Genomic DNA, 55,051 nt, shown 5'->3' on the forward strand with positions numbered 1-55,051 from the left:
TCGAAGGGCTGCCGTTCCACATCACGCGGCCGGACTAACGGTGCGACCGCGACTGACGAACCGACTACCAGCACCGACGGCGATACCTAAATGCTAAGACAATTCACGAGAGATGAGAGCGTATGACTGAGGACGTCGTCGCCGATTTCACGGGGCGGTTCTTTTTCAATCGCGGCGGTTCGGGGGATGGGACGCCGTTTAACGGACGGATTATCACGACCGAAAAGCGAGTCGTGCTCGTGACCGAGGACGATAAGAAGACGATTCCGCTCTCGCGGGTCATCGACGTCAACGTCGGCTCCGTCCCGAGTCACGTCAGGCAGTTCTTCGACGACACGGTGACGATCGGCTACAAGACCGACGAGGGGACCCGCAGCGCGGTCATCGAGAGCCGCGGCGAGTCGGTCGAGGAGTTCGTCTCGCTGCTGTTTCGCTGTCTGCTGGACGGCCGCAAAGCCGCCGTTCGCCATCCGGCCCGCGTCGGCGGCCGCGTCAAGGACACCTCGGTCGTCCCGGGACGGATCGGCATCGACGACCGCCGGATCACGGTCCGCTCGAAGGCCGGTACCTTCAGCTTCGACGTCGAGACCGTCATGGAGATCGACCGAACCAACAAGATCGGCGAGAGCGACGACCGCGTGACGCTGGTCGTCAAACACATCGATCGCGAGTCCGGACTGACCCAGACGTCGCTGATCGCCCCCTCGAAGAGCCAGTACGTGAACCTGCTCGCCCGGTTCCTGCGCCTCGAGTTCGACGAACTTCGCGAGGAGGTCGCGGACCTCGAGCTCTCGAACCCCGAAAAGCGGGTGCTGGTCGGGATCCACGCGACCGGCGGCGACATCGACTTCACCAACATGTTAGACGGCGATCCGACCTACGTGACGAACGTCCTCAACTCGGTCCAGCGGAAGGGACTGATCGTCGAGAACGGCGGCGATATGTCGCTGACGACGAAAGGACGGATCATCGTCAGCGAGCGGATCGAGGACGTCAACGCGGGCGGGACGCTCGATCAACTCGATCGGTAGAAGCGCGGTTCGGATCGACCGCAGCGAGGGGAATCACGACAAAGCGAACGGCGAAGCCGCGAGCGATCCGACGGAGGAAAAGTCCGGCGAGCTTACCGGTCGAACAGTTCGTCCGGATCGATGCGCGTGTTCTGGGAGTTCTCGACGAGTAAGTCGGCGAGCGCCTGCTCGAGTTCGTCCCGTCGCGGCAGGGCGAGCATCTGGCAGGTAAACACCTGGTCGCTGTCGGTCTGGATGCTCGAGTCGAGCATGAACGCGTGATCGTCGGTTTCGGCGATTTTCGAGGTGATCGGGCTCATGATCGACGAACCGGTGTCGGCGACGAACTCCGGGGGCTGGTGCTTGATCTCGGCGTCTAAGACGTTCGCCCAGCCGTCGATGAAGCCGCTGGTCATGATGTTGCCCAGTTCCTTCAGCGCCTCCTGTTCCATGCTGCCCCACTGTTCGTCGGTCTCCATCGGGACCAGCGAGTCGACGACCGCCCGTCCGGAGGGCTGGTCGAACAGGATCACGAGGTAGCCGCCGAGTTTGCCCTCGAACTCCATGACGTTGCCGACGTAGCGCTTGTTGCCGACCTCGCGCGGAATGTCCTCGATCGGCACGAGCGTCAGCCGGCTGACGTTGACGTTCGTGTCGATGCCGGTCATCGAGGTGATGTTCGTCGCGGCCTTCTCGGCACCCTCCTTGGTCATGTCGGTGAAGACCTCGAGTTTCTCGAAGGAGATCCCGTCCTCGGCCCGGGGCGTGAGCGCACGCTCGAGCGAGGTGGAATCGGGAACCAGCAGAATGCGGAAGTCGACGGGTTCGTTGACCGAGCCCTGCGAGGCTTCGACGCGGCTGCGGAACACGAGCAGGTGGGTGTCCTCCTCCGTCGCAGATTTGGGCAAGACGTCGACGCCGGTGCCCTCGATGTAGTCCGGCGGCGAGTTCTTGATCTTGGCGTTCAAGTAGTTCGCCCAGCCGTCGACGAAGCCGCTGGACATGATGTTGCCGACTTCTTTGATGCTGCTCTTTTTCTTCTCGGGGTCGTCGGCGGGAACGAGTTCGTCGGTGATCGCGCGTCGGCCCCGTTCGTCGAACGCGAGGACGACCTCGCCCGAAATTTCGCCGCTTAGATCGATGTTGACGCCGGCGAATTCCGTGCCGATGAATTCGTACTGCAGGTCCGACGCGGACATCAGCGAGACGTTGGTCACCTGTACGTTCGTGCTGATTCCCGTCAACTGTGCCAGCGATTCGGCAGCCGACTGTGCGCCGTCGTGGGCGAGCTCCTGAAAGGTCTCGAGTTCTCGAATGTCGATTTCCATGGCGACTTACCCAGCGACGATGCTGTTGAGTTCCTCGAGCACGCTCTCCTTCTGGAAGGGTTTCGTGATGTAGCCCTCGGCGCCGGCCTTGATCGAGTCTTTCATCTGCTCGGCCTGCTCGACGCTGGTGCACATGACGACCTTCGCGTCCGGATCCATGTCCGTGATCTCGTCGGTCGCCTCGATTCCGTCCTTGATCGGCATGACGATGTCCATAAAGACGATGTCCGGCGATTCTTCCTGGTAGAGTTCGACGGCTTCGACGCCGTTTTCGGCTTCCCCGACGATGTTGTGGTCTTCTTCGAGGATTTCACGGAGGAGATCCCGCATGAACCCAGAATCGTCTGTAATCAGCACGTCCATGAACGGTCCAATACACCAAGATGACTTAACGATACTGCCCGAATGAACTACTTCGTTACTGGGTATAGGGCCGAGAAAATAGTGGAGTAGGGAATCGTGTGTCACTGAAACGACGAATCATCTCGAGCGGACGGCAGTAAACCGGTTCACCTTGCACATGCGCGCGTACGAAGGACTATATATTTATTGGCCGTCGCATCGGCTGATCGACTGCGACCGAGTACGGAACGGCAGCCGGTAATCGCAGTGATCGGCGGCGATCGGGTGCGCCTCGAGAAGACCGGAAGCGAACGGCGACGGCGATGACGAAAACAGTTCGGCGATTACAGCGTTTCGACGTCCAGAATCATCACGACTTCCCCCTCGCCGAGGACGGAGGCGCCGCTGATACCGGGTGCGCCGCTCAGGAGCCCTTCGAACGGTTTGATGACGACCTCCTCCTGACCGACGACGTCGGAACAGCGCAGATAGACTTGCCTGACGGTGTCTTTGATCCGGATGACCATGTCGTCCTCGGACGCTTCGGCCGCCGGCACGTCGAGGTGGTCGCGAAGCGAGAGCAGCGGGTAGACGCGATCGTCGTGCGTGATCGCGGGCCGGCCCTCGACGGACTCGACGGTCACGTCCTCGAACTCGGAGATCTCGTCGATGTTCTTGATCGGGACGCCGTACTGCTCGTCGCCGACGGTGACGAACAGCACGCGGACGATGGCGACGCTGACCGGCAGCGTGAGCGTGATGGCCGTCCCCTCGTCGGGTTCGCTCTCGACGTTGATCGAGCCGTCGACGCCGCGGACGACCTGATTGACCACGTCCATCCCGACGCCGCGGCCGCTGACCTCGGTGACCTCTTCGGTGGTCGAGAAGCCGGGGTGGAAGATGAGATCGTAGACTTCGGAGTCGTCGAGCACCTTCGCTTCCTCCTCGGTCTTGATCCCCTTCTCGACCGCCTTCTCGCGGATCCGATCGACGTCGAGTCCGGCGCCGTCGTCCTCGACGGTGATCGAGACGCGGTCGCGCTCGCGCTCCCCGACGAGTTTGATCGACCCTTCGCGGGGTTTGCCCTTCTTCTCGCGCTCCTCCGGGGATTCGATCCCGTGGTCGACCGCGTTCCGGATGAGGTGCATCAGCGGGTCGCTCAGTTCGTTGAGGATGGAGCGATCCATCTCGATGTCGACGCCCTCCATCTCGAAGTCGATCTCCTTGCCCTGATCGCGGGAGATGTCGCGGACGACCCGCGGGAAGTTCCCGACGATCTTCTTCAAGGGGACGAGGCGGATCTCCAGCACCGTATCCTGCAGGCTCGAGGTGATCTTGCCGTGTTCCTCGAGTTCGTCCTCGGCCTCGACGAGGTCGTGTTCCTCGATGATCTTCCGGAGCTTGATCCGGCTGGTGACCATCTCCTCGACCTGGTTGTAGAGTTGGTCGATCTGCTCGACGTCGACGCGGATGGATTCGACTTCCTGGGTGCCGTGGGAGGCGCCGGAGCCGCGACCGCTGTCGTCGTCCTCGCTCGCGTCGTCGTCCGCGTCGGAATCGGCGTCCGCCTCCGCCGCGGCGAGGTCGCCGCTAAGTCCCTCGACGGCGACGGCGTCGACGTACCGGTTCTCGTCGTAGAAGCCGGCGACGTCCTCGCTCCCGACTGCATCGCCCGTGCGCAGGTACGCGTCGAACACGCCGCCGAACTCCTCGGACTCGAGCACGTCGTCGTCGGGGACGATTCGGGCGACGTCGTACTCGTCTTCGGTCGCGTCGAGGACGAACATCGCGTCGACGTGAGGCGAATCGTCGTTGTCGATGCTGATCGAGGCCCGGAAGAGTTCCTCGTCGTCCGCGAGATCGACGGCTTCGGTTAGCTCCTCGAGTGGCACGTCGTGTGCGTCGTCGGGATTCGAACCCGCGTCGCCGTCGTCGCTCGCGCTTTCGTCGGCGGCAGCGTCGGCGGCGTCCTCGCTTTCGGTCTCTCCCGCCTCGAGCGACGCGCGAATCTCCTCGATCGTCGCCTCCGGGTTCGTGTGGGTCTCCCCGTCGTCCGAAATCTCGTTGACCATCGCCTCGAGGTGGTCGACGCCCTCGAAGATGAGGTCCATCCGCTCGGGCGTGACCTCGAGTTCGCCGTCCCGGATACAGTCGAGCAGGTCCTCGATCGCGTGGGCCATGTTGCTCGCTTTCGTGTAGCCCATCACGCCGAAGTTGCCCTTGAGGTTGTGCGCGACCCGGAACACCGTCTCGATGGCGTCGGAGCTTTCGGGGTCGTCCTCCAAGTCCAGCAGGGCGTTGTTCAACTTCCGGATGTCCTCCTGGCTCTCCTGGACGAAGGTGCTGGTCGCGTCGCTCACGCGGACCACCCCCGGAAGGCGTTGACGACGCCCTCGGCGAGCCGATCCTTCGGCAGTACCATGTCGACGTCGACCCGATCAGCGGCGACCTTCGGCATCCCGTAGACGCGGGAGGTCGCCTCGTCCTGAACGATCGCCTTGCCGCCGGCCGCCTTGATCGCGGCCAGTCCCTCGGCGCCGTCCGCGCCCATGCCGGTCATGATGACGCCCGCGAGGTTTCCGGGGACCGTCTCGGCCGCGGTCTCCATGGTGACGTCGATGGCCGGTTTGACGTTGTGGCGCTCGGGGCCGTCGTCGTGTTCGACGGTCAGCCGGCCGTTGCGCCAGCCGGTGACGGCCATGTGCTTGCCGCCCTTCGCCAGTACGGCCTCGCCGGGACCGATCGTATCGCTCCCGGTCGCTTCTCGAATGTCGTACGCTGTTCGGTCGTTGAGGCGTTTCGCAAAACGCTCCGTGTAGTGATCTGCCATGTGTTGGACTACCAGAATTCGTAACCCTGCTCGCTCGGGAAGTTCGGAGAGGACCCGCTCGACGACGCGCGGGCCGCCGGTCGATGCGCCGATGACCAGCGTCGGGTCGTTCGGAAACTCCGCAGCGACGTCGATCGTCGACCCGGCGGCGCCGGCGCCGGCGCCGGCACCGCTGCCGGAGTCAGCCCCCGTATCGCGGTTCGACGCCGTCGATTTCGAGACGTCCGCGCTCGCAACCGCTTCGACCTGTTCGACGATCTCGTCCTGTTTCGACCAGATATCGACCGAGTTATCGCCCGACGGCTTCGCGATGAAGTCGACCGCACCGGCCTCGAGCGCGTCGAACGTCGCGTCGGCGTTTTTGGTCGTCTGCGAACTGATGACCAGCATCGGCGTCGGGTTCTCGGCCATCACCCGCTCGATCACCTCGTGGCCCGTCAGCCCGGGCATCTGAATGTCGATCGTCGCCACGTCGGGCTCGAGGCGGCCGATCATCGCGACCGCCTCGGTGCCGTTCTTGGCGCGGCCGACGACCTCGATGCCGCCGTCCTCGAGGATCTTCCCGAGGGTTTCGCGCATGACCGCAGAATCGTCGGCGATAACGGCTCGGACCATCAGCGGGCGAAACTGTGGCTCGGTCGGCGGAGTGTGATCGGCCCGGTCGCGGACGACGCCGGCGTCGCCTCGCTGTGGAGCGCGAGGTCGTCGGTGTCGTGGGTATCGGTGTCGCCGGTGTCGACGACGCCGGTCGCGGGTAGTGGTCGATCCTGCCGTGAGTTGCTGGTGGAGAGAGCGGTTATCATAGCTGGTCGTCGGGAGCGGTTGCCGATCCTGGCAGCTGGATCGACGCCGTCGACGGCGCGATCGCACTCGAGCGCGGCCGGACGACCGGCGGCGAAGTCGGGGACACCGACTTCGACACCGAGCTCGGGTCCGGATTCGGACCCGACCTCGAGTCCGACGGCAGCCGAACTGCCGGGACGGCCGCCGTCGGGACCGTCCGCTCGAGCGTCCACACACGCGCGTGTGGTATTGTCGACGGTCGATACGTTCACTGCCATGGAACTGGGTTGTGATGTTCGCCGCATAAAGAATTCGGCCGATCGAGTTATTTCCCGGTCGGATTCGCGGCTCGGAATCGACGAACGCCGTTTGGAATCCGTTCGCGGACAGTTTCCGAACAGTGACAGGTTCGACAGGTTGGCCGTGTGAATTATGTAGGCAGCGTTGAAACGACCCAAGCGAATGGCGGGATCCGCTCGGCTGTGTGTGACAAATCAGAAAGGAGGCGTCGGAAAGACGACCGTTGCGATCAACCTCGCCGGTGCGTTGAACGAACGCGGACGGGACGTGCTCTTCGTCGATCTCGATCCGCAGGGCAACGCGACCGAGGGCCTCGGACAGCTCGACGCCTACGACGCCGAGCCGCCGACGCTGCTCGACGCGCTCGTGGACCCGTCCGGCGTCCCGCTCGAGGAGATCGTCTACGAGCACGCCGAGATGGACGTGCTCGCGAGCAACGTCGACATGAACGCGGCCCAGTCGACGCTGGCCGAGCAGCCGGACGCCGAAGATCGGCTCGACGCGTTGCTGACCGCCCTCGAGCGCGAGGGCGGCTACGACGTCGTCGTCGTCGACTGCCCGCCACAGCTCGGACTGATTACCGACAACGCCCTCTGTGCGACAGAAAACCTCGTGATTCCGGCGCTGGCCGAATCGACGAGCAAGCGCTCGCTCGAGTTGCTGTTCGACTACGTCGGCTCCCTCGAGATGGATTACGACGTCGAGATCGAGCCGCGTGCGCTGGTCGCGAACCGCGTCGAGTACACCAATCAGGCCGACGAGATGCTCGAGTGGTTCGACGAGGCGCTGCCGGACGTTCCGCTGTTCGAAGTGCGCAAACGCGTGGCGCTCCAGCGGGCCTTCGAGTCTGGAACGTCGATCTTCGAGGTCGAGGAAGACGTCGACATGGAGGCGGTGTTCCGGTCGATGGCCGAGACGCTCGACGAGCGGGCCGCTCGCCAGGAGGTGTCAGCATGACCGACGACAGAGCACGGCGGATCCGAGATATCCGCAATCGATCGAAAGGGGGGTCGGATGATGACGATAGCGACGCGGAGGCGGAGGCCGACGTCGAGAGTGAAAACGGGACCGACGTCGACGCCGAGACTGCAACGGAAACTGACGCAGGGGCTGACGACTCCGGTTCGAACGACGCGGAATCGAACGCCGAACCGGAAGCCGACGACGTTCTCGAGGCCGACGAGTCGTCCGCGGGGACGGACGACGGGGATGAGCGGGAGGCGACGGACGAACGGGAACGGGAACAGGAGCAAGAGCAAGAACAGGGACAGGATCGAGGCGATACGGAGCAGTCGGAGCAGTTGACGGCGGAAACGGCGGCCGACGCTGACGCTGCCGGCGAGACGCTCTCCTACGACGAAACCGAAACGACGGGGACCGAGGAGCCGCTCGAGCAGGCCGCCACGGAGCGGACCGAACCGGTAGCCGACGCCGGCGGCGCCGCGATCGCGAACGGGAACGCAGCGACGACAGGGATCGGTACCGGAACAGGGACCGGCACCGAGACGACCGACGGCGTGAGTGAAGCGTCGCTGCAGGGTGCGATCGCCGGCATGTCCGATACGGTCACCGTCGACGAGCGCGTCGGCGAAGCGACCGTCGACTCGACGGCCGTCATGGACGCCGACACGTACGGCGAGGCGGCCGGCCGCGAGGAGGTGTTCGATCGGGGCGACTCGCTGATCGCGTCGACCCACAACGAGGAAGACACCGTCCAGATGCTCGAGTTCTACCTCAACGATAACCGGTACGCGATCGAGATCGGACGGGTCAGCGCGATCGTCGAGATGAAAGACATCACCCGGTTCCCCCGCGGGCCGGAGGCGATCGACGGCGTCACCGACCTCCGCGGCGAGATCACGGGCGTTCTCGACCCGACCGTCATGCTCGACGTCGAACGCAGCGAGCCCACCGACGACCACTACATCGTCGTCCTCGAGCGCGAGGGCGACAAGCAGAAACTCGGGATCCGCGTGACCGACGTCTCGCAGGCGGTCACCTACCGCGAATCCCAGATCGACGAGACGGGGACCGTGATGGACGGGACGGACACCCAACACGAGTTCGTCGAGGGGATCATCAAGAAGCACGTCGACGACGAAACGGCGCTGGTCGCGTGGCTCGATATCGACGGTCTGATCGAGACCACGGAGACGGAGTACACGCCGAGCGATTACGTTCGGAACTGATCGGTCGTTTATTTCATAATTCCGATACCATTTCTCTCGAGCTGTTGGCTCGTCCAGTAGCAGCGGAACTCGATTCGACCGCGCACCGCGTCGCCGTAGTGTAGTTCCCTCGAGAAGCGACGCGGCGGTCGCCGGCCGCGTTGGGAGAATCCGCCAATAGAGGGAATCCAGCGGTAATTGTGGGCAGTCAGACGACGGTCGTTCCGCCAGCAATTTTAAATAGTGAAGGTTCGACCGTGTGAGTAGTAAACAATGGACCGAATGGGTAGTGGCGACCGATCCAAACCACGGCAACGAACTGACAGTTCTTCGAGAAGTGATCGCGATCGCGAGGGAAGTTCGGCGGACGACGACGGGGATCGGCAGCCGAACCGCCGTCACCGCACTGACGGCGGCAATCGGCCGGCGACGACCGCAGCCGACCGACCGACGACAGGTGAGGGGACCGAGGACACCGCGGCGGGCCGCGGGACCGACGCAGCCGCCGCGAGCGACGTCGGGACGCTGCGACGCGCCGGCTACCAGCAGCTGTTCGACGGCACCGGCGTTCCAACCTTCATCCTGGACGCCGACGGCACCATCGTCGAGTGGAACGCGGCCCTAGCCGAACTGACGGGCGTCGACCGGGCGGAAGCGATCGGCCACGAACACGCCTCGGAACACTTCTACCCGGACGGCCGTCGCGCCGACACGCTCGCGGACAAAGTGTTACAGGCGCCCGAGCGCGCACACCGCGAGTTCGGCGTCGAACACCGCGACCCCGAACGCAATCGGTACGGCGACACCAGTACGATGGTCGACCGCCACGGCGACGAGAAACACATCGACTTCTCGGCGACGCCGCTGTACGACGGCGACGAACTGATCGGCGTCATCGAGGTCGTCATCGACCGCACCGACATCGTCAACGAGCGGGATGCGACGGTCGATCTGGTCCAGGAGATTCGCACGACGGCAAACGAGATCAGCGACGGCGACCTCACCGCCCGCGCCGAGCGCAGCGACGACTTCGATGCGCTCGACGACGACCTGGTCGACGTGGTCGACGCGGTCAACGGGATGGCCGACAACTTAGAGACGCTCACCGGTCGCGTCACCGAGCAGGCAACCGAGATGCGCTCGGCCGTCGACGAGGCCAACGACGCGGCCGACGAGATCGCCGGCAACGTCACCGAACAGCACGGCCTGCTCGAGGATTCGGTCGACGAGATGCAGTCCTTTGCGGCGGGGATGGAGGAGGTCGCAGCCCAGGCCGACGAGGTCGACTCCGCGGCGCGGACGGCGCGGGAAGCCGTCGAACAGGGGCTCGACGCGGGCGAGGACGCGCGCGAGGCGACCGAAGACGTCGTCGCGATCGGTGACGAACTGTCCGAAAGCGTCGACGCCTTAGCCGAGAAGATGAACGAGATCGGGGACGTCGTCGAGGTCATTTCCGACGTCGCCGATCAGACGAACCTGCTCGCGCTCAACGCGAACATCGAGGCGGCGCGGGCCGGCGAGAGCGGCAACGGATTCGCCGTCGTCGCCGACCAGGTCAAGAAACTCGCCGACGAGACTCAGGAACACACCGAGGAGATCACCAAGAGCCTCGACGAGTTGCAGGCCCAGTCACAGGATACGACCGACGCCGTCGAACAGTCCCACGAGCGGATCGAACACGCCGACGAGCAGATCGAGGCCGTGCTGACCTCGCTCGAGGATATCGCGGACTCGGTCGACGAGGCGGCAAACGGCATCTCCGAGGTCGCGCGGGTGATCGACGACCAGACGGCCAGCATCGAGGAGCTCACGTCGACGATGGAGACCGTCCGCGATCGGTCGGACGAGAGCGAGGCGGCCGCCGAACGGATCGTGGCCGCGACCGACCACCAGAACCAGACGATCGAGACGCTCATGGAGCGAGTCGACGAGTTACAGACCGAAGACGTCTAACGCTGCCGCGTACGGCTGCGATTCGCTCTCGCGTTTATTCTCTCTTCGCCCCGCTTCGCCCCGCTTCGCCCCTCGATAGCCGCCCGCAGCTACCGATAGCGAACTGGACAGTCCGCTCGAGGTCGGAGATACACCTCGAGGAGGAGTACGACTTCTCATGGACGATGAATGCGCCTCGAGAACAGCAAAATAACCGAACTCAGATCCGAACGCTGGTCGGATCGATCCAGAACACGAACTCGTCGTCGCGTCGGATGACGCCGGCGATGCCCTCGCCGTCGACCGAGGTGTCGACCGTGTCGGTCCAGACTTCCTCGACCTGGTAAACCTCGTCGGCGAGCCAGCCGATGCGCTCGTTGGAGCCGCGCTTGCGCTTGAAGACGATGATCCGGTTACCGATCACCGAGTCGTCGTGCGTCTCGCCGAAGATCCGCCTGAGGTTGACGATCTTCGTCGTCTCGCCGCGCAGATCCATGACGCCTTCGACGTGATCCGGCGTGTTCGGCACCGCCGTTAGCTGGTTGGTGTCGACGATCTCTGCCACGTAGCCGATGTCGACGCAGTAGCGGTTCTCGCCCAGGCTGAACTCGAGCACGTGCGTGCTCGTTCTGTCCTCCTCGTCCGCGGTCGGTTGATTCGATTTCGTCGTTGACATGTACACTCACTTCCGGTTGGGTGTGGCCTCGAGTCCATCCCGCCGTCGACCTCGAGTTAGCCGAGATCGACGTCGAGCCCGTCGGCGACGTCCTGGGATCGTCCCGTCGCCCCGTCGGTCGCGAGCGCGACCGCCTCGGCGTCGGCCCGAATCCGGTCGACCGTTCGATCGATGGTCGTCGCTTCGTCCCAGAGTTTCTCGGCGGGGCTCTTGACTTCACTGGCCACCCGTCGGCGACTTCCCCGGCGGTCGCGGCCGCGCTCGAGGCGGAGCGATCGGCGGCCGGGTAGAGACACAGCGATACAAGTGACTGTCAGGCAGATAAGTGTTGTTGCAGATCGAACGGGACACACGCCGTACCACGCCGAACCGTCCCGACCGTCGAGGGTCGATCCGCGACCGTCGCGCCGCATCGCTACCGATACGTCCCGCCGGTGCGCGACTTTTATCCGCGTCCGGTGCCGATTTCGGGGCATGAGTGACCCACGTTCGGAGTTTCTGGCCGGCGACCGGCCGGACGACGTCGCGCTCTATCTAGCCGACTCGTTCGTCGACGACGACCGCCTCGAGGAGTTCGGCGAACGCGTCGACGGCGGCACGCTGATCGTCGTCGACGGCGAGCGCGGCCGCAGCGCGTTTCAGGCGGCGACCGGGATGGGTGCGATGCAGTTCGCCAAATCAGCGATGGACCACGAGGGCATCGTCGACGCCGACCTCACCGGCGGCACCTGCCCGGAGACGCCCGGCGACAGCGAGGGCGACCACGAACCGGAGTTCGTCTTCGCCTTCGCCGAAGAGCAAAACGACGACGTCGGCGGTATCTACGCCGAGGGCGACGTCATCCACGCGTACGTCCAGTGTGAGTGTGGTACCGCCTACTCCGACAAGTGGAACCCCGAGCCCGAACGCGATCCGGCCGAACTCGAGGAGCTGTAAGGTCGCAGCCGATACCCGGCCATACCGCTCGATTTCTCGATCTCGAGTGCCGCCGCCGGCTGGCGAGAACGCCACCGACGGCAAGGTGGGTTCTTTTCTACCTCGACGGTCTAGCTGTCGGTAGACACCACTATGAGCTCCGTCGACACGGCCCAGCGGACCGAGCGCGGCTTCGGCCTCTCGAGTCGCGACGGTCGCGTGATCGGCGGTGCGAGCCTGCTGATGGCGATCAACGTCGCGGTGATGTACGCATTCGTGGGGACGCCGCTGGCGGCGATCAACGACTTCCTGTTCGGGACCGCGCCGATCCTCGGCGTGATCGTCTACGGCGCAGCGATCATGGGCGGCCAATTACTCGCCGAGCGCGGCGTCAAGGGCGGCGACACCGGAGTCGCCTTCATCGGCGTCGTCGTCCTGCAACTCGCGTTCGGGATCTTCGGCGCGGGCGTATTGCGGTTCGCTCCGCCAGAGAGCTACCTGACGATTCTCGGCGTCACGGCGATCGTCACGGCCGTCCTGACCGCGCTGATCGCCGGCTACGTCTACGCGCGCTCGACGACGTTCGAGCACTGGGGGAAGTTCGCCAACTTCGCGTTCCTCGGCGGGATCGCGGTCATCGCCGTCGGCTCGTTCGTCCTCTCGGAGCTGCTGCTCGTCGGCTTCGTCCTCGTCTTCCTCGGATTCCTCCTGCGACTGGGCTACGAGATCTGGCAGGTTCGGGACAACCGCAACGCGTCCGTGGCCCTCCAGACGATCGGCGTCTACGTCGCCGTCGCGGGCGTCTTCGTCCACGTGTTGCAACTGGTGATGCGGTACGTCCTCTCGAGGGAGTAAGCGGGTAACAGCCCGGCGAAATCTGCAGGATAAAACGGCTAGGCGGATGGAAAACGCGTCACGACCGGCGAACGGCTGGGACGGACGTTAGTGGATCCCCATCGCTTCGATCTGTTCCTGATACCGGTTGCGGATGGTGACTTCCGTCACCTGGGCGACCTCTGCGACCTCGCGCTGGGTCTTCTTCTCGTTACAGAGCAGCGACGCGGCGTAGATCGCGGCCGCGGCGTACCCCGTCGGCGACTTGCCGGAGAGCAGGCCTTTTTCGGCCGTTACCTGGATGATCTCTCGCGTCTTCGCCGTGACCTCCTCGCTCAGATCGAGTTCCGAGCAGAACCGCGGCACGTACTCCTGGGGATCGACCGGCTTCAGTTCCAGACTCAGTTCCTGGGCGACGTACCGATACGTGCGGCCGATCTCCTTGCGCTCGACGCGGGACACCTCGGCGACCTCCTCTAAGCTCCGCGGGATGCCCTCCTGACGGCAGGCGGCGTAGAGACAGCCGGTGGCGACGCCCTCGATCGAGCGGCCGCGGATCAGATCCTCGGAGAGCGCCCGTCGGTAGACGACGCTCGCGACCTCGCGGACCGATCGCGGGATGCCGAGCGCGCTCGACATGCGATCGATCTCGCTTAACGCGGACTGGAGGTTCCGCTCGCCGGCGTCTTTCGTGCGAATGCGTTCCTGCCACTTGCGGAGCCGGCGCATCTGGCTGCGCTTGTCAGCCGACAGCGAGCGGCCGTACGCGTCCGTATTCTTCCAGTCGATCTGGGTAGTCAGCCCCTTGTCGTGCATCGCCTGGGTCGTCGGCGCACCGACGCGGGACTTGCTCTGTCGCTCGGAGTGGTTGAACGCGCGCCACTCCGGCCCGCGGTCGATGTTGCTCTCCTCGACGACCAGTCCGCAGTCCTCGCAGACGAGTTCTCGCTGGTCCCCGCTCCTGACGAGATTGTCCGAGTTACACTCCGTGCACACCCGTTCGTCCCCCTCCTGCTGTTCCTCGCGATCCGTCGTCGTTTCGGAGTCGTGCGTGCGCTGCCGGGTGAGCCTATCCATTACCCGATACAACCGGCCCAGTGGCTTAAGGGACGTGCTATGACAACAGACTGTTAGTACCCAGCGATCGAACCGCTATTCGAGCGAATTCGTGCCTAATGGCGCCCAAAACGGGAAACGCGCGGTGGAGAAGATAGCGAACGGCGATTACGCGGCGGGTTCGTCGCCGGCGTCCGTCCCGCTGCTGTCGGCCCCGTCCTCGTCCGCGACGACCTCGCGGAACGCGTCGAGGATGACCTGCTTCGTTACCGCCCCGCGAGAGGTCCAGTGGTTCGCGAAGTCCAGCATGTCGTCGTAGATATCGGGTTTGCAGCCCGCGGCCTTGGGGTGGCCGCCGCCGTTGACCTTCCCCGCGACCTCGTGGCAGCGGTCGAACTCGTCGGTGCCGCGGATGGAGGCCGAGCCGGCGGGTTTGACGATCACCGAGGCGTCGGCGCCCGCCTCGCGCATCGCTTCGGCGACCTCGTTTTGCGAGCAGCGGCCGTAGGTGACGCCGACGGTGTAGCCGCCGATCTCGCGGTACTCCGCGCGCGCGATGGCGCGGTCGATCAGCGCCTCCTTCTCGACGCGGCGCTCGGAGATGTAGTCGCGGACCCAGTCCGGCAAGTCGACGCCGTACTCGCGGACGACCTCGACGTACTCCGCGGGGTCGGTCCAGTAGGCGTAGTCCGCCAGATCGTCGCTGCGGGGATCCTCGCGCAGCCAGAGGTCGTGGTCCCGCGTCACGGCTGCCAGTTCCTCGTACATCGGCGAGAAGTCGTACTCGAGCGAACGGTAGACGACGTCCGCGCTGCACTCCTCGTCGGAGTCGCCGATCACGAGGTCGACGCCGGCGTCCCGAACCGCCTGCGCGACGTCGTCGTCCCACTGGTGGTGGTCGTACCACGCGACCGACGAGGCGGTCTCGAGGGCCGCCTCGAGTTCGTCCTCGACGTACTCGTACCTGTCCGGCGCGAGGTCGCAGACGAACAGGTCGACGCCGTCGTCGCCGTACTCGGCGACCCGCGCGATCGCGTCCTCGACGTCGTGGGGGCTGGCGGGGATCAGCGCGACCTCGTGTGGGGTCGGTTCGGGCTCCTCGAGCGGGCTCTCGACCTCGTCGCCGGCGAGACCGACGGCCGTCTCCTCGGCGTCGTCGACGGCGTCGGCCGCGTCCGACGCTTCCGTGGGTGCATCGTCCGCGTCGCCGTCCTCAGTCTCGTCGTCCGGTTCGGGAACGTTCCGGACGTCGTCGTAGGCCTCCCGAATCAGGGCGACGCAGGCCAGTCCGTCGGCGTCGGGGTCGGCGACGACCGCGACCTCGGCGCCCTCGAGGGCGGCGGCCGCCTGCTCCTCTTCTAGGTCCTCCTCGACCGTGTCGGGCAGGAAAAAGCCGGTTCCGGGGAGGACGGACTTGCGGGCCAGCGGCAGATCGCCGCTGTCGATGAGTTCGTCGTACATGTTCCCTCCTGGGCGGCGGGCGGGGAAGTGCGTTCCCCTCTGCTCCCGTCGCGGCGACTCGAGAATGCGACTCGAGAGTAGTCGACTACGCGTCCGCGGCCGTCTCGGCGACCGCGTCGGTTTCGGACTCCTCGTCGCCCGCCGGCTCGAGTTGCCGAACCGTCAGCACGGGTGCGGGCGAGGTTCGGACGACCCGCTCGGCGACGCTGCCCAGCAGCAGGCGGTTCTCGCCGTGGCGGCCGCGGGTACCGGTCGCGACCAGGTCGGCGTCGATTTCGCGGGCGTACTCGCAGATCTCGGCTGCGGGCCGACCCTCGCGGACCGCCGTCTTCACCTCCCGGTCGGCGCGGTCCTCGACGGTCCCGAGCGCGGCGTCCGCGTGGGTCTCGAGGGCGGTTCGGAGCTCCTCGCGGAGCTGTTCGGGCGAGGCGTCGACCTCGCTGGCGTCGACGACCGACAGCGCGTGGACCTCGGCGTCGAACCGGTCGGCGAGATCGAGCGCGACGTCGACGGCCCGCTTGACGCTCTCGGAGCCGTCGGTGGCGACCACGACCGTATCGAACATGCGCGAGGGTTCTGTCTCCGGTGGCTTAAACTCCACTGCTCTTGCAGTTGCTCGGTCGTTCCGCTGACGCGGTCGCGACTCGAGCGCGCCGCCACGACTCGAGCGGAGTATCACGATTCCGAAGTCGCCGACGCCACGGGGAGACCTTTTTGGCATCGGCGCACACACTGGCGCGTATGGACGACAGCAAGCCGTTTTCCGTCGACACCGTTCTCGCGCCGGTCGACGGAAGCGACGAGTCCGCCACCGCCGTCGAATACGCCGTCGCCGTCGCGGATCGGTACGACGCGTCCGTCCACACGCTGTTCGTGCTCGGACAGGGCGTCGTCCACGGCATGGACGCCGGTACCGTCGACGAGGACGCCGTCGCCGAGGACACGAAGAACTTCCTCGAGGACGTCGGCACGATCGCCGACGAGGCCGACGTCCCCCTGTCGACGTCGATCGACGACGGGTTCTCCCAGACCCGCAAGACCCGCCACCCCGGCAACGTCGTGCTCGATACGGCCGACGAGATCGACGCCGACTTCATCGTTCTGCCGCGGGAACCGGTGAGCGACGCGACGGCTGCGGAGGTTGAAGTCCTCGAGAAGGCGGCCGAGTACGTGCTGTCGTACGCGAGCCAGCCCGTTCTGTCGGTGTAGAACGTCCCGCGACGAGTCAGTCCAGCAGAATCGCCATCTCCTGTTCGAAACTCTCCGTCCCCGTCGCCTCGAAGCCGACGCGCTTGTAGAGCGCGATCGCCGGCTGGTTCCACCGCTCGACGGTCAGCCACACCTTCTCGATGCCGACGTCGCTGGCGTGGCCCAGTAAGTGCTCGAGCAACTGCGTCCCGATACCGGCCCGCTGGTAGGCCTGCAGGACGAAGATCGCCAGTTCCCACTCGACGTCGCTGCGGGCCTCGATCGCGCCCGGATCGTCCGTGTCGGGGACGAGTACGGCGTGGCCGATCACGTCGCCGTCGTGGCGCGCGACGACGTTGACGCTCTCGTCGGCGATCGTCTCGAGCCAGTTGCGGATCCGCTCCTCGCCGGTCGGCGGGATCCCCTGGGCTCGATCGGAGGGGTCGAAGTCGTCGTACATCGCGACGACGTCGTCGACGACGGCTTCGAAGTCCGCGGGGGCTCGGACCTCGATCGATCGGCCGTCGCCGTCCTCGAACGTCGTCGGCGGCGACGGGAACGGTCCGGCCGGCTCGTCCGGATACGGTCGCGTCCCTGACATCGTTATCGCACGAGCTTGACGGTCGTCGGGGCGTTCAACAGCACGAATTCGGTGATCGGGCCGAGCTGGATCTTCCCCATCGGCGACAGGGTGCCGCCGCCGATCACCAGCTGGTCGAACTCGCCCTGTTCGGCGTAGTCGACCAGCGCGCTGCCCGGATCGCCCTCGAGGCGGACGATCTCGGCGTCGAGGCCGGCCTCCTCGAGGTGGTCCTCGGCTTCCGTCGCCATCTCGTCCTGCGAGCGCTTCGATTCGGGTTTATCGAGGACGGCGACGGTGAGTTTGTCGCCGGCCTCCTGCGTCCGATCGATGGTCTGTTGGAGCGCTTTCACCGATTCGTCGCTGCCCCCGAGACCCAGTAAGACGTTCATATACGTGCGTGTGTCCGCACGGACGAAAACCGTTATGCCGGGCGACGGGGTGACACGGGGAACCGCGGGTCTACACGACGCGCTGGGACCGACTGGCACACGAGTTCCGTGACGACGCTGTTAAGACCGTGTAGGGAGTACGGTGACCGAATGAGTGACGCGGCGCTCGATGTCGTAGAGTTCCTGCTCACGACGAGCGTGTATTCGGACGACAGGACGCTGGACGAGAACGATCTGCCGCCGTCGTTCCGCCGAGTTTTCTGGACCGGGGGCGCGAACGGCGGCAGCGACGACGGCGATAGCGACGACGGAACCAGCCGCCGCCGCACCGGCATCAGTCGCCCGCTCTCGGCCACGAACAGCACGGCACGCGAGGCGACCGGGGTCGACCAACCCTGGGCTGCCGTCTCGGAACTGATGTTCACCGAGCGCGACGAGTTCTCCGGGACGATCACCCTCACCCAGGAGGAGATGGCCGAGCGGTGGTTCGCCGAGCGCGCCACCGAGCAGCGGCTGCTCGAGAACCCGACGCTGGCGAAACACTTCGAAGCGCACGACGAGTACGGGGACGACTTCGACGTCACCCACGAGGAAGCCCGCGAGCAAAACCGGCCGATCCGCGCGGATCGAGTCTGGATCGACGGCCTGCTCGAGGAGTACTTCGACGAGGAGGAGGACGAGGAGATGCTCGACCTCGTCGAGGTACGAGCACCCGAGGAGATCGATATCACCCTCGACGATCTCGTCCTCACGGCAGATCAGGAGGGTGAAATCGACAAGATCGCGAAGGCGATCGAACACCGCGACTACCTCTCGGAGATCGGCCTTCGCGAGATCGGGAAGTTGCTGTTCGTCGGGCCTCCCGGCACTGGAAAGACGTCGACTGCACAGGCGCTGGCCCGCGACATGGATCTGCCCTTCGTCGAGGTCAAACTCTCGATGATCACCTCCCAGTATCTGGGCGAGACGGCGAAAAACGTCGACAAGACCTTCGAGGTCGCCAAGCGACTGTCGCCGTGTATCCTCTTTATCGACGAGTTCGACTTCGTCGCCAAGACCCGCCGCAGCGACGAACACGCCGCCCTCAAGCGCGCCGTCAACACCCTGCTCAAGAGCATCGACAACATCTCCCTGATCGAGGACGACGTCCTGCTGATCGGCGCGACGAACCACCCCGATCAGCTCGACGACGCCGCCTGGCGCCGCTTCGACGAGATCATCAACTTTCCCAAGCCCGACTACAACATGCGGGCCGACATCCTCCAGGTCATCACCCGCCAGATGAAAATCGAGGAATTCGACCCGCAACTCATCGCCGAGGCCACGGAGGGGCTGACCGGTAGCGACCTCCGAATGGTCCTCCGGGAGGCCGTTCTCGAGGCGCTGACAGAAGATCGGACGACGCTCACGCAGGAAGACCTGCTCAACGCCGTCGAGGAGTTCGAGGAGCGCGACAACCTGAAGAACATGGACATGATCGAGGGCGACCACGACGCCCTGGTCGCGGGCGGCGATATCGAGGGGGCTGCGAGCGACGGCGGACAGTCGCACGACCACGACCACGATCACGACCACGATCACAGCCACGACCACTGAGCGGCGGCTACAGCACTCCATCACCGCCGGCCGCAACCCGCGTCGACGGGACGAGTCGGAACCCTATTCTGCCGCGTCGGATTCGTCGTCCTCGAGCGCCGACTTCGCGGCGTACGCGACGCCGCCGGCGACGCCCGCGGCGCCCGCGCCGACGCCGAAGCCGGGGATCGAATCGTCGCTCTCGTCGACGCCGCCGTCGTCTTCGGACCCCTCCCCCGTCTCGTCCTCGGCATCGGCCTCGCCGATCTGGGCGAGCGGAATCGTGGCGGGCTCGTCCGCCGAGTGAGCGAGCGCCTCGGACTGGTCGATCCCGTCGGGCGTGACCATGTCGATGACGTTCGGCGCGTTCGGCGCCTCGGCGCCGCCGAAGGTCCACTCGCCGCCCTCGGTTGATACCGAACGGACGCGGCCCTCGCCGTGGCCGTCCATGCTGCAGACGATCGCCATCCCCTCGCCCTCGGGGACGTACTCGAGGCCGTCGCGGGGGACGATCAGCGCGACGGTCCGGGGATCGTTCTCGCGGTCGTACTCGACGTCGACGCCGCTGACGTACTCGCCGTCGGCGGTTTCGACGCGGGGCTCGAACTCGTTGCCGAAGCCGTCCGCGACGACGCGGTGGTGGTAGGGCGCGTCGAACTGCGCGTTGACGCCCTCGCGGGCTTCGGTCGCCCCTCCCTCGGCGTCGGGGTCGCGGAGGTACACCTGCATCATCGGGTGCGAGAAGCCGTGGGAGCCGCCCCACGGGTCGGAGAGTTCGTTCTGGAACTCGTACTCGATGCGGTAGCCGTCCTCCCCGCCCTCGATCGTCACCGACGCGAGGTCGAGTTCGCCCGCGGGGATCTCGTCGGTCGTCGGGTAGGTGTAGGTCCCCGGCCCGTGGTCGGTTCCGTCTTCGGACTCCCAGACGACGATCGGATCGGTCGGCATCGTGAAGTCGGTCGGCTCGTCCGCCTCGAGGACGACGGCCGTCCCGACGGTCACCTCGGCGTAGTCGCCGTCGTCGGCGTACTCGATGTTCGCTTCGCCGCCGGCCAGCAGGTTCTCCTCGTGGACGTAGTCGCCGACGGTGATCGTCTGCGGGCCGGTTGCGAAGTTCAACAGGACGACCGCCCGGCGGTCAGTCTCGGGATCGTACCGCGCGAACGCGAGTCCGCCGTCTTCCTCGGCGCGGTAGTCGATCCGCTCGAGGCGGCCGCGCGCGCCGAAGGCGGGGTGGTCCTGGTAGAGGCCGACGAGCCGCCGGTAGAAGTCCAGTAGGTCCTCGTCGAACTCACCCCAGTTCATCGCCTCGCGCCACTCGCGCAGGCCGGTCTCCTGGCCGTAGTAGATCAGGGGCACGCCGGGGAGGGTGAACGTCGCCGCGGCCGCGGCGCGCTGGGCTTCCCCGCCGTGGTTCGCGAGGTACCGGTCCGTGTCGTGGTTCTCGACGTACTGCATGAACAGCGCGCGGTCCGGCGCGCCCTCGGCCCGCCGGCGCTCGACCGCCTCGAGGATTCCCTCGGCGTTGCCGTCGGCCGCGTCCGACAGCGCCGCGTGGAGGTGGTTGTCGTAGTGGAGGTCGAACAGGCCGCCGGCAAACTCCACGTCGTAGGGCATCGTCTCGTCCAGCATGAGGAACTCGGGGTCGTGGCGCTCGAGTCGGTCGTAGACCTCCTGCCAGAATCCCTTGGGGACGCCCCAGGCGACGTCGGCGCGGATGCCGTCGACCCGCTCGGCCCAGAAGTCGATGACCTCGAGCAGGTACTCCCGGACCTCGGGTTCGTTGTAGTTCAGGTTCGGGATATCCGCCCAACCGAAGTAGAACTCCGCCTCGAGGGCCTCGCGGTCCGTCCAGCGGTACCAGTCGGCGTACTTCTCGTGTTCGGGATGGTCCGGATCGGTCGCCGCCTGAAAGAACGGATGGCTGTCGGCGGTGTGGTTGATCACGAGGTCGAAGATGACCTTGATGTCGCGCTCGTGGCACGCCTCGACGAGCGCCTCGAACTCCTCGAGCGACCCCAGGTCGGGGTCGGTCGCGAAGTAGTCGCTGATGTGGTAGCCGTGGGGACCGCCCTCTTCGGGCGGGGTGCCGAAGCCGCGGTCGGTCTCGAGGAACGGCGTCATCCAGACGGCGTCGACCCCCAGCTCGGCCAGGTGGTCGATCCGGTCGGCGATCGTGTCGAAGGTCGGCTCGTCCTGATCCGGGAACCGCCGGGTGAAGATCTCGTAGATGACGGCGTTTTCGGCCCAGTCGGGCACGTCGTAGGGGTGTTCGACGCGGATCGAGTCGCCGTCGGGGACGAGATCGATCGCGTCCGGGACCGAGTGGCGCGTGCCGACCGCGACGGCGTGGACGCGCACGCGGTCGTCGATCTCCGACGCCGAGATCGGGCCCTCGAGGTCGCCGAGCCGGTCGCGGTGGCGATCGTCGAGGTAGAACTCGACGTCTAGATCGCCGCCCACGACGTCCTCGCGGTCGGCCGCCCTCGCCGTCGCGCTCAGGACCACCCGATCGCCGACGACCTCGGCGTCGAGGTCGACCGTCGGGCGTGCACCGTCCTCGGTCTCCTCGGGGTAGACCCGGACCGTGAGATCGTGAACGCCGTCGGGCGCCTCGAGTTCGAGTCGGTACTCGCCCGGCTCGTCGGGATCGAAGCCGACGACGCCGTCGCCCTCGAGCGACGGGTCGGCGCCCGCGGGTGCCTCCGCGACGGACCAGGAGTAGTCGGCGTCGCCGTCGGGGTTCCACGGCGCGATGCTGTCCCGCGTCTCCGTTTCGTGGCCGAGCGGATCGGCGATCTCCTCGCCGGCGTGCAGGAATCGCGGTCGTCCCGGATGGTGCGAGCCGTCGCCGCTCTCCAACTCGATCGTCGCTCGATCCGTCTGGTGCTCCGCGCTCGCCGGCACGGCGGTCGACGCGACCGCCGCTGCGAGCCCGGCGATGAACGTCCGTCGTTCCATGCTACCGAGTGTGTTACCACTCGCCGACTTAGTATTTATGATGAAAATTTACTTCACACGTGTCCGATCGGCGGCCGCGACGGCGGAACGAGAGCGCGGCGGGCTGTCGTGACGGCCGAGATCAGTGTACCCTTTATGCGACGGGCGCTAATCACACGTCATGAGAGACACTGCGCCACACGGAGCGGCAGTGCCCGGAACCGACGGCGACGCCGCGGACGCGTTCGCCGAGCGGGTGCGGACCGAACACGGCGACGCGATCCGCGATCTCGTCGTCTTCGGCGACGCAGTTCAGGGCGAACGCGACGTCCACGCCGAAGCCGAGGTCCTGATCGTCCTCGAGGAGGCCGACGAAGAACGGGAGCAGCAACTCGAGGGACTGGCCGAAACCGTCGGCGCCGAGTACGGCATCGTCTTCTCGCCGTACATCCTTCCGGCCGAGCGAGTCGAGGACCAGGAGGATCATCCGCTGCTCCGGCGGGCGTTCGCTGAAGGGCGATCGTATGTATAACCGGGTGCGCAAGCGCGCGAGAGGGCCGCGGTGACGATGCGCGTCACGTTGCTGGGAACCGGCGACACGACCGGCACGCCGACCGTCGGCTGCGACTGCGAGACCTGCGAGACCGCGCGGGAGCGGGACATAGAGCGGACCCGGTTCTCGGTCCACGTCGAAAACGAGCGGACCGACGAATCGCTGCTGATCGATTTCAGTCCCGACTTTCGCTACCAGTTCCTCCGGGACGACGTTTCGCTGCCCGACGCGGCCCTCATCACGCACATCCACTTCGACCACCTCGACGGGCTGGGCAACGTCTTCCGCGTCTTCGACTCACTGGACGTCTACGCGGCCGACGAAACCGATCCCCAGACCGGGAAGAGCGTCGCCGACACGGTTCGCGACGACTACCACTACCTCGATCCGATCGACGTCCACCCGACGCCGCCGCTCGAGTCGGTCCGGATCTGCGGGTTCGACGTGACGCTCGTGCCGGTCGAGCATCCCCCGCTGCTGTGTTACGGGCTCGCGATCGAGGATCCCGAGACGGGCGCGAAACTCTCGCTGTCGGGCGACACGAGCTACGGGATCCCGGAGCGGTCCCGCGAGGTGCTCGCCGACCCCGACCTCCTGCTGGCCGACGCCATCGTCCCCGCCAAGTTCTGCGAGCACCACCCCGTCGGCGGCCGTCACGAAGGCCCCGACGGCGTTCCCCGAACCTTCGGTACGAAACACATGACCCGCGAGGGCGCGCTCGCGCTGGCCGACGACCTCGAGGCCGAGCGCACGCGGCTGGTCCACCTCGCGCACTACTATCCGGCCGACGAGGCCTTCGAGGAGCCGCTGGCGGTCGACGGCGAGGAGTACGTCCTCTGAACGAGCGCACTGGTGGCACATGAAAGTCCAATAGCTACATCGCCGATCCGCGTCGGTGTTCGTATGGCACAGCTCACGGACGACGACGAAGGCAAACGGATCGTCAACGCGGAAGGCGAACAGATCGGCATCATCGAGAGCGTCGAGGGCGGCACCGCACACGTCAATCCAGATCCGGGGATGACGGATACGATCAAGTCGAAGCTCGGGTGGGGCGATACCGACGAGGACACCTACCCGCTCGACGCGGAAAACATCGAATCGATTTCCGACGACGAGGTCCGGCTCCAGCGGCTCTGAGGATTCGGCGCGCCAGCGCGCGACCTCACCCCCACCGAAACCGCTGTTCTACCCCTACTCGAACTGCCCCAGTCCCGACTGACGCCGCCGCTTTCCGGTCGGATCGGCAACCCAGGGTGTTCGTCGGTCACGTTCCGCCTCGAGGTCGATTTCGTCGGGATCGGCCGCGGGCTCGTACCCGGGACACGAGGGACCGCACCTCGAGTTGGCGTCGACGAGCCGGTCGGCCCACTCGCAGTGCGGCAGCGTCGCCCCGGTGTCGGCCGGATCGGTCGGTTCGCAGGCGCGACAGTCGGGAATGCCGTACGTTCGCCACCCCTTGCCGTAGGCCCGTTCGGCGAGCCGACGTCGGGCGCGCGCCTTTTCGTCGGGCGGCACGACGGCGATATCCGTGCGGCCGGGGCGGGACTCGAGGGGTTCGATTCCGGGCTCGTCGACCGGGAGCGGCGTCGGCTCGCGGATAACCTCGACCTCGACCTCAAGGTCGCTCTCGAGAGCCCCCGATTGGGCCGTCCTCGAGCCGTCGCGGTGGACACGCCAGACGCCGACCTCGTCGGGGATCCGGTTCAGGTGCGCGCGCGTCACGTAACTCTCGGTCGCGAGGATCGCTTCGTCCACCAGGGCGAGGCTGACGTCCGTCCGGAGTTGCGCCTCGAGGTCGCCCGGCCGGCCGAGGTCGGGTTTGTTCTCGATGCCGACGAGCCGGCCGTACCAGTCCGGATAGCGGGCGACCTGCCGGACGTACTCGCGACCCTTCCGGCGTTCGCGTTCGAAAAACCCGATCTCGCAGGCGCGCTCGACCGCCCGTCGCGCGTGATCGGGATGGCAGTCGTCCGGTACGGCGTTCTTCCAGTACCGGGCCCGGCCGGGACCGACGTCGGACTCGATCGCTGCGTCGGGGACCGTCTCGCTCGTGATGGCGGTTCGATCCTCGAACTCCGGTCCCGGTGCGACGCAAACGACGTCGAGGATTCGACCGCCGGGATCCGCGACGCTCGCGCCGAGTTGCCGGGCGACGATCCCCGATCGCCGGGCCTCGAGGTGGGCACACAACTCGAGTTCGAACGCGAACTCCGACGCCGAGGGAGACACAGGAGACGGAACGGGCGCGGTCGGAAAAAGCCCGTCGGGTGCGGGCGGTCCATTACTGCGCCGACGTGAGCGGCGGCTCGGACCGTCGGCCGAACCGCCGATCGACGGCGGTCTCGAGGCGTTCACGAAGCAGTCGCGCCCCGGCGAGGCCGGTTCCGGTCGTCGCGAGGCCGACGAGGAGCGCGACCGCGGCCGCGCGCGAGGAGTCGTCGACCGTTGCTGCCGCTGCGAGCGCGGTGAGCGTCGCGGCGACGATCAGCGCTGTGGCTCCCACTGCGACGACCGCGATTTCGGCGACGCTGTGGCCGTCGATCGAGACGACCGTTCTCGGTGGACTCGGATCGTTCATCGTAGTTCTACCGACGGTCCGACCGGGAATAAATGTAATCTTAATTATGTTTTTGTAGCGCGTGCTACTGAAATTCGTTTCAGTAGCTGAGGCGCGTCGAGAGCCGATGGGGATACCGTTGCGATTCGAACGGGGCAATGGCGAGAAACCGACCCGGTCGAATCGAACCGACTCCAACTGCGCTGAGACGGGAAGCCGTGTAAACTATCTCACCTCGCTTGGGCACTGGCCTCACTCGTTCCAGCGGCACCACCCTACTGATGCATCCGAATCCTGAGAGATGTGAATACGCCTGTGCAGCAAGTACGCCGAGGTTGACGACGATGCCGGCGTAGGCGACCGTGTAGTCGATGGCGGTCAGGACCAACGAAAAGACCGCAACCGTACCCACCAACAGAGGCCGGTGGTCCCAGTCCGTGAGTAGCCCGCCCGCAGCGGCAACGAACCCGATGGCAGCTCCTACCCAGAGGGGCCGAACACACGCATACCCACGTCTCCGACGTTCACCGCAGCCCCGAGGAGCGTCGTCTTGTCGGGGAACTCGGCGACCTCGGTGAGTTCGAAATACACAGCGGTGCCGAGAAGGTGAACTATTCCGTCTCCAACGAGGACGATTGATCCTGCGTACGGCAGGAGCCTATTCATACTACAATTATACAGTGTCTCAGAACGATCGGTTCAATATATGAACGCTCGCGTCGGGTGCAACGACCCGTCACCGTCCGCGTCGAATGCCGTGTTAACGCACCGCGACATCAACCGGGACAACTACTGAGGTGGTGGGCGTGTCCCGATCACCGATTCCCCGCTCGTACCGTCTCGCATCGTTTACGACGCTGCTGTTGACGACGGTTGCCACCGTCGTCGGACTGGCCGCTCCGAACTTCTACCGCGACGACCCGGCGTTGCTGCCCCAGATCTACGGGCAAGACGTGTTGACGCTCGTGGTCGCCGTTCCAGCCCTCGCTGCTTCGCTGTACTACGCGGACCGTGGGTCGCTGCGGGGCTACCTCGTTTGGCTCGGCGTGACCGGCTACCTGCTGTACACCTACGCCTCGTACGCGTTCATGACTGCGTTCAACGAACTGTACCTCGTGTATACGATGTTGCTCTGGCTGACGCTGTTTACGTTCGTCGGCGGGATGGTTCGGCTCGACGCGGCGGCGCTGAAACGGGACCTCGAGGGAACGTCCGTCCGGCCCTACGTCGTCTTCCAGCTGTCGCTGGCCGTCTTGATATCATCGCTCTGGCTCTCGGAGGTTCTACCTGCGACCCTCGCGGGAACGACACCGGCGAGCATCGCCGAACCGGGGCTCCCGACGTCGGTCATCTACTCGCTGGACCTGGGCATTCTCGTCCCCGGGTTCGTCCTGACGGCCTACTGGCTCCGAAACCGTCGGGCGTGGGGGTACGCGTTCACCGCCGTGCTGCTCGTGAAGATCGCCACGCTCGGCGGCGCCGTCCTCGCGATGGTCGTCTACATGATCCACGACGGGCAGGCCGTACCATTGCCCCAGGTCGTCATTTTCGGAACGCTGACGGCCATCAGTCTCGGATTGATCGGCCGATTTCTGGCGGCGATCAATCCCGAGTCGGACCCGGTCCGGGCAGGACCGAACCCCGAGAGCGGAGTCGAAACGTAGCCAGAGCCGAGCGTCCGTCCGTTCGGGAAAGAACTTCTCGACGACCAATGAGGAGCGGAATCCGTGCCGTTGCCGTCCGTGATACGCGCCTCGTATTCAGCACGACTGCGCCGACATCATCAGCAATAGGTACTCAGGCGTCAGCGACCCGCGTCTCGAGCACGTCGAGATTCTCGTCCAGCGTGACCCGGAGTTCGTCGCCCGCGAGCGAAATGCGGACCTCGAGTCGGAGCGGGTCGCGTTCGGTGAGCGTCGTGTACTCGTCGGACACGCACCAGGGCAGGGTCCAGTAGGGGCGTTCGGCGAGCGAAACGCCGCGGTCGCGGTGGAAGCCGACGACCGCGGGGTGGTCGAGCAGGCGCAGGCCGACGGCCGAACAGAGGGTGTAGTCGCACTGGGCGCACTCGTGGTCGACGCGGAGGCCGACGCCGAGACAGCAGTCGCCGCTCTCCTCGACGATTCGAGACCGCATCCGCCCGTTACACTCCGGACAGACGCCGTCGGCGGCCAGACAGTGGAGGTGTTTCACCCGCTGGTCGAACGCCGCCGCGACCTCCTCGCGGGTCCGGTCGTTCAGCCCGCCGGGCGGGAACGCGTACTCGCCGTGGCCGTGCCCGCAGTCCGTGCAGTCGATGGCGAGTCGTTCGTCCGCGTAGCTCGCCTCGAGGTCGCCGCCGCAGGCGTAGCACTCGCCCGCGACCGGAAACGGCTCGATCGACGGATCCTCGGTGAACGAGCCGGCGATCACCGAGCGGACGATCTTCTCGCCGGCGTGTTTGAACGCGTATCCTTCCTCGTCCTGCCGGACGAAGTGGCCCGTCAGCTTCTGGAGGTGGTAGTTGAACTGGGCCGAATCGCGCATCCCGACCTCGCGGCGGAGTTCGGAGAACGAAACCGGTTGTTCGTCGGCCATCCACAGCGCCTCGAGGATCGACAGCCGCGTCTCGTTACTGACGAGCGCGAACGCGTCCGCGGGGTCGAGACAGTCCGTACACTCGAGCGGGCTCTCGCGCTCGCGTTCTCGCTCGTGCTCGCTCGAGATGTCCGATCGACTCATACCAAGCCGTATGGGAGCAACTGCCAAAACGATTCCCTGAACGCGATTTATGTAATATATCAGTCACGTCCGAACGACACGGCTGCCGGTCGCAGTCGGCCGCTCGACCCTCGAGCGCAGCCGCGAATTGGGTCGGCAGCATCGATCCGTCAGTTTCGGTGACGGACGTGGCTCCGAACCGTTTCGGTCGGCGAAACCGCTATCAGAACAGTAGGTTTATCAAGCGCACGGCGGAAGCCATACCTAAGATTACTCATCGTCTTATGGCAGGAAATCAACAACCGGAGGTGAACATCGGGCTCGTCGGTCACGTCGACCACGGCAAGACCACGCTGGTCCAGGCCCTCAGCGGCTCGTGGACCGACCAGCACAGCGAGGAGATGAAGCGTGGCATCTCCATCAGGCTCGGCTACGCGGACGCGACGTTCCGCCACTGCCCCGACCTGGACGAACCCGAGTGTTACACCGTCGAGGAGGAGTGTCCGGACGGCTCCCCGAGCGAGCCGCTGCGGACCGTTTCGTTCGTCGACGCCCCGGGGCACGAGACCCTGATGGCGACGATGCTCTCCGGCGCATCGCTGATGGACGGCGCCGTGTTGGTCATCAGCGCCAACGAGCCCGTCCCGCAGCCACAGACCGAAGAGCACCTGATGGCGCTGGATATCATCGGGATCGACAACATCGTCATCGCCCAGAACAAGGTCGACCTCGTCAGCAGCGATCAGGCCCGACAGAACTACGAGGAGATCCAGGAGTTCGTCGAGGGTACCGTCGCCGAGGACGCGCCGGTCGTCCCGGTTTCGGCCGGCCAGGAGGTCAACCTCGACCTGCTGATCCAGGCGATCGAAGAGGAGATCCCGACGCCGGAGCGCGATCCCGACGCCGATCCGCTGATGCACGTCGCCCGCAGCTTCGACATCAACAAGCCCGGGACGTCCGCCGCCGATCTGGCCGGCGGCGTCCTCGGCGGCAGCCTCGTCCAGGGCGAACTCGAGGTCGACGACGAGATCGAGATCCGCCCCGGCCGCGAGGTCGAGGAGGGCGGCCAGACGGAGTACGTCCCGATCGAGACGACGATCCGCTCGCTGCAGGCCGGCGGCGAGAACGTCGACACGGCCACGCCGGGCGGCCTGCTCGGCGTCGGGACCGGCCTCGATCCGTCGCTGACGAAAGGCGACGCGCTCGCGGGTCGGCTGGCCGGACCGCCGGGCTCGCTCCCGCCGACCTGGGAGAGTTTCACGATGGACGTCGACCTGCTCGAGCGCGTCGTCGGCGCCGAGAGCGGCGAGACAGTCGACGAGATCAGCACGGGCGAACCCCTGATGATGACCGTCGGGACGGCGACGACCGTCGGCGCAGTCACCAGCGCCCGCGGCGGCGAGTGCGAGGTCAATCTCAAGCGTCCCGTCGCGGCCGAACCGGGCGCGAAGATCGCGATCAACCGCCGCATCGGCGCCCGCTGGCGGCTGATCGGACTCGGGACGCTCAAGGAGTAACACGACGGCCATCGACGACGGACCAGGATGAGTACGGGGACACCGGATCGAACTGGAACCGACACCGGCGCACGGGTCGCGCTCGATACGAGCGCGCTCATGATGCCGGTCGAACTCGACGTCCGCCTGTTCGACGAACTCGATCGGTTGCTCGACGATCTCGAGCCGACCGCGCCCCAGGCCGTCGTCGAGGAACTCCGTCGCCTCGCCGAGAAAGGCGGGACGGAGGGGACGGCCGCCAACGTCGGCCACGATCTGGCGACCGAACGCTGTCTCATCGTCGATACGGAGGCATCGTACGCCGACGACGCCTTGGTCGAACTCGCCCGCGAGGGCAACGTCGACTACGTCGTCACGAACGACCGCCCGCTGCGCGACCGGGTGCTCGAGGCGAGCGTACCGGTAATTGCATTACGCGGGAGAAACAAGTTAGCGATCACTCAACCATAGATGTACAAACGGGTCAGACTAAAGGACACGGTGGAAGTACCGCCGGAGGCACTCGGCGACGTCTCGCCGGACCTCGTGAAGCGACTGCTGCAGGACAAACTCGAAGGACGGATGGACGAGGAGGTGGGGAGCATCGTCTCCGTCACCGAAGTTCACGACATCGGCGAAGGGACGGTACTCCCGAACGAACCGGGCGTCTACTACGAAGCCGACTTCGACGCCGTCACCTTCGATCCGCAGATGCAGGAGGTCGTCGACGGGACGGTCGTCGAGGTCGTCGAGTTCGGCGCCTTCGTCGGGATCGGCCCCGTCGACGGACTGCTCCACGTCTCCCAGATCAGCGACGAGTACCTCGCCTTCGACGGCGAGAACCAGCGGCTCTCCTCCAACGAGTCCGATCGTGCGCTCGGCGTCGAGGACGCCATCCGCACCCGCATCGTCACCAAGAGCATCGACGAGCGCAATCCGCGCGACTCGAAGATCGGTCTCACCGCGAAGCAGCCGGGCCTGGGCAAGCACGCCTGGCTCGAGGAGGAACACGAAAAGCGCGAAGCGACCACCACGACCGAGGGTGAATAACCATGGCATCCGATCGCCTCGTCTGCCGAGAGTGCCACCGCGTGAACGAACCGGACAACGACACCTGCGACGCCTGTAACTCCTCGTCGCTGACCGAGGACTGGGCGGGGTACGTCGTCATCGCCCACCCCGAGGACAGCGAGATCGCCAGCGAGATGCAGATCACGGAGCCGGGCGCGTACGCGCTGAAGGTCCGCTGATCGCGGTTTCGACGCGAACTCGAGGACGAGCCACAGCCACGAAACGCCGACTTCTCCACGCACATCCGTGACCGACGATACCGATCCTGACGTCGACAGAAGCGAAGCCACCGAGGACGCCGAAGGCGACTACCAGCACCTGCTGACGCTGCCCGACGGCCTCCGCGCGGAGCTCAAGGAGCCGATCGGGCCGATCGAGACCGACGCCGAGCGGCTGCTGGCCGACGTCGACGGCACCCTCGTCGCCGTCGGCGACGTCGTCACCTACCACCTGCTCGAGGCCGGCCGCGCGCCCGACGTGGCGCTCGTCGACGAGCGCACCGAGCGCGAGGCCGTCGACGAGGACGTTCGCCGAACCATCACCGCCGAGACCCATCTCGAGGCGGTGAACCCGCCCGCCGAAATCTCGGTGGAGGTCATCGAGGCGCTGCTCGAGGCCCTTTCCCGCGACGAGCCGACGACGATCCTCGTCGAGGGCGAGGAGGATCTGGTCGCCCTGCCGGCGATCGTCGCCGCTCCCGAGGGCGCAAGCGTCGTCTACGGCCAGCCCGGCGAAGGGATGGTCCACGTGCGCGTGACCGACGACCACCGCGAGCGGATGCGGGCGCTGCTCGAGCGCTTCGAGGGCGATACGGAGCGGTTGTGGACGTTGCTCGAGGAACGCGACGAGTAACGAACCGGCGGACGGAGTGTGGCACCGTCGCGGTTTCGACACCCGAAACGAGTGGTTGGATTTATATCATTTATTCGCTAACAGTTCGGCATGGATCTGACAGAACCGACGGTTCGATGGGGAATCGGTCTCTCGGGCGGGCTCGTGATCGCCGTGATTGCGATCCTCTTTCTGGAGGGCACGATGCAGTTGGCCGCGCTCGGGATCGCCGTCCTCGATATGGTGGTGACGCCGTTGATCCTGAAACAGGCCGCGGAAAGCGACGCCGATGGCGTCGGCGAGACCGGAGGCACGCGATAGCAAGGCTGGCGAGCCGACGGGTGCCTTCGACCGTCGCCCCGCCGTTCGACAGGATATTTACCGGCCGACGTGAACGTGACCGACATGTACGATTTCGTCATTGTCGGCGTCGGCCCCGCCGGTGCGCGCTTCTCGAGGCGGGCCGCCGAGAAGGGTTACGACGTGCTGGCGTTAGAGCAGGGGACGATCGGCACCCCCCTGGCCTGCTCGGGCCACGTCAGCACCGACATCTGGGAGTTTACCGGCCGCGGCGCCCGCGATGACCTCTTTCAAAACGAGATCTACGGCGCCCGATTCCACGTCGGCGGCCCGCGCAGCGACGCCTATCCCTTCTACAAGCGCGAGGTCGCCTCGAACGTCATCGACCGCGTCGGGCTGGACCGCCACCTCGCGGACCTCGCCCGCGAGGCCGGCGCGGACGTCCGCGAGGAACACACCGTCACCGACGTCCGCGAGTACCACGATCGCGTCGAGGTCGTCGCGAACGGTCCCGACGGCGTCGTCACCCACGAGGCCCGCATGGTCGCCGGCTGCGACGGCCCGCGCTCGAGGGTCCGGGACGAACTCGACCTTCCGGAACCCGACGAACTGCTCCACGGGGTGCTCGCCTTCTCCGAGGAGGCGGACGACCAGGACTTCGTCGACGTCCACCTCACCCCGCCAACGTTCTTCGCGTGGCGCATCCCCCGCGGCGACGCCGGCGTGGAGTACGGCCTCGCGGCCCCACCGGGCGTGCACGTGAACAAGCACTTCGAGGAACTGATCGACGGCTACGAGGTCGACGTCTCCCACCGCTGTTCCGGTGCGATCCCGATCGGGCCGCCGGATCGAGTCACCTCGAGACGCGGCTTCCTGCTCGGCGACGCGGCCGCCCAGACCAAGCCCTTTACCGGCGGCGGCATCCTCTACGGCATGACCGCCGCCGACCACGCCGCGCGGGAGATCGATCCCCAGCGGCCGACGACGCTGGCGGCCTACGAGCGCGCCTGGCGCGCCGACCTCGAGCGCGAGCAGGAACTGGCCCACTGGATCCGGCGGGCCTACTCGCTGCCGGAACCGGTCCAGCGGCTCGGTCTGGGTGCGCTGTCGGGCGAGATCGGCGTCCACATGGATCGACCGACGTCGCTGCTCTCGGTGGATCACCTCCGGGCGATGCTCTCGCGGATGTGGCGCTGAGTTTCGGGAGTGCCGGACGCGGTCAGGGTCGAGTCGTTCCAGACGCGGTCGGGGCCGAGCCGCGAGCCGTCGCGATCAAACCAAAGACCGAAGCCCGCCCTCACGAACACGCGACTAATGACCGGAGGAGGGAGGGTCGTCGATCTCGTCGCCCGCACCCTCGAGCGAGCCGGGATCATCGACGCCGAGCGGTTCCGCCCGACGATGGAGCTGGCCTGGCCCCGGATCGTCACCGGCTTCGCCATCATGTCCAAGCAGACGGCCGATCTGGCGATGGTCGGAATCGCGGTCGGGACGGCCGGAACGGCGGGGCTGGCGTTCGCGCTCGCGTACTGGGAGATCGTCACGCTGGTCGGCCTCGGCCTCGCGGGCGGCACCGTCTCGCTCGTCTCGCAGAACTACGGCGGCGAGGCGACCGACCGCGCGTCGCTCGTCGTCACCCAGAGCGTGGTGCTCGCGGTCGCGATCGCGCTCCCGCTGGTGGCGGGCTTTCTCGTCTTCGCGGAGGAGTTGATCGGGTTGTTCGACGCCACGCCGGACTCACTCGCACACGGTAGCACCTACCTCGTCTTCGTCGCGCCCGCGGTCTGTTTCGAACTGTGCAATCTGATCGCCAGTCGGACGTACACGGGCGTCGGCGACACGTACACGGAGATGGTCGTGCGGGCCGGTGGCGCAGCGTTGAACATCGTCCTCAGCGCCGCCTTCATCTTCGGCGCCGGGATGGGCGTCGCCGGCGCGGCGCTCGGCACGACGCTCTCGACCGGCTTCGTGACGGTCGTACTCGGCTGGGGGATGACCGGCCGCTCGTACGGCCGGCTCGGGATGGAGCCGAGCCCCGTCCCGATCACGCGGTCGGGCCCGTGGTTCGAGGCGTCGCTGGCGCGACAGTTGCTCGAGATCGCGACGCCGGAGATCGGCCGGCGGCTCGCGCAGGGGCTGATCGTCTTCCCGCTGCTGTGGGTCGCCGCGTCGTTCGGCCCGGTGATCGTCACCGCCGTCGAGGTCGGCCGGCGCGTCCGGAGCCTGATCAACAGCATCAACTGGGGGATGGGGCTGGCCGCGAGTTCGCTGGTCGGTCAGCACCTCGGCGCGGACGAGGCCGACGAGGCCGGCGCGTACGGCGCGGCGATCGTCCGGCTCTCGGTCGCGATCTACGCCGTCGCGGCGGCGCTCGTCATCGTCTTCGCGGATCCGATCGCGAGCCTGTTCGTCGGCGCCGACGAGGTCGCCCAGGCCGGCGCGTTCGTCGCCGTCGGTGCCGTCAGTTCCATCGGCTTCGGGATCGACGGCACCGCAACCGGGGCGCTGCTGGGCGCGGGCGACACCCGCAAGCCGTTCGTCGCCTCGCTGCTCGGCCGGTACGCGTTCGCGCTCCCGGCCGCGGCGCTCGGGCTGGTTACGCCGCTCGGCATCGGCGGCCTCTACCTCGCCTTGCTGCTCGAGACGTACGTGCCGGCCGGAATCAACTACTGGCTGTTCCGGCGGGGCGACTGGCGAGCGGTGAGCCGGCGGTACCGGCCGTCCTCGGAGGCCGGGTAACGGCGACTCAGGCGGTCCGCGGGGGAACGGACGCGCGCGTTCGGAACACGTTCTCCGGATCGTACTCGGTTTTGACGTCGACCAGCCGCTCGTAGTTGTCGCCGAACGTCGCCCGCGCGGGGTCGTCCTCCTCGTTCAGCCCCGGGAAGTTACCGTAGCGGCCGGCCGCGACCGACAGGGCCCCTACGTCGGCGATCGCGTCCCGCGCCCAGGCGACGTTCGCGTCGTCGTCGGCCGGGTCTTCCCAGTTGGCCTCGACGGTGAGCATGTACGGCTTGTCGCGGTGCCAGAACGCGGTTGCGTCCTGCGGCACGTCGGCGACCGCCCCGTCTAAGTGCCAGAGGTCGATCGTCGAGAGCGGCGAGGGTGAAGCCTCGTTGTACCGGATCATCAGGTCGCGGACGTCCTCCGTGACCGCCTCGAGGTAGATCGACTTCCAGTAGTAGCGCAGTCCGTCGGGGTAGTCCTCGTCGAGCATCGACTGCAGGTCGACGAACGGCATCGGCCCGCTGAAGTCGGCGATCGGCGTCGCGGCCGTCAGCAGCGGCTCGAAGACCCCCTCGGCGTCCGCGGGGGCGGGGTCGCCGCGGTACGAGCCGAGCATGGCGACGGCCGGTTCGCCCCACTGTTCCTCGGGGAACTCCTCGAGGGGCGGCACGTGGGCGGTGAACGCGAGGACGCCGGCCTCGCGCGGGCCCTCGGCGGTCCACTCGAGGTAGCGCTCGAAGACCGCGTCCGTGTCATCAGCGTGGAACCACGCGAAGAGCACCGCCACCTCGGGGCCGACCTCGTAGCAGTCGAACTCGAAGGACGTGACGACGCCCAGCGCGCCGCCGCTACCGCGGATCCCCCAGAAGAGGTCCGCGTTCTCGTCCTCGCTCGCGGTTCGAACCCGCCCGTCGGCGGTCACCACGTCGACCGAGCGGAGGGTGTCGAGCGACAGCCCGTACTCGCGGCTCAGGTGGCCGTAGCCGCCGTTGAGCGTCAGCCCGGCGACGCCGGTCTGCGAGACGGCCCCCAGCGGCGTCGCGAGGCCGAACAGCTGGGTCTCGCGGTCGACGTCGCCCAGCGTCGCCCCGCCCTCGACCCGGACCGTCCGCTCGTCGGGATCGACTCGGACGCCGTTCATCGGCTCGAGGTCGACGACGAGGCCGCCGTCGCGGACGGCCGTCCCCGCGACGTTGTGGCCGCCGCCCCGGACCGTCAGCGGCAGTCCCTGATCGCGGGCGAAGTCCACCGCCGCGACGACGTCGGCGACGCCGGTACAGCGGGCGACGATCGCGGGGTATCGGTCGATCATTCCGTTCCAGACCCGTCGGTCCTCGTCGTACGCCGGATCCGACGGACGGATCACGTCGCCGGCGAACGCAGCTTCGAACGACCGAACCGCGCTTCCCGGAACGTTTTCGAACGCTTCCTCACCGGGTGTTTTGTGTACTGTTCCCATAAGACACGGTACGCCGGCGGTTACGATAAACTAGTTTGGCCGTTTACACGACGGTCTCCCGCTCGGATATGACGGGTGAGCGACGGACGGAGACGCGGTGCCGGCGCTCCCGGACGAACCGATCTACGCTGCGCTCGAGAGCGTCCCGGCCGCGATCATATCTTAATTATTAATTATGTAATCTATATCGCCGTCGGCGGCCTATCTCTATCGAGGGACGATGGCAGTAACTACCACACCCGTAGACGACGGTGCATTGGACGGATTCGGCGAGCGCCTGCACGGCGACTTGCTTCGACCCGCGGATTCGAACTACGACGAGGCGCGACGGATCTGGAACGGCATGATCGATCGGCACCCGACGGCGATCGTCCGCGCGAGAGGCGTGTCTGACGTGATCGCGACGGTGGACTTCGCCCGCGAACGCGATCTGTTGCTGGCGATCCGCGGCGGCGGGCACCACATCGCCGGGAACGCGGTCTGCGACGACGGACTGATGCTCGATTGCTCCGCGATGCGGTCGGTGCAGGTCGATCCGGAGCGCCGGACGGCCCGCGTCGAACCGGGCGCGACGCTCGCCGATATGGATCACGAGACGCAGGCGTTCGGGTTGGCGACCCCGCTCGGGATCAACTCGACGACCGGGGTCGCCGGCCTGACGCTGGGCGGGGGCTTCGGCTGGCTCACTCGCAAGTACGGCATGACCGTCGACAACCTCCGCGCGGTCGATATCGTCACCGCGGACGGCGAACTGCGCCGCGCGAGCGAGGACGAGAACGCGGACCTCTTCTGGGGGGTCCGCGGCGGCGGGGGCAACTTCGGCGTGGTGACGTCGTTCGAGTTCGACCTTCACGAGGTAGGACCGGAGGTGCTCGCGGGACCGATCGTCTACCGGGGAGAGGACGCGGCGGACGTCCTCCGACACGTCCGCGACTTCAACGAGGACGCGCCGGACGAGTCGACGGTCTGGATGGTCCTCCGAAAGGCGCCGCCGCTCCCGTTCCTCCCGGAGGACGTCCACGGCGTCGGCGTCGTCATCGTCGTCGCGTTCTACGCCGGCGATACGAAGGAGGGCGAGGACGTGCTGGCTCCGCTCCGGGAGTTCGGCGAGCCGATCGCCGACGCCGTCGGGCCACAGTCCTACGCCGAATTCCAGCAGTCGTTCGATCCGTTGCTCACCGAGGGCGCCCGCAACTACTGGAAGTCCCACCTCTTCGAGGACCTCTCCGACGACGCCATCGACACGGCCGTCGAGTACGCGGAGACGCTTCCGTCGCCGCTCTCGGAGATCTTCTTCGGGCAGGTCGGCGGCGCGATGGCGCGGGTTCCGGCGGACGCGACCGCCTACCCCCACCGCGACGCCGAGTACGGGATGAACGTCCACACGCGCTGGGAGGAGCCGGCCGACGACGACCGCTGTATCGCGTGGGCCAGGGAGTTCTTCGACGCCATGGCGCCGCACGCGACCGGCGGCGTCTACGTGAACTTCGTCAGCGAGCGGGCGGGCGAGGAGTCCGTCGCCTACGGCGAGAACTACGACCGATTGGCCGCCCTCAAGGCGGAGTACGATCCGACGAACCTGTTCCGAATGAACCAGAACGTCGAACCGGCCGCGTGACCGGCGGTTGGAGGCGACGGCGCGTCGCCGAGAACGCGACGCCTACCGCCGCCCTTCGTCAAGTGGTACTCGAGGCCCGCCGATCGGTTCGCCGCGGGTGACGATTATCACGCCGGCGAACGATCGGATCGTATGAACGACGCAACGGTACCGACGAACGACGAGAACGAGGACGACGAAACCGACGAGGCCAACCTCGGCGTCGGTATCGCAATCGGCGTGTCGATCGGCGTCGCCATCGGCACGGCGAGCGACAATCTGGCACTGTGGCTGCCGGTGGGTGTCGCCCTCGGCGTCGCGGTCGGCGCGGGCTGGAACGCACGCGAGTGAGCGACGATCACGATCCGCCGGCGTTCCGGACCGACGCCTGCTGCGTCTCCGCGTCACTCGCCGTTCCGTCGCCGCGCTCCTCGCTCACGACGTACTGCACCTCGACGACCAGCGATCCGTCGCCGTGGGGTCGGATCTCCTCGTAGAGTCGGTCCGCCAGTCCCGGCTCCGGGCCGGGCTCGTTACTCGAGACCGTGACGACCACGCGGTCGACCGACTGAATCGGATAATTGCCGTCGAGTTCGACCGCGACGTCTTCGACCTCGAGGTGATCGTACGCCGGGTCCGCGAGCACTCGCTGGACCTCCTCCTCGGTCGCCGACTCGAGTTCGGTCGTCTGGAAGTCGACCAGCGTCACGCCCGCAAGCGGCGCGGCGAGTGCCAGCAGCGCGACGCCGAAGATCGTCGCGTAGACGTAGGTCGGCCGTCTGGTTGGCGACACTTCGAACAGTCCCTGCGGGCGGTAGCCGGCGACCCACAGCGTGCCCAGCGCGGCGAGATTGATCGAGAGCAGGTTGACGACCACGAGCGCAGCGGCGCCGATCGCCGCGCCGTACATCCCCCAGGCGACGGTGATCCCGACCGCGGCGGAGGGCGGGATCAGCGCCGCCGCAATCATCACGCCGACGATCGCCTCCGAGAAGCCCCGCGTGAGACTCAGGATGCCGGCGATGCCGGCGCCGAGCGCCACCGCCAGCGAGAACAGGTTCGGGGCGACCCGCTCCTCGAGTTCCGTCGCGGCGACGATGTCGATCCCCGCCGGCTCGAGGCCGGCCATGCGGGCGAGGACGGCGAGGCCGATCGAGGCGACGACGACCGCTGTCACGCCGATCGCCTGGTAGGCGAAGCCCGTGCGCTTGAGCCGGTCGTCGCCGGTGACGATACCGACGTTGGCGGCCAGCGCCGGGCCGAGCAGCGGGGCGATGACCATCGCTCCGATCACGACCGCGGGCGAGTCAGAGAGCAAGCCGGCGGTGGCGACGACGGCGCTGATGAGCAGCATGACGGCGTAGATCGAAAAGGGTGGCGTGAGTTCGTCGGCTTTCGTCCGCAGCACCTGCCGCGAGGTGCGCGAGCCCTTCTTCCCGCCGCGGCTGTACTGGTCCCGCAGCGTCGAAAACTCCTCGGAGATGACCGTCTCGGCGTTGATCACGACGACGCTCGCCTCGTCGCCGATGCCGGCCCGTCGGAGCCGGTCGAGCACCGGTTCGACGGCCCGCGTCGGCAGCGGGAAGCGGACGACCGCGGTGTACCCTCTCCCGCTGGTCTCGTCGCTGACGACGTAGTCGATCCCTTCGTCCTCGAGAACGTCGAGCACGGCCCGGCGTTTGCCCTCCGGGACCGTGATCTCGAGATAGCGCATATCGGGGGATCCACGGAGTCGCGGATAGTACTGCGGTCGGCAGCGGACGGGGACGTCTCGAGGACGGCCCCGAACCGGAGTAGAGGGGGATATCTGGTACGGGACGGCAGCGAAAACAGAACGGGGAGCGAGATCGGAGACGACCGGCCGTTAGTGATCCGTGCCGACGATGCCACACGCGATCGCGTCGGGATCGACGATTTCCTCGCCGTCGACCGCGTTCGGATCCAACACCAGCACCGTGTCGTCCGGCATCTCGTCCTCGATCTGCACCGCACAGCCCAGCACGTCCTCGAGTTCGTCGACGTCGTCGAGGTCGAAATCGCGCTCGAGGAGGAGTTCAGCGTTGGCCCGCGAGATGACGAACGCGAGTTCGCCCGGCGCAGTGCCCTCGCTTTCTTCTGCCTCGAGCAGCGTCGACAGCGAGTCGGCGCTGATGTCCTCGAGCGAGCGGATCGTCACCCGCTCGGTGTCGGAGCCGGGCGCGTTGTCGGACTGGGTGCGCAGCCGCGCGGACAGTTCCTCGAAATCGGTTCCCGTGTCGATCGGCGGATCGCCGCTCGTACTCGAGCCCATACCGGGCGTCCGCGGGCGCCGTCCTTGACGGTGGGGCCGGCCAGTTCCGGGCGGTCCGGCTGTCTGGCTGTCCGACCCCGGCTCGCCGGGCGGCGTCCGCTACCGGTACACCGGCAGCCGGTCCGACTGATCGGAGCCCTCGTAGAACGGGAGTTCAGTTCGAGTCGCAGGCACCTCTTCGCCGCCGACTCGGACCGTCAGGTCGTCGCTCTCGAGGCCGTAGTCGACGAGCGCGAGCGCGATAACCGACTCGAGCAGCGGGCTCTCGCCGGCGCGGGTGACCTCGCCGACGGAGGCGTCGCCGTCGAAGACCGCAGCGCCGGACTCGGGGATTCGGGACGGCTCGCTCTCGTCGTCCTCGCTCGCAGCCGCCTCCTCGAGCGTCAGCCCGATCAGTCGGCGGCTCGGCTGCCCCTGATTCTCGACGCGGGAGACGACTTCCTGGCCGACGTAACAGCCCTTCTCGAAGTCCAGCGCGTTCCGGAGACCGAGCACGTTCGGCACCGTCCCCTCGAGTTCGGTCGCGAAGAGCGGCGACCCGGCCTCGAGCGTGAGGGACTCCCAGGTTCGGTAGCCGAAGGGGGCGGCGTTCAGCCCCTGCGTCAGAAGGATGTCGTAGACCGCCTCGGCCTCCTCGGCCGCACAGATGACCTCGTAGCTCTCCTCGCCGGTGAGCGCGTCGGTGCGGATGACGGTAACCCCGGTGTCGCCCATCGTCCCGCGGACGAACGAGTAGCGCTCGTCGGGCGAGGCCGCACCGTTGAGCACGCTGGCGATCTTCTCGGTCGCGTGCGGACCGTGGATCCCGAAGATCGCGTAGTCGTCGGTCGCGAGTCGGATGTCGACGTCCTGGATGAACACCTTCTCGGACCAGTCCTCGACCAGCGGCTTGGCCTTCGTCGGCGGCGTAAAGAGCAGGAGTCGCTCGCCGGCGTTGTAGACGTACATTTCGACCTCGATACCGCCCTGCGGGTCGAGCACGAGCGCGTAACAGCCCCGGCCGTCCTCGGCCGGGACGCGGTTCGAGACGACGTTATCGACGTACTCGAGGCGGTCTTCGCCCTCGACGACCACGACCCCGTAGGCCAGCTCGAGCAGGCCGACGCCGTTGCGGACGGCGCGGTGGGTGCGCTCGGGGCGGCCGAAGTGTTCGACGATCGTCCGGCCGTCCCGCTCGCCGAATTCGGCCCCGTGATCGGCGTGGACGGATTCGATGACAGTCATAGCTACTAGCTGGGGCCTGCGCCCCTCAGGCGTTTCGATTCGATACTCGAACCCCTCAAAATGGGAGTCGGTCGCGCAACCACTCGCTGATCGATTGCTCGTCCGCTTCGTCCGTCGGCGCCTCGGGGACCACCCGCTCGTCGGGCTTGATCACCGTCTCGCCGGCGTTCTTCTCGACGACGATCAGATCGTCGTCTTTCAGCGTCGAGAGGGCCTCCTCGAGGTCGTCGATGTCGGTCTCGACGGCGGCTCGAAGTTCGAACACGGTCATCCCGTCGTCGGCGCGATCGACGAGTTCGTCGAGGACCGCGACCTCCGTCCCCTCCCGGTCGCGGAACTCCCGCTTTGCTCTCATCCGTTCGGGTATTCGACGACCCGGGATTTGACGTTTGCCGTTCTCACAAACGATCGGACCGATTCCTCCACGGATCGTTCGGCGAGCCACCCCGATCTGGGCAAAAGTACCTGACAGCGAGGATGCGCGTGGCCGCCACCTGTTCGGGCGAGAACGTGACAAGAGACCGGAGATTCCGGGCGGTATGTTTTTTATGGCCTGGGTCGGAACGGTGGGACAATGGTCCTGCGATGTTCGCTGCTCGGACACGACTACGGCGACGCCGAAGTCGAACGCGAGCGCGAAGAACGGGGCAGTGAGGTCGTCGTTACCGTCCAGGAGTACGAGGAGTGTACTCGCTGCGGCGAACGACACGTCATCAGCGAGAACACGGAGGTCACGAGCCTCTCGGCTGGTGCGAGCGGCGACTCACTGCCCGACGATTCCGAACCGACAGCCGATTCCGACGTATCGTCTCCCGATCAACCGGCACAAGCCCAGGAAGCTGGAGCCGATGACACCGATGTCGCCGCCGGCGAGGACGTCGAATTCATCGACGCCGAGGCCGACGCGGGCGACAGCAGCGACGGTGCCGCACAACCGGCGGCGGATACCGCCGGTGCGAACGCGTCCGCCGAACCCGACGCGCCCGCCGGGAAATCCGATGCCGACCCCGACCTCCCCACCGACGAGAACGGCGATCCGGTCACCGACGACGGGGAGATCATCGAGGACACCCTCGAGGAGACGGCCGACCGCGACCGCGGTCGCGGCGAGTGGCCCGACACCGACGACGTCGGCCCGCCGGTCGGCGCCGACGACGAGCCGACCGCGTGGCCCGACGACGGCGTCAGCGACGACGCCGCAGAAGACGACGCGGTCATCCTCGAGCACGACTCGACGACTGCCGAAGCGACGGACGGCGACACCGGCACGACGGTCGACACCGGGTCGACGATGAGCGACATCGAGACGACGGTCAGCGACATCTCGGCTGCGGACATCGAAACGGGCACCGAAGCCACCGTTGACGCCGATTCGGCGGCCGAGACCGATCCCGAACCCGACACCGGTATCGAACGCGCCGCCGCGGCGCCGACGCCCGCCGACGACACCGGGCCGGGCGAGGACGGCGTTCCGACCGAATTCTACTGTCCGCGCTGTGACTTCGTCGCGTCGGACGACCGCGCCTCCCTGCGCGCCGGCGACATCTGTCCCGACTGCCGGAAGGGGTACCTCGGCGAACGGGCCCGCCGATAAGTATCCGGCGGTTTCGCCCGCACACGCGGGAGCGTCGGCCACGTCGGCTATGAAAAGAGGTAAACAGTCCGCCGTGTATCTACCAATCCATGAAGGAGTACAAGATGCGTCGCGGTGAGTACCTCGAGGAACGAATCCCCGACATGGAGTCGACGGTCGAGGAGTACTTCGGCCCGATCACAAGCACTGAGGAGTACAAGGGCAGCGACCTCTTCGTCATCGAAGAGCCCGACAACCCCGTCTTCGAGAAAATCGTCGTCGGCACCGTCGAATACTCCGGCAAGAAGGACAAGCTCGGCGTCGAGTTCCACGAGCGCGATCCGACGGAACTGGGGCCCGACGAGCTCGAGGCCGCCGAAGACGCCGTCGACGCGAAAAACGACTTCCTGCTCGAGGCGACCGGCCGCGACGCCAAGGCGCGTCGCGACTCCATGAAGCGGGCCGTCGAGGACGACCCGGATCACGACGTGGAAACGTAATCACAGAAGTTCGTACTGGTTACAGTCGTCCCGTACCGGACAGCACTGCTCGTTCTCGGATTCGTACTGCATACTGCGTCGACTATTCAGTCCGGCAGCCGCCTCGACGACCGGCTTCGAAACCGCTATTATCGCGACGCGACACCGCTCGAATGAGAGTAATGGATTTCGCCGCGTTCATCGTCGCGACGCTGGCCGGACACATCGGGTTCGCGATCTTCGTCGCCGGCCACGCGTTTCTGACGGACCGCGACGCCGGCTACTGGCCCTACGTTACGCTCGTCCTCGGACTCGCGGGCGTTGCGGGCTACTTCTTCTACGACCGGACGACGGAGTCGGGTCGAATCTGAGCGAGCGACTCGAGTCGGCTCTGCGGGAGCGAGCGCCCTCGAGTGCAGCGGATCGACGACCGACTCAGTGAACGGCGCTCCGACACAGCCGAACGGAGCAGTCACCGTCGCTGCAAGTGAAAACGCGGAGCGAACGGGTTAGGCCAGGAAGACGTGGCGCGGTCGATCCGCGAGGACGTCGCGGCCCCACTCGACGGTCTCGGAGAACTCGTCGCTGCGGAAGAACTGCATGGCGTCCTCGCGGGCGTCCCAGCGGCTGGCGATGAACATGTCGTTCTCGTCCTCCCGGTTCGCCAGCAGGTCGGTCTTGCGGTGGCCGTCCATGTCCTCGAGGATGGCGCCGACGTCGTCAAAGGTGCCGACGAAGTCCGCGCGGTGTTCGGGTTTGACGGTGTAGAACATGCCCATCGTGCCCCAAGAGTCCGCGTCGTCGTCGCCGGCCTGCCGGACGATGTCGGGCAGATCGGCGAGGAAGCCGGCGGCCGTGTCCGCGGCGCGCTCGGTTTCCCAGAGACTGACGACCGCCGCTTCGCTGCCCTCGTCGTGGGGTTCGTAGACGGCGGTCTTGACGTGGGTATCGTAGTGATCGAAGTTCTTGCGGAGCCCCTCGACCTCCTCGAAGAGGTCGTCGGTGTCGGCTTCGGAGTAGAGGACGACCGCGTGGACGTCCTCGCCGTGGGGCTGGCCCGCGTAGACGCCGATCTCCTCGAGTTCGTCGCGGACGTCGTCGCTGTCGTCGCCGTGGTGGTCGTCGCCGCCGTGATCGTGACCGTGACCGTGGCCGCCGTCACCGCCCGAATCGCCGTGCTGGTGGCCGCTCGAGTCGCCGTGTCCGTGGCCGTGATCGTGATGGCCGCCGGACTCGCTGTCGGCGTGGTGGTGGCCGCCGTGACCGTGTCCGTGTCCGTGGTCGGCATCTCCCTCCTGTGGCACCGGTTCGCCCGCGAGGAACGCACCGAGGTTCTCCGGCGGGAACCGTCGCGCCGAGAGGAACTGACCGAACTCCGCGTAGCGGGAGGTCGACGGATCGAACCGCATCTCGTAGAGCAGGTCCTTGACGTCCGTCGGATCGTCGCCGAAGAGCGTCACGCCCCACTCGAAGTCGTCGAGGCCGATGCTGCCGGAGATGATCTGGGTCACGCGACCGGCGTACTGCTTGCCGATCTCGCCGTGGCTCGCGAGGTGCTCGGCGCGCTCGTCGAAGGGCAGGTCGTACCAGTTGTCCGTCTCGCCGCGGCGCTTGTCCATCGGGTAGAAACTCAGGAACTCGGTGTCGGGGATCGAGGGCTTGATGCGGGTCTCGATGTACCGCTTCATGCCCTGGTCCTCGACCTCCTCGCCCTCCTCAAAGTACTCTTGGGACATGTAGCCCGAGACTTCGGTCACCGAGAGGTAGGAGTCGGCGCGCTCGGTGAACTCGGCCAAGGCCGTGTGTTCGAAAGATCGCTCCAAGGCGTCGATGTCGGACAGCGTCGGTCGGAGGTGAAGCACCAGGAGGTCGGCCTTGTGTCCGAGCACCGAGAAGACCGCCGAATCGCCCTCCTCGGCGTCGTCGGCGCGTGCTGCGGCCGAGAGGAACTCGAGTCCCTCGTCGATCGCCCGGTCGCGGCGGCGGGCCGGCGCGTCGCGCCACGCGTCCCAGTCGATCGACCGGAAGTCGTGCAGGACGTACCAGCCTTCCTCGGTCTGCGGGGGTCGTCGTCGTTCCATAGTGGCGGGTTAGGACGGGACCGCTAAGAAGGACCGGGTTTCGGACGAACTCGCAGGGACCGAGGATCGCTCGTCGGCCGCTGCGGCGCGACTGCGCGCCGAATTGCCCACTCCGCCGTCGTGAATCGATCCGACCGAAACCCTTTACGTACGCCCGTTTAAATAGGCGCGTACATGCGGAAAAGCGGGCCCCCGAAAGGACTCATCGCCTATCTCGTCCTCGAGTTGCTCGAGGAGAAACCCCGGTACGGGTACGAGATTTTGAAGGAGATCCGCGAGATCAGCGGTGGGCACTGGGAGCCCTCCTACGGGTCGGTGTACCCGATCCTCTACAAGTTCGAGGAGAAGGGGTGGGCCGAACGCATCGAGCGGGAGGACGAACCCGACCGGAAGTACTTCGAACTCACCGAGGACGGCCGCGCAGAACTCGAGGAGCGCCGCGAGAGCGGCGCGGAGAAGGCGAAGGACTTCGCCGACGTCATTCTGGGCTTTTTCCACGTCTACGCGGCGTTCTCGACCGACGACCGGTTCGAGATCCCCGAGCAGGACGGCGAGTGGCGGTTCGACGAGGAGTTCAGCCGGTGGATCGTCGAGCAGGTGGTTCGCCACCACGAACACTACTTCGAGACCGACTTCGAGCGGATCGAGGAGACGCCCGAGGAGTTCTACGAGCGCCACGGCATCGATCACGAGGAGTAGTCGAGCAGTTCTCGGCAGTTACCGAAGTTCTACCCGGCTATTGAGACGCTATTCCGCGAGAGAGTAGACGATTACTCGAGGACAGGTCGAATCAGAACCGCCCTCGAGATCGGCGTCGAACCGACCTCAGCCCGCGAGCAACTGCGGTCCGAACAGCATCGCCAGGAAGCTGACGAGCATCGTGAGGCCGACCGACGTCGTCACCACGCGGACCATCCCGCGGGTCGCGTTGATCGGCAGCCGGGAGAAGACCGCCTCCGTGCTCGTCCGGAGGATGTGGCCGCCGTCGAGCGGGAACGCCGGGATGCAGTTGAAGAACCCGAGCTGAACGTTGATCCAGCCGGTCCAGAACAGGGCGTTCGCGAGCGCGAAGAGCGGCCAGTCGCCGAGCGCGCCGAGCGGCCCCTGCGCCTGGTAGAAGTTCTCGATGCCGCCGGCGAAGCCCGCGAAGTTGTACGGCAGCGCCTCGATGACGCCGGCGATCGGCAACATGAGGGCGATCCCGATCTTCCCGAGGAACGAGTCACTGAGCGCGCCGAAGGACTCGCCCGAGCCGCCGCCGAGCACCGAGAGGTACGCGTCGGCCGGGTAGAGCTGGATGCCGAGCGCTTGCGTCGAGACGCCTGAGATCTCCGAGTTCGGGTAGACGAGGTAACCGACGGTGCCGCCGCCGGTCGTCTCACTCCGGTCGCCGAGCGTCACCTCGTACTCGACGCGCTCGCCGTTGAGGTAGCCGGCGACGGTCACCCGATCGCCGGGGTCAGTTCCCCCGACGAGTTCGTTGAGTTGCGACTGGGTTGCCGTCCGTTCGCCGTTGAAACTGGTCACGACGAAGTTGGTCCCGGCCGGCGCGCCGGCCTCGGCGAGCGGGCCGTCCTCGGCGACGGTCACGAGCGCGCCGATCGGCACCTCGCGCTCTTCGACACTGTCGCCGGTATCGATCGTCAGCGTCGCGGTCTCGTCGTCGCCGATGGCCTCGAGGAACTCGGCTTCGGTCGCGACCTCCTGGCCGTTGACGGCGACGATCGAATCGCCGGTCCGGAGGCCGGTGATGCTGCTATCGACCGTGGCGGTAACCAACAGCGAGCGCTCGACGTCGACGGTGCGCTCGCCGTTGAGTTCGACCGCGAGCTGGTTCCCCTCGGCGGCCTCGATGCGCTCCTCGAGGGCGTCGTTATCGGCGACCGGCTCGCCGTTGATCGCGGTGATCCGATCGTTCGGCTGGATCTCCGCGGCGTCGGCCGGAGAATCGGGTGCGACGCCGCCGACGGCGGCGCCGGGCGCGAGGCCGATCGAGCCCACGACCGGCCCGAACAACAGGGCGAACGCGAGGATCGTGATCGCGAAGTTGTTCGTCACGCCGGCGGCGAACATCCGCGTCCGGCCGCCTCTCGAGGCGGACTTGCTGCTTTCCTGATCGGGTTCGACGAAGGCTCCCATGGGGATGATCGCGAGCATCACGATCCCCATCGAGTCGATGTCGATGTCCTCGACGCGACAGAGCAGGCCGTGGCCGCCTTCGTGGACCACGAGGCCGACGAGCAACCCGAAGACGATGCCGGGCGCCGCCGACAGCGGCAGGAAGTCGTTGACCCCCGGGATGACGAGGACGTTTCGGGGTTGCTGGACCGCGGATGACGGCTGCGGCGAGGAGAGCGCGCCGATCGCCGCGATCAGCAGGAAGACGAACATCGCCACCATCACGACGAGGGCGATGCCGATGCCGAGGTTCGCCCACGCTCGCCAGAACCGTTTCGGGCGCGCGAGCCGGTCGAGCAACGCCCGGCCGCGTTTGGTGTGGAAGGTCAGCATCGGCCCCTGCGTGCCGATGAACTCCGGGAGCAGGTCCGCTCGCTCGAGCGCGATGACGCCGGCCCAGTAGAGGAGAAGTCCGGCGACGACCCACGTCAGGAGCTCGGAGCCGTAGAGCTCGGGGACCGAAAGTGCGACGAACGCGACAGAGCCGTAATCCATCTATCTCTACCGTAACTGAGGGGGGCGGTCTCAAATGGCTTTTGTCTATTCGGGACCGCGTGACGTATCGGCGAGCCGTCCTTACCGCTCGCGGCGAAGCCGTGCGACGACGAACTCCCGATCGACCTTCGCCAGGAAGGGACCGAGCTTCGGCCCCTGGTCCTCGTCGAAGAAGAGCCGGTAGCCGGCGCCGAAGAAGTCGCCGATGTCGACGTCGTGGCGCTTTGCCGTCTCGTAGATCTCGCCCTGCAGGTCCTCGGGGTCGACGTCGTCGCCGGACTCGACGAAGTCGGCCAGTTCCTCGAGCGCCGACTCAGTGGCGGCGTCGAACTCGTGGTCGGGAATCGCCGAGCGCTTGAGTTCGTAGTCGAACTCGTTGCCCGTGCGTCGCGCCCAGTTGCGCGCGCGTTCGACCCGCGCGAGCGCGCCCTCGACGGCCCAGTCGGGTGCGTCGTCGGGGATGTGGCCCTCCTTGCGGGCGACTTCCTCGCGCAGGTCGGGGTCGTCGAACATCCCGAGCACCGCGGCGAAGGTGTAGGGCAGGCGGATTCGCTCTTCCCGGGGCTTCTCGACCAGCATCGGGTAGACGCGCTCGGCGAACGCCTGCTCGTCCTCGTCGGCCTCGATCTCGTCGAAGTAGATCGCCTCGAGGCGGTCGAACTCGTCGACCAGCTGGTCGAGCCGTTCGATGCTGAAGTCCCGCGCTTTCGTGGGGTCCTTCGCGAAGAAGTAGCGCAGGACCTCGGGCTCGAGCAGTTCGAGGACGTCCGAGACGAGGATAACGTTGCCCTCCGAGGAAGAGAAGGGCTCGCCCTCCAGCGTGAACCACTCGTAGACCATCGGGACGGGCGGCTCGATCTCGAGGACGTTGCGCGCGACGTCCTGACCGCTGGGCCACGATCCTTCGGCGTGGTCCTTGCCGAAGGGTTCGAAGTCGACGCCCAGCGTCTGCCACTGCGCGGGCCACTCGAACCGCCAGGGGAGCTTGCCCTCGCGCAGCGTTGCGGTGCCTTCGTGACCGCAACCTTCGATGGTGCGGTCGCCGGCGTCCATATCGGTACATTCGTACTCGACGGTCGGCGTGTCGCCCTCGAGATCGACGCCCGTCACCGTCTCGGTGATCTTGCCACAGTCCTCACAGATCGGGTTGAAGGGGACGTACTCCTCGTCGACCTTGTCCTGATACTTCGAGAGCACCTCGCGTGCGCGATCCTGGTGCTCGAGGACGAACTCCGTGACGTCCTCGAGATCGCCGCTCTCGTACAGGTCCGTGTTCGAGACGAGCTCGATCGGGACGTCCAGCGCGTCGGCGCTGTCCTGGATGATCGTCGAGAAGTGGTCGCCGTAGGAGTTACAGCAGCCGAACGGATCCGGAATGTCCGTGTAGGGCGACCCCAGGTTGCGCCCGAGCGCACCGGCGTCGACCTCGCCGAGATCGACGAGGTTGCCCTCGAGGTCACAGAGCGTGCGGGGGAGCTTCCGCAGCGGGTCGCGGTCGTCGGCGGTGAACACCTGCCGGACCTCGTGGCCGCGCTCGCGGAGGACTTCCGCGACGTAGTAGCCGCGCATGATCTCGTTGACGTTGCCCAGGTGGGGCACGCCCGATGGCGAAATGCCGCCCTTGATGACGATCGGTTCGTCGGGATCCTGAGCCTCTACGCGGTCCGCGACGACATCCGCCCAGAAGGCGTGTCGCGCGTCGTCGCCGTCCTCTTGCTGGAGGGTGTACGGACTGTACTCGTCGGGAACGGACGGCTCGAGGTCGGCGTCAGCGTCGGCGTCGGGTTCGTCCGCGCTCATCGTTCGCGTCCGGATTCGGGTTCGACCTCGTCGCTCGCCCAGTAGGTCGGCTCCTCACCTGCACCCTCCGGAACGATGTCGGTGCCGTCGTGTTCGCCGTAGCGGACGGCGCGAGCGATCCGGTCCGGATCGGTCCCGTCGAGGACGATCGTGCGCATCCCCGAGCGCTCGATGATCTTCGCCGCCAGCAGGTCGACCGGGGCCGACGAGCCGGCGTTCATCTCGAGGCCGGCGATGGCGTCGACGAGGTCGGTCGCCGAGAGGGTCTCGTACTTGGTCGCGTCGTCGTCCTCGTTCGGATCGGCGCTGTAGACGCCGGGGACGCTGGTCGCGTAGACGAGCAGGTCGGCGTCGATGTACTCCGCGAGCGCGGCGCCGACGGCGTCGGTCGTCTGGGCCGGCGCGACGCCGCCCATGATACAGACGTCGTCCCGGCGCAGCGCCTCGCTGGCCTCCTCGTAGTCCTCGGCCGGCGCCGCCACCGACTCCGAGCCCAGCGCGGCGATGAGCAGGCGCGCGTTGAGCCGCGTGACGTCGATCCCCAGCTGATCGAGTTCGATTTCGTTTGCCCCCAGATCGCGAGCGGCGCTGATGTACTCGCGCGCGACGCCGCCGCCCCCGACGACGGCACCGACGCGACAACCGTCCGCGACGAGGTCCTCGATGACGGCCGCGTGCTCGGCCACCCGATCCGCACCGGGCTCGGGAACCAGCACGCTACCGCCGATAGAGACGACCACTTTCATACTACCCCGGTGTAACGGGGTTGCTATCTTAAGGGTTGCCAACTGCACACTCGAGCGTTGGCCCGTCCCACGCTACGAGCGCTCACGGTCAGTGTTGCGCTCTCGGCCCGCCGGGTCGACTCGAGGCGGCTACGACTCGAGCGACAGGACCAGTGTTTCGCCATCGCGCTCGAACTCGGAGCCGAAGGGCTCGGATAGTTCACGCATCCGTTCTCGGGACCACGAAGCCGCGTCGGCGGTCGCCTCGTGGACGGCGCAGTTGTCGATCTCCGTCGGATAAAGTCGCAGTTCGGTCGGGTCCCCATCCGGGGTCACCGAGAGCACGAAGAGAAAGCTCCGATCGTTTCGCAACTCGTCGTCGACCGCGTAGTCGTCGACGAAATCGCCGGTGTCGTACAGGATCGGACAGCCGTCGTGCACTTCGATCCCCTGAAAGACGTGGGCGCTGTGGCCGTGGACGACGTCGACGCCCTGATCGACCAGCCAGCGACCGAACTCCCGAAACGCCGGCGGCGGCTCCGCGACCATGTTCGGGCCCCAGTGGAGGGACGCGACGAGCAGGTCCGGATCGGTCGCTCGCGCGCGCTCGAGTGCCTCCCGAGTCCGCTCGACGGTCGCCGCGTCGTCGACGTCGATTTCGATCCGCGCAGTTCCGGGAGACGTCTCGTCGGCCGCGTACTCCGGCGTGTTGTCGGTCAGCGAAACGACGGCGACGTCGAGCGCCTCCTCCTCACCGCCAACGCGTCGAACCGCCGGCTCGAGCGCGTCGTCGATCGTATCCCCCGCGCCCGCGTGGTCGATTCCGGCCTCGTCTAACCGCTCGAGGGTGTCCCGCAGCGCGACGTCCTCGTAGTCGAGCACGTGGTTGTTCGCGAGCGCGCAGATATCGACGCCGGCCGCCTCGAGGGCGGGCACCGCCCAGTTCGGATCCGCGCGGAAGTGAAACGGCCTGCGCGTACGAGACCACTTTCGGCCCCGCGTCGAGAGGACGCACTCGAGGTTGATCACGAGCGCATCGAGCGCTTGCAGCCGCTCGTGGACGGTCCCCCACACCGCGTCGATCGAGCGGTGTTGCTGGCGATCGTCGACGAGGCGACCGAGCATCACGTCGCCGGTGAACCCGATTCGGACGGTGCGTTCGTGATCGCCGTCGGCCATATCGACGGTTCGCGAGCCGTGCGCAAAACGGTCGGGGACCGTTTCACCTCGTCCGACTCGGATCGCTCTCGGCCGGCTCGATATCCGTTCGTCAGCGACAGCTACAAACCCCGACCCGTCCATATTTCGGGTATGCACGTACTCGGCATTCTCGACCGCGGGGCGGACGACGGGACCCTCGAGCGGGTCGTCGACCGAGTGGTCGATCAACTCTCCGCGCGCGGGCGAGTCGGCGTCGTCAGATACGACGCGACGATCGCCGACGGCACCCACGCCGCGCGAGAGACGGCGATCGGCGGCGACGTCACCTACGAACTCGGCGCCGACGGCGATTGGACCGCGACCGGAACGGGGCTGTCAGTACAGGGCGCGCTCGATCAACTGGCGACCGACTGCGAGTACGCCGTCGTCGTCGGCGTCTCGGACCTGCGGTATCCGGCGCTGGTCGTCGGCGACGACGCAGACGTTCCCGAAACCGCAGGCGACGTCATCGGGGCCATCGACGCGCCCACGGACATCGACGGCAGCCTCGTCGACGACCTCGAGGCCGCCGAACCCCACCGCACCCTCGAGTCGATCGTCGCCGACGTGAAACGGTCCCCGAAGGCAGATCGGTCGGGTGCGATCGCGACCTTCACCGGCCGCGTCCGCGCGAAAGACGACGAGGACGACGCGCGCACCCAGTACCTCGAGTTCGAGAAGTACGAAGGCGTGGCCGACCAGCGGATGGCCGCCATCGAATCGGAACTCGAGGCCCGCGACGGCGTGCTCGAGGTGGAACTCTACCACCGAACGGGCGTCGTGGAGGACGGCGAGGACATCGTCTACGTCGTCGTGCTCGCAGGCCACCGTGAGGAGGCGTTTCGGACCGTCGAAGACGGGATCAATCGGTTGAAGGACGAAGTCCCACTGTTCAAGAAAGAGGTTACAGTCGAGGACGAGTTTTGGGTGCACGACCGATCCTGAGACGATATATTAATGGGTATTTATATAGAAATTAATGACTGACGCGAGAAGGCGATTCTTAATCAATCGATAACGAGGCCGCAGCGATAATGAGTTAGAAGCGGTTATAAAATTTCTCGAGCTTTCTAAGCCGGCAGTAAAACGTATCGTAAATGAGAATAAAACGTTGCTTACACCCCAGATCGCTGAAGGCAATCGAAAATTCGCTAATCATCCGCCCTTTATAACATATTCCCTCCATAAGGCGTTGATGTCGATGAGCACGACAGCCCAACCCTCCACGGAAAGCAAAGAACGCCGCCTCAAACGCTACCTGCGCGAACGCGCAGAAGACGGAGAGCTGTACTTCAAAGGCAAGTTCATCGCAGACGAGGTCGGTATGTCCCCGAAAGAGATCGGCGCGCTGATGGTCAAGCTCTCGGAATCGGCCACCGACCTCGAGGTCGAGAAGTGGTCGTACACGAGCGCGACGACCTGGCGCGTCGAGACGGCGTAATGCCGATGCCATCGACGTACGCACCGACTGCCACCCTACCGACACGCTCCGCCCCCTGACCCACCTCACGTACGTGGATCGCTGCGCCACGCGACACACCACGCACACACGCCATACACTCCACGTGCCGGCGCGTCGTCGACGCCATCCGGCACACCCGCTCTGATCGAGCCCCGCTCGATCGGTTCCCGCGATCCGTTTTTTGCAGCCGATTCATCCGACCAGCGCTCGGACCGAATACGAGTCGATCGTATCGGACACCGGACGACGCCGACCGGGTTCTCCGAGGCAGTCGATTTATACGAACCGATGACGAACCACGAGTGATGGACGACGGCGACGCGTCCGGGTTGAAGCCGACCGAGGCGACCGGGCTGCTCGAGGACGGCCCACCGCGCGAACGAATCGAGTCAGTGTTCGCGATCTACGAGACGCGGGTCGAAGACGAGCAACTGATTTACTACGGTGATCCGCTGAAACCGCCCGAACAGCTCGTTCGAGAGCTGTGGCCGGTGTTCAGGGATTCGGGATACGACCTCGAGTTGACGACCCGCCACGGCGAGTACGTCCTCGTCGCCGAACCGACGAACATCGGCATCGACGGGGTTCCCTGGACGAACCTCGTCCTGCTCGGCCTGACGGTCATCTCGACGCTGTTCGCCGGGTCGATGTGGTACCACATCGATCCGATCGCCAATCCGGGCGAGATCTGGAAGGCCTGGCCGTTCACCGTCTCGATTCTGGGCGTGCTGGGTATCCACGAGATGGGCCACTACGTGATGAGTCGCTACCACAACGTCGACGCCTCCCTCCCGTATTTCATCCCGATCCCGACGCTCATCGGGACGATGGGCGCGGTCATCAAGATGAAAGGCCGGATCCCGAACCGGAAGGCGCTGTTCGACATCGGCGTCGCCGGCCCGCTGGCCGGCCTCGTCGCGACGGTGGTCGTCACCGTCATCGGCCTTCACTTACCCCCCGTGACCGCCCCCGAGACGGTGGTCCAGGATCCCAACGCCATTCAGATCCAACTGGGGTATCCGGCGCTGCTCGAGTGGCTGGCCGCGGCGTTCGATCAGCCGCTGTACCGAGACGATCCGGCGACGGCGGTGAACCCGGTCGTCATCGGCGGCTGGGTCGGGATGTTCATTACGTTCCTCAACCTGATCCCGGTCGGGCAACTCGACGGCGGTCACATCCTCCGGGCGATGGCCGGCGAGTACCAGGAATCGATCGCGGCGCTCGTGCCGGGTGTCCTCTTCGGCCTGGCAGCGTACCTCTACTACATCCTCGATTACAGCGGCAACTCGGTCGCGATCTGGGCGTTCTGGGGCGTCTTTACCGCGGTGCTGGCGTCGGTCGGGCCAGCACATCCCATCCGCGACGAGTCGCTGGGCGGCTGGCGGTTCGTCCTCGGGCTGGTCACGTTCGGCCTCGGACTGTTGTGTTTCATGGCGGTCCCGATCGCCATCATCGAGTAGCGAGTCGGACGGGGTTTCTCGAGCGAGTACAGTTGCCGTCCGCTATTCGCCGTGCGTGTAGCCCCGGTCAGCGAGCGGCTCTCCGTCGAGGGTAATCCCGTCCTCGGGATCGACAACGGAGCCGATCACCGAGATAGCAACACTCGTCTCCGACCGAACGGCCTCGAGCGCATCTTCGGGAATCGTCGCGACGAGTTCGAAGTCCTCGCCGAAGGTCGTCGCGTACTCGAGGGCCTCGCGCTCGCCGTCCGCAATGTCTCGCACCGCGTCCGCGATCGGAACCGCGTCCGAGTCGATCGCGAAGCCGCAGTCGCTGGCCTCCGCCAGTTGGTGCAGCGAGCGGGCGAGCCCGTCGCTCGAGTCCATCATCGCCGTCGCATGCGATGCGAAGGCGCGGCCGGCCTGCACGCGAGGCCCGAATCGGAACAATTCGTTCGCGCGTTCGCGCTGGGCGGCATCGTCCTCGCGGTCGGCGCGGCG

General features: G+C 66.5%; 58 protein-coding genes (2 of these 58 running past the window's edge). 30 read left to right on the forward strand and 28 right to left on the reverse strand.

The window, feature by feature from the left end; genetic code table 11:
* Both ATJ93_RS13220 and ATJ93_RS13225 read left to right on the forward strand, forming a co-directional pair.
* Positions 1-38: the final stretch of a type II/IV secretion system ATPase subunit gene (locus ATJ93_RS13220; protein ID WP_120245078.1), read on the forward strand. 1,636 nt of this gene lie to the left of the window's left edge; 38 of the gene's 1,674 nt are visible here — the last part of the coding sequence; the start codon falls outside the window, past its left edge; it ends in the stop codon at positions 36-38.
* Between the two features lie 84 nt (positions 39-122).
* Complete coding sequence (locus ATJ93_RS13225; protein WP_120245079.1) at positions 123-1,031, forward strand: CheF family chemotaxis protein; 909 nt, start codon at positions 123-125, stop codon at positions 1,029-1,031.
* Between the two features lie 92 nt (positions 1,032-1,123).
* On the opposite strand, the gene ATJ93_RS13230 is transcribed toward ATJ93_RS13225, so the two are convergent.
* The 5 genes from ATJ93_RS13230 to ATJ93_RS13250 form a co-directional block, all read right to left on the reverse strand.
* Entirely contained in the window at positions 1,124-2,338 is a 1,215-nt protein-coding gene (locus ATJ93_RS13230; RefSeq protein ID WP_120245080.1) for a chemotaxis protein CheC, read from the reverse strand.
* 6 nt (positions 2,339-2,344) lie between these two features.
* On the reverse strand, positions 2,345-2,701 hold the full coding sequence (gene cheY, locus ATJ93_RS13235) for a chemotaxis protein CheY (RefSeq protein ID WP_013881015.1): 357 nt from the start codon (positions 2,699-2,701) through the stop codon (positions 2,345-2,347).
* Between the two features lie 323 nt (positions 2,702-3,024).
* A complete protein-coding gene (gene cheA / locus ATJ93_RS13240) occupies positions 3,025-5,049 on the reverse strand; it encodes a chemotaxis protein CheA (protein WP_120245081.1) in 2,025 nt (674 codons plus the stop codon).
* Complete coding sequence (gene cheB / locus ATJ93_RS13245) at positions 5,037-6,125, reverse strand: chemotaxis-specific protein-glutamate methyltransferase CheB (RefSeq protein ID WP_120245082.1); 1,089 nt, start codon at positions 6,123-6,125, stop codon at positions 5,037-5,039. The genes cheA and cheB overlap by 13 nt, the downstream gene beginning before the upstream one ends.
* A complete protein-coding gene (locus ATJ93_RS13250) occupies positions 6,125-6,571 on the reverse strand; it encodes a hypothetical protein (protein WP_120245083.1) in 447 nt (148 codons plus the stop codon). The genes cheB and ATJ93_RS13250 overlap by 1 nt, the downstream gene beginning before the upstream one ends.
* A 184-nt stretch (positions 6,572-6,755) precedes the next feature.
* Here ATJ93_RS13250 and ATJ93_RS13255 point away from each other — a divergent pair, with 184 nt between their 5' ends.
* The 3 genes from ATJ93_RS13255 to ATJ93_RS13265 all read left to right on the forward strand — a co-directional run bounded on the left by ATJ93_RS13255 (position 6,756) and on the right by ATJ93_RS13265 (position 10,714).
* On the forward strand, positions 6,756-7,550 hold the full coding sequence (locus ATJ93_RS13255) for a ParA family protein (RefSeq protein WP_120245084.1): 795 nt from the start codon (positions 6,756-6,758) through the stop codon (positions 7,548-7,550).
* Entirely contained in the window at positions 7,547-8,782 is a 1,236-nt protein-coding gene (locus ATJ93_RS13260) for a chemotaxis protein CheW (RefSeq protein WP_120245085.1), read from the forward strand. Before ATJ93_RS13255 ends, ATJ93_RS13260 begins: the two co-directional genes overlap by 4 nt.
* A 252-nt stretch (positions 8,783-9,034) precedes the next feature.
* A complete protein-coding gene (locus tag ATJ93_RS13265; RefSeq protein ID WP_211334058.1) occupies positions 9,035-10,714 on the forward strand; it encodes a methyl-accepting chemotaxis protein in 1,680 nt (559 codons plus the stop codon).
* Between the two features lie 199 nt (positions 10,715-10,913).
* On the opposite strand, the gene ATJ93_RS13270 is transcribed toward ATJ93_RS13265, so the two are convergent.
* Both ATJ93_RS13270 and ATJ93_RS23260 read right to left on the reverse strand, forming a co-directional pair.
* Positions 10,914-11,369: a chemotaxis protein CheW gene (locus tag ATJ93_RS13270; RefSeq protein ID WP_120245086.1), complete on the reverse strand. Its 456-nt coding sequence runs from the start codon at positions 11,367-11,369 to the stop codon at positions 10,914-10,916.
* 56 nt (positions 11,370-11,425) lie between these two features.
* A complete protein-coding gene (locus ATJ93_RS23260) occupies positions 11,426-11,665 on the reverse strand; it encodes a hypothetical protein (RefSeq protein ID WP_147376655.1) in 240 nt (79 codons plus the stop codon).
* A gap of 178 nt (positions 11,666-11,843) precedes the next feature.
* Here ATJ93_RS23260 and ATJ93_RS13275 point away from each other — a divergent pair, with 178 nt between their 5' ends.
* Together ATJ93_RS13275 and ATJ93_RS13280 are read left to right on the forward strand one after the other, a co-directional pair.
* Positions 11,844-12,305: a DUF5807 family protein gene (locus tag ATJ93_RS13275; protein ID WP_120245087.1), complete on the forward strand. Its 462-nt coding sequence runs from the start codon at positions 11,844-11,846 to the stop codon at positions 12,303-12,305.
* Between the two features lie 132 nt (positions 12,306-12,437).
* Positions 12,438-13,139 carry a hypothetical protein gene (locus ATJ93_RS13280; protein WP_120245088.1) on the forward strand — a complete coding sequence of 234 codons (702 nt, stop codon included), beginning with the start codon at positions 12,438-12,440 and terminating at the stop codon, positions 13,137-13,139.
* 87 nt (positions 13,140-13,226) lie between these two features.
* Here the strand turns inward: ATJ93_RS13280 and ATJ93_RS13285 are convergent, their stop codons facing one another.
* From ATJ93_RS13285 to ATJ93_RS13295, 3 genes are all read right to left on the reverse strand, one after another.
* Positions 13,227-14,195 (reverse strand): transcription initiation factor IIB, encoded by a 969-nt coding sequence (locus ATJ93_RS13285; protein ID WP_120245089.1) that lies wholly within the window; start codon positions 14,193-14,195, stop codon positions 13,227-13,229.
* Between the two features lie 147 nt (positions 14,196-14,342).
* On the reverse strand, positions 14,343-15,635 hold the full coding sequence (locus ATJ93_RS13290; RefSeq protein ID WP_120245090.1) for a DHH family phosphoesterase: 1,293 nt from the start codon (positions 15,633-15,635) through the stop codon (positions 14,343-14,345).
* Between the two features lie 85 nt (positions 15,636-15,720).
* Positions 15,721-16,200 (reverse strand): universal stress protein, encoded by a 480-nt coding sequence (locus ATJ93_RS13295; protein ID WP_120245091.1) that lies wholly within the window; start codon positions 16,198-16,200, stop codon positions 15,721-15,723.
* 176 nt (positions 16,201-16,376) lie between these two features.
* Here ATJ93_RS13295 and ATJ93_RS13300 point away from each other — a divergent pair, with 176 nt between their 5' ends.
* Complete coding sequence (locus ATJ93_RS13300; protein ID WP_120245092.1) at positions 16,377-16,844, forward strand: universal stress protein; 468 nt, start codon at positions 16,377-16,379, stop codon at positions 16,842-16,844.
* Positions 16,845-16,860: 16 nt separating this feature from the next.
* Here ATJ93_RS13300 and ATJ93_RS13305 read toward each other — a convergent pair whose 3' ends face one another.
* Positions 16,861-17,424, reverse strand: a complete 564-nt coding sequence (locus ATJ93_RS13305; RefSeq protein ID WP_120245093.1) for a GNAT family N-acetyltransferase — start codon at positions 17,422-17,424, stop codon at positions 16,861-16,863.
* A gap of 2 nt (positions 17,425-17,426) precedes the next feature.
* Positions 17,427-17,795 carry a universal stress protein gene (locus ATJ93_RS13310; RefSeq protein WP_120245094.1) on the reverse strand — a complete coding sequence of 123 codons (369 nt, stop codon included), beginning with the start codon at positions 17,793-17,795 and terminating at the stop codon, positions 17,427-17,429.
* A gap of 150 nt (positions 17,796-17,945) precedes the next feature.
* Here ATJ93_RS13310 and ATJ93_RS13315 point away from each other — a divergent pair, with 150 nt between their 5' ends.
* Complete coding sequence (locus ATJ93_RS13315; RefSeq protein WP_120245095.1) at positions 17,946-19,391, forward strand: ATP-binding protein; 1,446 nt, start codon at positions 17,946-17,948, stop codon at positions 19,389-19,391.
* 63 nt (positions 19,392-19,454) lie between these two features.
* Here ATJ93_RS13315 and ATJ93_RS13320 read toward each other — a convergent pair whose 3' ends face one another.
* Positions 19,455-22,331 carry an alpha-amylase family glycosyl hydrolase gene (locus ATJ93_RS13320; protein ID WP_120245096.1) on the reverse strand — a complete coding sequence of 959 codons (2,877 nt, stop codon included), beginning with the start codon at positions 22,329-22,331 and terminating at the stop codon, positions 19,455-19,457.
* Positions 22,332-22,491: 160 nt separating this feature from the next.
* Between ATJ93_RS13320 and ATJ93_RS13325 the strand changes: the two genes are divergently transcribed.
* The 3 genes from ATJ93_RS13325 (at position 22,492) to ATJ93_RS13335 (ending at position 24,003) form a co-directional block, all read left to right on the forward strand.
* Positions 22,492-22,842: a hypothetical protein gene (locus ATJ93_RS13325; protein ID WP_120245097.1), complete on the forward strand. Its 351-nt coding sequence runs from the start codon at positions 22,492-22,494 to the stop codon at positions 22,840-22,842.
* Between the two features lie 36 nt (positions 22,843-22,878).
* Positions 22,879-23,703, forward strand: a complete 825-nt coding sequence (locus tag ATJ93_RS13330; RefSeq protein WP_120245098.1) for an MBL fold metallo-hydrolase — start codon at positions 22,879-22,881, stop codon at positions 23,701-23,703.
* A gap of 63 nt (positions 23,704-23,766) precedes the next feature.
* Positions 23,767-24,003 (forward strand): PRC-barrel domain containing protein, encoded by a 237-nt coding sequence (locus ATJ93_RS13335; protein ID WP_120245099.1) that lies wholly within the window; start codon positions 23,767-23,769, stop codon positions 24,001-24,003.
* A 54-nt stretch (positions 24,004-24,057) separates the two neighbouring features.
* Here ATJ93_RS13335 and ATJ93_RS13340 read toward each other — a convergent pair whose 3' ends face one another.
* The 3 genes from ATJ93_RS13340 to ATJ93_RS24455 form a co-directional block, all read right to left on the reverse strand.
* Complete coding sequence (locus tag ATJ93_RS13340) at positions 24,058-25,095, reverse strand: DUF5787 family protein (protein ID WP_120245100.1); 1,038 nt, start codon at positions 25,093-25,095, stop codon at positions 24,058-24,060.
* Between the two features lie 52 nt (positions 25,096-25,147).
* Entirely contained in the window at positions 25,148-25,444 is a 297-nt protein-coding gene (locus tag ATJ93_RS13345; protein WP_120245101.1) for a hypothetical protein, read from the reverse strand.
* A gap of 459 nt (positions 25,445-25,903) precedes the next feature.
* A complete protein-coding gene (locus tag ATJ93_RS24455; RefSeq protein ID WP_342768864.1) occupies positions 25,904-26,089 on the reverse strand; it encodes a hypothetical protein in 186 nt (61 codons plus the stop codon).
* Positions 26,090-26,223: 134 nt separating this feature from the next.
* On the opposite strand from ATJ93_RS24455, the gene ATJ93_RS13355 reads away from it, so the two are divergent.
* Complete coding sequence (locus ATJ93_RS13355) at positions 26,224-27,087, forward strand: hypothetical protein (RefSeq protein ID WP_120245102.1); 864 nt, start codon at positions 26,224-26,226, stop codon at positions 27,085-27,087.
* 133 nt (positions 27,088-27,220) lie between these two features.
* On the opposite strand, the gene ATJ93_RS13360 is transcribed toward ATJ93_RS13355, so the two are convergent.
* Entirely contained in the window at positions 27,221-28,144 is a 924-nt protein-coding gene (locus ATJ93_RS13360; protein ID WP_120245103.1) for a winged helix-turn-helix domain-containing protein, read from the reverse strand.
* A 263-nt stretch (positions 28,145-28,407) separates the two neighbouring features.
* On the opposite strand from ATJ93_RS13360, the gene ATJ93_RS13365 reads away from it, so the two are divergent.
* The 8 genes from ATJ93_RS13365 to ATJ93_RS13400 all read left to right on the forward strand — a co-directional run bounded on the left by ATJ93_RS13365 (position 28,408) and on the right by ATJ93_RS13400 (position 34,560).
* Positions 28,408-29,640, forward strand: coding sequence for a translation initiation factor IF-2 subunit gamma (locus ATJ93_RS13365; protein ID WP_120245104.1), 1,233 nt, complete (start codon positions 28,408-28,410; stop codon positions 29,638-29,640).
* A 27-nt stretch (positions 29,641-29,667) separates the two neighbouring features.
* Complete coding sequence (locus ATJ93_RS13370) at positions 29,668-30,090, forward strand: PIN domain-containing protein (RefSeq protein WP_120245105.1); 423 nt, start codon at positions 29,668-29,670, stop codon at positions 30,088-30,090.
* A complete protein-coding gene (locus ATJ93_RS13375) occupies positions 30,091-30,669 on the forward strand; it encodes a DNA-directed RNA polymerase (protein WP_120245106.1) in 579 nt (192 codons plus the stop codon).
* 2 nt (positions 30,670-30,671) lie between these two features.
* Positions 30,672-30,869 carry a transcription elongation factor subunit Spt4 gene (gene spt4 / locus ATJ93_RS13380; protein WP_013880989.1) on the forward strand — a complete coding sequence of 66 codons (198 nt, stop codon included), beginning with the start codon at positions 30,672-30,674 and terminating at the stop codon, positions 30,867-30,869.
* Positions 30,870-31,008: 139 nt separating this feature from the next.
* The gene (locus ATJ93_RS13385; RefSeq protein ID WP_394338799.1) at positions 31,009-31,542 is read left to right on the forward strand and encodes a GTP-dependent dephospho-CoA kinase family protein; all 534 of its coding nucleotides are present in this window, start codon (positions 31,009-31,011) and stop codon (positions 31,540-31,542) included.
* Between the two features lie 90 nt (positions 31,543-31,632).
* Positions 31,633-31,842, forward strand: coding sequence for a hypothetical protein (locus ATJ93_RS13390; protein ID WP_120245108.1), 210 nt, complete (start codon positions 31,633-31,635; stop codon positions 31,840-31,842).
* Between the two features lie 84 nt (positions 31,843-31,926).
* Positions 31,927-33,018: a geranylgeranyl reductase family protein gene (locus ATJ93_RS13395; protein ID WP_120245281.1), complete on the forward strand. Its 1,092-nt coding sequence runs from the start codon at positions 31,927-31,929 to the stop codon at positions 33,016-33,018.
* Positions 33,019-33,135: 117 nt separating this feature from the next.
* Positions 33,136-34,560, forward strand: coding sequence for an MATE family efflux transporter (locus ATJ93_RS13400; RefSeq protein WP_120245109.1), 1,425 nt, complete (start codon positions 33,136-33,138; stop codon positions 34,558-34,560).
* Positions 34,561-34,567: 7 nt separating this feature from the next.
* On the opposite strand, the gene ATJ93_RS13405 is transcribed toward ATJ93_RS13400, so the two are convergent.
* Complete coding sequence (locus ATJ93_RS13405) at positions 34,568-36,007, reverse strand: FAD-binding oxidoreductase (RefSeq protein WP_120245110.1); 1,440 nt, start codon at positions 36,005-36,007, stop codon at positions 34,568-34,570.
* Between the two features lie 220 nt (positions 36,008-36,227).
* Here ATJ93_RS13405 and ATJ93_RS13410 point away from each other — a divergent pair, with 220 nt between their 5' ends.
* Together ATJ93_RS13410 and ATJ93_RS13415 are read left to right on the forward strand one after the other, a co-directional pair.
* On the forward strand, positions 36,228-37,625 hold the full coding sequence (locus ATJ93_RS13410) for an FAD-binding oxidoreductase (protein WP_120245111.1): 1,398 nt from the start codon (positions 36,228-36,230) through the stop codon (positions 37,623-37,625).
* Positions 37,626-37,757: 132 nt separating this feature from the next.
* Positions 37,758-37,955, forward strand: coding sequence for a hypothetical protein (locus ATJ93_RS13415; RefSeq protein WP_120245112.1), 198 nt, complete (start codon positions 37,758-37,760; stop codon positions 37,953-37,955).
* Between the two features lie 7 nt (positions 37,956-37,962).
* Here the strand turns inward: ATJ93_RS13415 and ATJ93_RS13420 are convergent, their stop codons facing one another.
* The 4 genes from ATJ93_RS13420 to ATJ93_RS13435 form a co-directional block, all read right to left on the reverse strand.
* Positions 37,963-39,318: a TIGR00341 family protein gene (locus ATJ93_RS13420; RefSeq protein WP_120245113.1), complete on the reverse strand. Its 1,356-nt coding sequence runs from the start codon at positions 39,316-39,318 to the stop codon at positions 37,963-37,965.
* Positions 39,319-39,468: 150 nt separating this feature from the next.
* Positions 39,469-39,894, reverse strand: a complete 426-nt coding sequence (locus ATJ93_RS13425; protein WP_120245114.1) for a hypothetical protein — start codon at positions 39,892-39,894, stop codon at positions 39,469-39,471.
* Between the two features lie 99 nt (positions 39,895-39,993).
* Positions 39,994-41,118, reverse strand: coding sequence for a CAF17-like 4Fe-4S cluster assembly/insertion protein YgfZ (gene ygfZ, locus ATJ93_RS13430; RefSeq protein ID WP_120245115.1), 1,125 nt, complete (start codon positions 41,116-41,118; stop codon positions 39,994-39,996).
* Positions 41,119-41,173: 55 nt separating this feature from the next.
* Positions 41,174-41,473, reverse strand: a complete 300-nt coding sequence (locus ATJ93_RS13435; RefSeq protein ID WP_120245116.1) for a DUF6432 family protein — start codon at positions 41,471-41,473, stop codon at positions 41,174-41,176.
* 219 nt (positions 41,474-41,692) lie between these two features.
* Between ATJ93_RS13435 and ATJ93_RS13440 the strand changes: the two genes are divergently transcribed.
* From ATJ93_RS13440 to ATJ93_RS13450, 3 genes are all read left to right on the forward strand, one after another.
* Complete coding sequence (locus tag ATJ93_RS13440; RefSeq protein ID WP_120245117.1) at positions 41,693-42,712, forward strand: DUF7093 family protein; 1,020 nt, start codon at positions 41,693-41,695, stop codon at positions 42,710-42,712.
* An 89-nt stretch (positions 42,713-42,801) separates the two neighbouring features.
* Entirely contained in the window at positions 42,802-43,191 is a 390-nt protein-coding gene (locus tag ATJ93_RS13445) for a DUF5611 family protein (RefSeq protein WP_120245118.1), read from the forward strand.
* A 161-nt stretch (positions 43,192-43,352) separates the two neighbouring features.
* Positions 43,353-43,541 (forward strand): hypothetical protein, encoded by a 189-nt coding sequence (locus ATJ93_RS13450; RefSeq protein ID WP_120245119.1) that lies wholly within the window; start codon positions 43,353-43,355, stop codon positions 43,539-43,541.
* Positions 43,542-43,679: 138 nt separating this feature from the next.
* Here the strand turns inward: ATJ93_RS13450 and ATJ93_RS13455 are convergent, their stop codons facing one another.
* Positions 43,680-45,251: a heme-binding protein gene (locus ATJ93_RS13455; RefSeq protein WP_120245120.1), complete on the reverse strand. Its 1,572-nt coding sequence runs from the start codon at positions 45,249-45,251 to the stop codon at positions 43,680-43,682.
* Positions 45,252-45,425: 174 nt separating this feature from the next.
* Here ATJ93_RS13455 and ATJ93_RS13460 point away from each other — a divergent pair, with 174 nt between their 5' ends.
* Positions 45,426-45,950, forward strand: coding sequence for a PadR family transcriptional regulator (locus ATJ93_RS13460; protein WP_120245121.1), 525 nt, complete (start codon positions 45,426-45,428; stop codon positions 45,948-45,950).
* A 126-nt stretch (positions 45,951-46,076) separates the two neighbouring features.
* Here the strand turns inward: ATJ93_RS13460 and ATJ93_RS13465 are convergent, their stop codons facing one another.
* From ATJ93_RS13465 to ATJ93_RS13480, 4 genes are all read right to left on the reverse strand, one after another.
* Positions 46,077-47,924 carry a site-2 protease family protein gene (locus ATJ93_RS13465; RefSeq protein ID WP_120245122.1) on the reverse strand — a complete coding sequence of 616 codons (1,848 nt, stop codon included), beginning with the start codon at positions 47,922-47,924 and terminating at the stop codon, positions 46,077-46,079.
* A gap of 81 nt (positions 47,925-48,005) precedes the next feature.
* On the reverse strand, positions 48,006-49,724 hold the full coding sequence (lysS, locus tag ATJ93_RS13470) for a lysine--tRNA ligase (RefSeq protein ID WP_120245123.1): 1,719 nt from the start codon (positions 49,722-49,724) through the stop codon (positions 48,006-48,008).
* A complete protein-coding gene (pyrH, locus tag ATJ93_RS13475) occupies positions 49,721-50,470 on the reverse strand; it encodes a UMP kinase (protein WP_120245124.1) in 750 nt (249 codons plus the stop codon). The genes lysS and pyrH overlap by 4 nt, the downstream gene beginning before the upstream one ends.
* Before the next feature lie 129 nt (positions 50,471-50,599).
* Positions 50,600-51,628 carry a CapA family protein gene (locus tag ATJ93_RS13480; RefSeq protein WP_120245125.1) on the reverse strand — a complete coding sequence of 343 codons (1,029 nt, stop codon included), beginning with the start codon at positions 51,626-51,628 and terminating at the stop codon, positions 50,600-50,602.
* Positions 51,629-51,760: 132 nt separating this feature from the next.
* On the opposite strand from ATJ93_RS13480, the gene ATJ93_RS13485 reads away from it, so the two are divergent.
* The 3 genes from ATJ93_RS13485 to ATJ93_RS13495 all read left to right on the forward strand — a co-directional run bounded on the left by ATJ93_RS13485 (position 51,761) and on the right by ATJ93_RS13495 (position 54,571).
* Entirely contained in the window at positions 51,761-52,594 is an 834-nt protein-coding gene (locus ATJ93_RS13485) for a molybdopterin synthase (protein ID WP_120245282.1), read from the forward strand.
* Between the two features lie 250 nt (positions 52,595-52,844).
* Complete coding sequence (locus ATJ93_RS13490; protein WP_120245126.1) at positions 52,845-53,090, forward strand: DUF7123 family protein; 246 nt, start codon at positions 52,845-52,847, stop codon at positions 53,088-53,090.
* 326 nt (positions 53,091-53,416) lie between these two features.
* Positions 53,417-54,571, forward strand: coding sequence for a site-2 protease family protein (locus tag ATJ93_RS13495; protein WP_120245127.1), 1,155 nt, complete (start codon positions 53,417-53,419; stop codon positions 54,569-54,571).
* A 42-nt stretch (positions 54,572-54,613) separates the two neighbouring features.
* Here ATJ93_RS13495 and thiL read toward each other — a convergent pair whose 3' ends face one another.
* Positions 54,614-55,051: the 3' portion of a thiamine-phosphate kinase gene (thiL, locus tag ATJ93_RS13500; RefSeq protein WP_120245128.1), read on the reverse strand. 465 nt of this gene lie beyond the right edge of the window; only the last 438 of its 903 coding nucleotides appear in the window; its start codon lies beyond the right edge, outside the window — the gene reads right to left on this strand; its stop codon occupies positions 54,614-54,616.

Origin of the sequence: Halopiger aswanensis, assembly GCF_003610195.1 — an archaeon.
GTDB lineage: Archaea > Halobacteriota > Halobacteria > Halobacteriales > Natrialbaceae > Halopiger > Halopiger aswanensis.

Bases quoted from the DNA above. Each gene is read 5' to 3' on its own strand.
- ATJ93_RS13330 (WP_120245098.1), top strand. From the start codon at position 22,879: ATGCGCGTCACGTTGCTGGGAACCGGCGACACGACCGGCACGCCGACC.
- ATJ93_RS13305 (WP_120245093.1), bottom strand. From the start codon at position 17,424: ATGTCAGGGACGCGACCGTATCCGGACGAGCCGGCCGGACCGTTCCCG.
- ATJ93_RS13360 (WP_120245103.1), bottom strand. From the start codon at position 28,144: ATGAGTCGATCGGACATCTCGAGCGAGCACGAGCGAGAACGCGAGCGC.
- ATJ93_RS13335 (WP_120245099.1), top strand. From the start codon at position 23,767: ATGGCACAGCTCACGGACGACGACGAAGGCAAACGGATCGTCAACGCG.
- ATJ93_RS13420 (WP_120245113.1), bottom strand. From the start codon at position 39,318: ATGCGCTATCTCGAGATCACGGTCCCGGAGGGCAAACGCCGGGCCGTG.
- ATJ93_RS13315 (WP_120245095.1), top strand. From the start codon at position 17,946: ATGAGTGACGCGGCGCTCGATGTCGTAGAGTTCCTGCTCACGACGAGC.
- ATJ93_RS13425 (WP_120245114.1), bottom strand. From the start codon at position 39,894: ATGGGCTCGAGTACGAGCGGCGATCCGCCGATCGACACGGGAACCGAT.
- cheB (WP_120245082.1), bottom strand. From the start codon at position 6,125: ATGGTCCGAGCCGTTATCGCCGACGATTCTGCGGTCATGCGCGAAACC.
- ATJ93_RS13270 (WP_120245086.1), bottom strand. From the start codon at position 11,369: ATGTCAACGACGAAATCGAATCAACCGACCGCGGACGAGGAGGACAGA.
- spt4 (WP_013880989.1), top strand. From the start codon at position 30,672: ATGGCATCCGATCGCCTCGTCTGCCGAGAGTGCCACCGCGTGAACGAA.
- ATJ93_RS13410 (WP_120245111.1), top strand. From the start codon at position 36,228: ATGGCAGTAACTACCACACCCGTAGACGACGGTGCATTGGACGGATTC.
- ATJ93_RS13285 (WP_120245089.1), bottom strand. From the start codon at position 14,195: ATGGATAGGCTCACCCGGCAGCGCACGCACGACTCCGAAACGACGACG.
- ATJ93_RS13445 (WP_120245118.1), top strand. From the start codon at position 42,802: ATGAAGGAGTACAAGATGCGTCGCGGTGAGTACCTCGAGGAACGAATC.
- ATJ93_RS13495 (WP_120245127.1), top strand. From the start codon at position 53,417: ATGGACGACGGCGACGCGTCCGGGTTGAAGCCGACCGAGGCGACCGGG.
- ygfZ (WP_120245115.1), bottom strand. From the start codon at position 41,118: ATGACTGTCATCGAATCCGTCCACGCCGATCACGGGGCCGAATTCGGC.
- ATJ93_RS13465 (WP_120245122.1), bottom strand. From the start codon at position 47,924: ATGGATTACGGCTCTGTCGCGTTCGTCGCACTTTCGGTCCCCGAGCTC.
- cheY (WP_013881015.1), bottom strand. From the start codon at position 2,701: ATGGACGTGCTGATTACAGACGATTCTGGGTTCATGCGGGATCTCCTC.
- ATJ93_RS13390 (WP_120245108.1), top strand. From the start codon at position 31,633: ATGGATCTGACAGAACCGACGGTTCGATGGGGAATCGGTCTCTCGGGC.
- ATJ93_RS13290 (WP_120245090.1), bottom strand. From the start codon at position 15,635: ATGTACGACGAACTCATCGACAGCGGCGATCTGCCGCTGGCCCGCAAG.
- ATJ93_RS13325 (WP_120245097.1), top strand. From the start codon at position 22,492: ATGAGAGACACTGCGCCACACGGAGCGGCAGTGCCCGGAACCGACGGC.
- ATJ93_RS13320 (WP_120245096.1), bottom strand. From the start codon at position 22,331: ATGGAACGACGGACGTTCATCGCCGGGCTCGCAGCGGCGGTCGCGTCG.
- ATJ93_RS13230 (WP_120245080.1), bottom strand. From the start codon at position 2,338: ATGGAAATCGACATTCGAGAACTCGAGACCTTTCAGGAGCTCGCCCAC.
- ATJ93_RS13255 (WP_120245084.1), top strand. From the start codon at position 6,756: ATGGCGGGATCCGCTCGGCTGTGTGTGACAAATCAGAAAGGAGGCGTC.
- ATJ93_RS13375 (WP_120245106.1), top strand. From the start codon at position 30,091: ATGTACAAACGGGTCAGACTAAAGGACACGGTGGAAGTACCGCCGGAG.
- ATJ93_RS13485 (WP_120245282.1), top strand. From the start codon at position 51,761: ATGCACGTACTCGGCATTCTCGACCGCGGGGCGGACGACGGGACCCTC.
- ATJ93_RS13455 (WP_120245120.1), bottom strand. From the start codon at position 45,251: ATGGAACGACGACGACCCCCGCAGACCGAGGAAGGCTGGTACGTCCTG.
- ATJ93_RS13250 (WP_120245083.1), bottom strand. From the start codon at position 6,571: ATGGCAGTGAACGTATCGACCGTCGACAATACCACACGCGCGTGTGTG.
- ATJ93_RS13405 (WP_120245110.1), bottom strand. From the start codon at position 36,007: ATGGGAACAGTACACAAAACACCCGGTGAGGAAGCGTTCGAAAACGTT.
- pyrH (WP_120245124.1), bottom strand. From the start codon at position 50,470: ATGAAAGTGGTCGTCTCTATCGGCGGTAGCGTGCTGGTTCCCGAGCCC.
- ATJ93_RS13480 (WP_120245125.1), bottom strand. From the start codon at position 51,628: ATGGCCGACGGCGATCACGAACGCACCGTCCGAATCGGGTTCACCGGC.
- ATJ93_RS13345 (WP_120245101.1), bottom strand. From the start codon at position 25,444: ATGAACGATCCGAGTCCACCGAGAACGGTCGTCTCGATCGACGGCCAC.
- ATJ93_RS13415 (WP_120245112.1), top strand. From the start codon at position 37,758: ATGAACGACGCAACGGTACCGACGAACGACGAGAACGAGGACGACGAA.
- ATJ93_RS13265 (WP_211334058.1), top strand. From the start codon at position 9,035: ATGGACCGAATGGGTAGTGGCGACCGATCCAAACCACGGCAACGAACT.
- ATJ93_RS13490 (WP_120245126.1), top strand. From the start codon at position 52,845: ATGTCGATGAGCACGACAGCCCAACCCTCCACGGAAAGCAAAGAACGC.
- ATJ93_RS13450 (WP_120245119.1), top strand. From the start codon at position 43,353: ATGGATTTCGCCGCGTTCATCGTCGCGACGCTGGCCGGACACATCGGG.
- ATJ93_RS13310 (WP_120245094.1), bottom strand. From the start codon at position 17,795: ATGAACGTCTTACTGGGTCTCGGGGGCAGCGACGAATCGGTGAAAGCG.
- ATJ93_RS13400 (WP_120245109.1), top strand. From the start codon at position 33,136: ATGACCGGAGGAGGGAGGGTCGTCGATCTCGTCGCCCGCACCCTCGAG.
- ATJ93_RS13300 (WP_120245092.1), top strand. From the start codon at position 16,377: ATGGACGACAGCAAGCCGTTTTCCGTCGACACCGTTCTCGCGCCGGTC.
- ATJ93_RS13435 (WP_120245116.1), bottom strand. From the start codon at position 41,473: ATGAGAGCAAAGCGGGAGTTCCGCGACCGGGAGGGGACGGAGGTCGCG.
- lysS (WP_120245123.1), bottom strand. From the start codon at position 49,724: ATGAGCGCGGACGAACCCGACGCCGACGCTGACGCCGACCTCGAGCCG.
- ATJ93_RS13395 (WP_120245281.1), top strand. From the start codon at position 31,927: ATGTACGATTTCGTCATTGTCGGCGTCGGCCCCGCCGGTGCGCGCTTC.
- ATJ93_RS13370 (WP_120245105.1), top strand. From the start codon at position 29,668: ATGAGTACGGGGACACCGGATCGAACTGGAACCGACACCGGCGCACGG.
- ATJ93_RS13440 (WP_120245117.1), top strand. From the start codon at position 41,693: ATGGTCCTGCGATGTTCGCTGCTCGGACACGACTACGGCGACGCCGAA.
- ATJ93_RS13365 (WP_120245104.1), top strand. From the start codon at position 28,408: ATGGCAGGAAATCAACAACCGGAGGTGAACATCGGGCTCGTCGGTCAC.
- ATJ93_RS13260 (WP_120245085.1), top strand. From the start codon at position 7,547: ATGACCGACGACAGAGCACGGCGGATCCGAGATATCCGCAATCGATCG.
- ATJ93_RS24455 (WP_342768864.1), bottom strand. From the start codon at position 26,089: ATGAATAGGCTCCTGCCGTACGCAGGATCAATCGTCCTCGTTGGAGAC.
- ATJ93_RS13295 (WP_120245091.1), bottom strand. From the start codon at position 16,200: ATGTTCGATACGGTCGTGGTCGCCACCGACGGCTCCGAGAGCGTCAAG.
- ATJ93_RS13275 (WP_120245087.1), top strand. From the start codon at position 11,844: ATGAGTGACCCACGTTCGGAGTTTCTGGCCGGCGACCGGCCGGACGAC.
- ATJ93_RS13225 (WP_120245079.1), top strand. From the start codon at position 123: ATGACTGAGGACGTCGTCGCCGATTTCACGGGGCGGTTCTTTTTCAAT.
- ATJ93_RS13460 (WP_120245121.1), top strand. From the start codon at position 45,426: ATGCGGAAAAGCGGGCCCCCGAAAGGACTCATCGCCTATCTCGTCCTC.
- ATJ93_RS13280 (WP_120245088.1), top strand. From the start codon at position 12,438: ATGAGCTCCGTCGACACGGCCCAGCGGACCGAGCGCGGCTTCGGCCTC.